General features: G+C 42.6%; 65 protein-coding genes and 1 pseudogene (1 of these 66 running past the window's edge). 15 read left to right on the top strand and 51 right to left on the bottom strand.

Annotated elements, in window-relative coordinates; translation table 11 throughout:
- Positions 1 to 85: 85 nt before the first annotated feature.
- Positions 86 to 883: a hypothetical protein gene (locus tag ABID56_RS06695; protein WP_354219849.1), complete on the bottom strand. Its 798-nt coding sequence runs from the start codon at positions 881 to 883 to the stop codon at positions 86 to 88.
- Positions 884 to 1,041: 158 nt separating this feature from the next.
- Between ABID56_RS06695 and ABID56_RS06700 the strand changes: the two genes are divergently transcribed.
- Both ABID56_RS06700 and ABID56_RS06705 read left to right on the top strand, forming a co-directional pair.
- The gene (locus ABID56_RS06700) at positions 1,042 to 1,335 is read left to right on the top strand and encodes a DUF4306 domain-containing protein (protein ID WP_354219850.1); all 294 of its coding nucleotides are present in this window, start codon (positions 1,042 to 1,044) and stop codon (positions 1,333 to 1,335) included.
- A gap of 30 nt (positions 1,336 to 1,365) precedes the next feature.
- Entirely contained in the window at positions 1,366 to 1,794 is a 429-nt protein-coding gene (locus tag ABID56_RS06705) for a YrvL family regulatory protein (protein ID WP_354219851.1), read from the top strand.
- Positions 1,795 to 2,014: 220 nt separating this feature from the next.
- Here ABID56_RS06705 and ABID56_RS06710 read toward each other — a convergent pair whose 3' ends face one another.
- The 5 genes from ABID56_RS06710 to ABID56_RS06730 form a co-directional block, all read right to left on the bottom strand.
- Positions 2,015 to 2,980 carry a DMT family transporter gene (locus tag ABID56_RS06710; RefSeq protein WP_354219852.1) on the bottom strand — a complete coding sequence of 322 codons (966 nt, stop codon included), beginning with the start codon at positions 2,978 to 2,980 and terminating at the stop codon, positions 2,015 to 2,017.
- Positions 2,981 to 3,216: 236 nt separating this feature from the next.
- Entirely contained in the window at positions 3,217 to 4,146 is a 930-nt protein-coding gene (locus tag ABID56_RS06715) for an InlB B-repeat-containing protein (RefSeq protein ID WP_354219853.1), read from the bottom strand.
- A gap of 319 nt (positions 4,147 to 4,465) precedes the next feature.
- Positions 4,466 to 5,734 (bottom strand): purine/pyrimidine permease, encoded by a 1,269-nt coding sequence (locus ABID56_RS06720; protein WP_354219854.1) that lies wholly within the window; start codon positions 5,732 to 5,734, stop codon positions 4,466 to 4,468.
- A 92-nt stretch (positions 5,735 to 5,826) separates the two neighbouring features.
- Positions 5,827 to 6,738 carry a methyl-accepting chemotaxis protein gene (locus ABID56_RS06725; RefSeq protein WP_354219855.1) on the bottom strand — a complete coding sequence of 304 codons (912 nt, stop codon included), beginning with the start codon at positions 6,736 to 6,738 and terminating at the stop codon, positions 5,827 to 5,829.
- Positions 6,739 to 7,016: 278 nt separating this feature from the next.
- Positions 7,017 to 7,568 (bottom strand): TetR/AcrR family transcriptional regulator, encoded by a 552-nt coding sequence (locus tag ABID56_RS06730; RefSeq protein WP_354219856.1) that lies wholly within the window; start codon positions 7,566 to 7,568, stop codon positions 7,017 to 7,019.
- 152 nt (positions 7,569 to 7,720) lie between these two features.
- Here ABID56_RS06730 and ABID56_RS06735 point away from each other — a divergent pair, with 152 nt between their 5' ends.
- Both ABID56_RS06735 and ABID56_RS06740 read left to right on the top strand, forming a co-directional pair.
- The gene (locus tag ABID56_RS06735; RefSeq protein ID WP_354219857.1) at positions 7,721 to 9,775 is read left to right on the top strand and encodes an efflux RND transporter permease subunit; all 2,055 of its coding nucleotides are present in this window, start codon (positions 7,721 to 7,723) and stop codon (positions 9,773 to 9,775) included.
- On the top strand, positions 9,772 to 11,547 hold the full coding sequence (locus ABID56_RS06740; RefSeq protein ID WP_354219858.1) for a YhgE/Pip domain-containing protein: 1,776 nt from the start codon (positions 9,772 to 9,774) through the stop codon (positions 11,545 to 11,547). The genes ABID56_RS06735 and ABID56_RS06740 overlap by 4 nt, the downstream gene beginning before the upstream one ends.
- 166 nt (positions 11,548 to 11,713) lie before the next feature.
- Here ABID56_RS06740 and ABID56_RS06745 read toward each other — a convergent pair whose 3' ends face one another.
- The 3 genes from ABID56_RS06745 to ABID56_RS06755 form a co-directional block, all read right to left on the bottom strand.
- A complete protein-coding gene (locus ABID56_RS06745) occupies positions 11,714 to 12,952 on the bottom strand; it encodes a hemolysin family protein (RefSeq protein ID WP_354219859.1) in 1,239 nt (412 codons plus the stop codon).
- Positions 12,953 to 13,266: 314 nt separating this feature from the next.
- The gene (locus ABID56_RS06750) at positions 13,267 to 13,779 is read right to left on the bottom strand and encodes a universal stress protein (RefSeq protein ID WP_354219860.1); all 513 of its coding nucleotides are present in this window, start codon (positions 13,777 to 13,779) and stop codon (positions 13,267 to 13,269) included.
- A 196-nt stretch (positions 13,780 to 13,975) separates the two neighbouring features.
- A complete protein-coding gene (locus ABID56_RS06755) occupies positions 13,976 to 14,290 on the bottom strand; it encodes a DUF3221 domain-containing protein (protein ID WP_354219861.1) in 315 nt (104 codons plus the stop codon).
- Positions 14,291 to 14,422: 132 nt separating this feature from the next.
- On the opposite strand from ABID56_RS06755, the gene ABID56_RS06760 reads away from it, so the two are divergent.
- Positions 14,423 to 15,187 (top strand): SDR family NAD(P)-dependent oxidoreductase, encoded by a 765-nt coding sequence (locus tag ABID56_RS06760; protein ID WP_354219862.1) that lies wholly within the window; start codon positions 14,423 to 14,425, stop codon positions 15,185 to 15,187.
- 273 nt (positions 15,188 to 15,460) lie between these two features.
- Here the strand turns inward: ABID56_RS06760 and ABID56_RS06765 are convergent, their stop codons facing one another.
- Positions 15,461 to 15,973: a type 1 glutamine amidotransferase domain-containing protein gene (locus ABID56_RS06765; RefSeq protein ID WP_354219863.1), complete on the bottom strand. Its 513-nt coding sequence runs from the start codon at positions 15,971 to 15,973 to the stop codon at positions 15,461 to 15,463.
- 321 nt (positions 15,974 to 16,294) lie between these two features.
- Between ABID56_RS06765 and ABID56_RS06770 the strand changes: the two genes are divergently transcribed.
- Positions 16,295 to 17,275 (top strand): glycine betaine ABC transporter substrate-binding protein, encoded by a 981-nt coding sequence (locus tag ABID56_RS06770; RefSeq protein WP_354219864.1) that lies wholly within the window; start codon positions 16,295 to 16,297, stop codon positions 17,273 to 17,275.
- A 48-nt stretch (positions 17,276 to 17,323) separates the two neighbouring features.
- On the opposite strand, the gene ABID56_RS06775 is transcribed toward ABID56_RS06770, so the two are convergent.
- The 3 genes from ABID56_RS06775 to ABID56_RS06785 form a co-directional block, all read right to left on the bottom strand.
- Complete coding sequence (locus tag ABID56_RS06775) at positions 17,324 to 17,794, bottom strand: universal stress protein (protein ID WP_354219865.1); 471 nt, start codon at positions 17,792 to 17,794, stop codon at positions 17,324 to 17,326.
- A gap of 269 nt (positions 17,795 to 18,063) precedes the next feature.
- On the bottom strand, positions 18,064 to 19,650 hold the full coding sequence (locus ABID56_RS06780; protein WP_354219866.1) for a peptide chain release factor 3: 1,587 nt from the start codon (positions 19,648 to 19,650) through the stop codon (positions 18,064 to 18,066).
- Between the two features lie 81 nt (positions 19,651 to 19,731).
- Entirely contained in the window at positions 19,732 to 20,466 is a 735-nt protein-coding gene (locus ABID56_RS06785; protein WP_354219867.1) for a helix-turn-helix domain-containing protein, read from the bottom strand.
- A gap of 289 nt (positions 20,467 to 20,755) precedes the next feature.
- Here ABID56_RS06785 and ABID56_RS06790 point away from each other — a divergent pair, with 289 nt between their 5' ends.
- Positions 20,756 to 21,502 (top strand): EAL domain-containing protein, encoded by a 747-nt coding sequence (locus ABID56_RS06790; RefSeq protein WP_354219868.1) that lies wholly within the window; start codon positions 20,756 to 20,758, stop codon positions 21,500 to 21,502.
- Between the two features lie 65 nt (positions 21,503 to 21,567).
- On the opposite strand, the gene ABID56_RS06795 is transcribed toward ABID56_RS06790, so the two are convergent.
- Complete coding sequence (locus ABID56_RS06795) at positions 21,568 to 23,091, bottom strand: AbgT family transporter (protein WP_354219869.1); 1,524 nt, start codon at positions 23,089 to 23,091, stop codon at positions 21,568 to 21,570.
- A gap of 207 nt (positions 23,092 to 23,298) precedes the next feature.
- Here ABID56_RS06795 and ABID56_RS06800 point away from each other — a divergent pair, with 207 nt between their 5' ends.
- On the top strand, positions 23,299 to 24,024 hold the full coding sequence (locus ABID56_RS06800; protein WP_354219870.1) for a 3-ketoacyl-ACP reductase: 726 nt from the start codon (positions 23,299 to 23,301) through the stop codon (positions 24,022 to 24,024).
- Positions 24,025 to 24,109: 85 nt separating this feature from the next.
- On the opposite strand, the gene ABID56_RS06805 is transcribed toward ABID56_RS06800, so the two are convergent.
- The 13 genes from ABID56_RS06805 to ABID56_RS06865 form a co-directional block, all read right to left on the bottom strand.
- Positions 24,110 to 24,382, bottom strand: coding sequence for a DUF3219 family protein (locus tag ABID56_RS06805; protein ID WP_354219871.1), 273 nt, complete (start codon positions 24,380 to 24,382; stop codon positions 24,110 to 24,112).
- A 145-nt stretch (positions 24,383 to 24,527) separates the two neighbouring features.
- Entirely contained in the window at positions 24,528 to 26,477 is a 1,950-nt protein-coding gene (locus ABID56_RS06810; RefSeq protein WP_354219872.1) for an EAL domain-containing protein, read from the bottom strand.
- Between the two features lie 260 nt (positions 26,478 to 26,737).
- Entirely contained in the window at positions 26,738 to 27,298 is a 561-nt protein-coding gene (locus ABID56_RS06815) for a hypothetical protein (protein ID WP_354219873.1), read from the bottom strand.
- Between the two features lie 20 nt (positions 27,299 to 27,318).
- On the bottom strand, positions 27,319 to 27,501 hold the full coding sequence (locus ABID56_RS06820; protein WP_354219874.1) for a hypothetical protein: 183 nt from the start codon (positions 27,499 to 27,501) through the stop codon (positions 27,319 to 27,321).
- 16 nt (positions 27,502 to 27,517) lie between these two features.
- Positions 27,518 to 27,724, bottom strand: a complete 207-nt coding sequence (locus ABID56_RS06825; protein ID WP_354219875.1) for a hypothetical protein — start codon at positions 27,722 to 27,724, stop codon at positions 27,518 to 27,520.
- A 12-nt stretch (positions 27,725 to 27,736) separates the two neighbouring features.
- Positions 27,737 to 28,345: a hypothetical protein gene (locus ABID56_RS06830; protein ID WP_354219876.1), complete on the bottom strand. Its 609-nt coding sequence runs from the start codon at positions 28,343 to 28,345 to the stop codon at positions 27,737 to 27,739.
- 19 nt (positions 28,346 to 28,364) lie between these two features.
- A complete protein-coding gene (locus tag ABID56_RS06835) occupies positions 28,365 to 28,646 on the bottom strand; it encodes a hypothetical protein (protein ID WP_354219877.1) in 282 nt (93 codons plus the stop codon).
- 151 nt (positions 28,647 to 28,797) lie between these two features.
- Entirely contained in the window at positions 28,798 to 29,703 is a 906-nt protein-coding gene (locus ABID56_RS06840; protein ID WP_354219878.1) for a metal ABC transporter solute-binding protein, Zn/Mn family, read from the bottom strand.
- Between the two features lie 5 nt (positions 29,704 to 29,708).
- Positions 29,709 to 30,584, bottom strand: a complete 876-nt coding sequence (locus ABID56_RS06845; protein WP_354219879.1) for a metal ABC transporter permease — start codon at positions 30,582 to 30,584, stop codon at positions 29,709 to 29,711.
- On the bottom strand, positions 30,584 to 31,345 hold the full coding sequence (locus tag ABID56_RS06850) for a metal ABC transporter ATP-binding protein (RefSeq protein WP_354219880.1): 762 nt from the start codon (positions 31,343 to 31,345) through the stop codon (positions 30,584 to 30,586). Before ABID56_RS06850 ends, ABID56_RS06845 begins: the two co-directional genes overlap by 1 nt.
- Before the next feature lie 238 nt (positions 31,346 to 31,583).
- Complete coding sequence (locus tag ABID56_RS06855) at positions 31,584 to 31,805, bottom strand: hypothetical protein (RefSeq protein ID WP_354219881.1); 222 nt, start codon at positions 31,803 to 31,805, stop codon at positions 31,584 to 31,586.
- An 85-nt stretch (positions 31,806 to 31,890) separates the two neighbouring features.
- Positions 31,891 to 32,061, bottom strand: a complete 171-nt coding sequence (locus tag ABID56_RS06860) for a hypothetical protein (protein ID WP_354219882.1) — start codon at positions 32,059 to 32,061, stop codon at positions 31,891 to 31,893.
- Between the two features lie 18 nt (positions 32,062 to 32,079).
- Positions 32,080 to 33,180: an NAD(P)/FAD-dependent oxidoreductase gene (locus tag ABID56_RS06865; protein ID WP_354219883.1), complete on the bottom strand. Its 1,101-nt coding sequence runs from the start codon at positions 33,178 to 33,180 to the stop codon at positions 32,080 to 32,082.
- Between the two features lie 128 nt (positions 33,181 to 33,308).
- Between ABID56_RS06865 and ABID56_RS06870 the strand changes: the two genes are divergently transcribed.
- The gene (locus ABID56_RS06870) at positions 33,309 to 34,529 is read left to right on the top strand and encodes an MFS transporter (RefSeq protein ID WP_354219884.1); all 1,221 of its coding nucleotides are present in this window, start codon (positions 33,309 to 33,311) and stop codon (positions 34,527 to 34,529) included.
- Position 34,530: 1 nt separating this feature from the next.
- Here the strand turns inward: ABID56_RS06870 and ABID56_RS06875 are convergent, their stop codons facing one another.
- From ABID56_RS06875 to ABID56_RS06895, 5 genes are all read right to left on the bottom strand, one after another.
- Entirely contained in the window at positions 34,531 to 35,418 is an 888-nt protein-coding gene (locus tag ABID56_RS06875; RefSeq protein ID WP_354219885.1) for a peptidoglycan recognition protein family protein, read from the bottom strand.
- A 43-nt stretch (positions 35,419 to 35,461) separates the two neighbouring features.
- Complete coding sequence (locus tag ABID56_RS06880) at positions 35,462 to 35,629, bottom strand: hypothetical protein (RefSeq protein ID WP_354219886.1); 168 nt, start codon at positions 35,627 to 35,629, stop codon at positions 35,462 to 35,464.
- The gene (locus tag ABID56_RS06885) at positions 35,622 to 36,434 is read right to left on the bottom strand and encodes an ATP-binding protein (RefSeq protein ID WP_354219887.1); all 813 of its coding nucleotides are present in this window, start codon (positions 36,432 to 36,434) and stop codon (positions 35,622 to 35,624) included. The genes ABID56_RS06880 and ABID56_RS06885 overlap by 8 nt, the downstream gene beginning before the upstream one ends.
- A gap of 20 nt (positions 36,435 to 36,454) precedes the next feature.
- Positions 36,455 to 36,892: a hypothetical protein gene (locus tag ABID56_RS06890; RefSeq protein ID WP_354219888.1), complete on the bottom strand. Its 438-nt coding sequence runs from the start codon at positions 36,890 to 36,892 to the stop codon at positions 36,455 to 36,457.
- Between the two features lie 147 nt (positions 36,893 to 37,039).
- Positions 37,040 to 38,023 (bottom strand): ring-cleaving dioxygenase, encoded by a 984-nt coding sequence (locus ABID56_RS06895; protein WP_354219889.1) that lies wholly within the window; start codon positions 38,021 to 38,023, stop codon positions 37,040 to 37,042.
- Between the two features lie 129 nt (positions 38,024 to 38,152).
- Between ABID56_RS06895 and ABID56_RS06900 the strand changes: the two genes are divergently transcribed.
- Entirely contained in the window at positions 38,153 to 38,884 is a 732-nt protein-coding gene (locus ABID56_RS06900; RefSeq protein ID WP_354219890.1) for a TspO/MBR family protein, read from the top strand.
- A gap of 241 nt (positions 38,885 to 39,125) precedes the next feature.
- On the opposite strand, the gene ABID56_RS06905 is transcribed toward ABID56_RS06900, so the two are convergent.
- The 8 genes and pseudogenes from ABID56_RS06905 to ABID56_RS06940 form a co-directional block, all read right to left on the bottom strand.
- Entirely contained in the window at positions 39,126 to 40,367 is a 1,242-nt protein-coding gene (locus tag ABID56_RS06905) for a metal-dependent hydrolase family protein (RefSeq protein WP_354219891.1), read from the bottom strand.
- Positions 40,368 to 40,380: 13 nt separating this feature from the next.
- Positions 40,381 to 41,212 (bottom strand): annotated as a pseudogene (locus tag ABID56_RS06910) (hypothetical protein); the annotation flags it as partial.
- Positions 41,213 to 41,258: 46 nt separating this feature from the next.
- Complete coding sequence (gene chrA / locus ABID56_RS06915) at positions 41,259 to 42,449, bottom strand: chromate efflux transporter (RefSeq protein ID WP_354219893.1); 1,191 nt, start codon at positions 42,447 to 42,449, stop codon at positions 41,259 to 41,261.
- Between the two features lie 14 nt (positions 42,450 to 42,463).
- Complete coding sequence (locus ABID56_RS06920) at positions 42,464 to 42,769, bottom strand: PadR family transcriptional regulator (protein ID WP_354219894.1); 306 nt, start codon at positions 42,767 to 42,769, stop codon at positions 42,464 to 42,466.
- A gap of 101 nt (positions 42,770 to 42,870) precedes the next feature.
- Positions 42,871 to 43,098, bottom strand: a complete 228-nt coding sequence (locus ABID56_RS06925; RefSeq protein ID WP_354219895.1) for a hypothetical protein — start codon at positions 43,096 to 43,098, stop codon at positions 42,871 to 42,873.
- Positions 43,099 to 43,182: 84 nt separating this feature from the next.
- Positions 43,183 to 43,599 (bottom strand): universal stress protein, encoded by a 417-nt coding sequence (locus ABID56_RS06930; protein WP_354219896.1) that lies wholly within the window; start codon positions 43,597 to 43,599, stop codon positions 43,183 to 43,185.
- An 18-nt stretch (positions 43,600 to 43,617) separates the two neighbouring features.
- Entirely contained in the window at positions 43,618 to 45,078 is a 1,461-nt protein-coding gene (locus tag ABID56_RS06935; protein WP_377946554.1) for a SulP family inorganic anion transporter, read from the bottom strand.
- Positions 45,079 to 45,368: 290 nt separating this feature from the next.
- Positions 45,369 to 46,043 carry an RluA family pseudouridine synthase gene (locus ABID56_RS06940; protein ID WP_354219898.1) on the bottom strand — a complete coding sequence of 225 codons (675 nt, stop codon included), beginning with the start codon at positions 46,041 to 46,043 and terminating at the stop codon, positions 45,369 to 45,371.
- 182 nt (positions 46,044 to 46,225) lie between these two features.
- On the opposite strand from ABID56_RS06940, the gene ABID56_RS06945 reads away from it, so the two are divergent.
- Together ABID56_RS06945 and ABID56_RS06950 are read left to right on the top strand one after the other, a co-directional pair.
- On the top strand, positions 46,226 to 46,738 hold the full coding sequence (locus ABID56_RS06945; RefSeq protein ID WP_354219899.1) for an RNA polymerase sigma factor: 513 nt from the start codon (positions 46,226 to 46,228) through the stop codon (positions 46,736 to 46,738).
- Positions 46,731 to 47,684: a hypothetical protein gene (locus ABID56_RS06950; RefSeq protein ID WP_354219900.1), complete on the top strand. Its 954-nt coding sequence runs from the start codon at positions 46,731 to 46,733 to the stop codon at positions 47,682 to 47,684. Before ABID56_RS06945 ends, ABID56_RS06950 begins: the two co-directional genes overlap by 8 nt.
- A 91-nt stretch (positions 47,685 to 47,775) precedes the next feature.
- Here ABID56_RS06950 and ABID56_RS06955 read toward each other — a convergent pair whose 3' ends face one another.
- From ABID56_RS06955 to ABID56_RS06985, 7 genes are all read right to left on the bottom strand, one after another.
- On the bottom strand, positions 47,776 to 47,916 hold the full coding sequence (locus ABID56_RS06955) for a hypothetical protein (protein WP_354219901.1): 141 nt from the start codon (positions 47,914 to 47,916) through the stop codon (positions 47,776 to 47,778).
- A gap of 109 nt (positions 47,917 to 48,025) precedes the next feature.
- The gene (locus ABID56_RS06960) at positions 48,026 to 48,262 is read right to left on the bottom strand and encodes a YkuS family protein (protein WP_354219902.1); all 237 of its coding nucleotides are present in this window, start codon (positions 48,260 to 48,262) and stop codon (positions 48,026 to 48,028) included.
- Positions 48,263 to 48,311: 49 nt separating this feature from the next.
- Positions 48,312 to 49,232 carry a P1 family peptidase gene (locus ABID56_RS06965; RefSeq protein ID WP_354219903.1) on the bottom strand — a complete coding sequence of 307 codons (921 nt, stop codon included), beginning with the start codon at positions 49,230 to 49,232 and terminating at the stop codon, positions 48,312 to 48,314.
- Positions 49,229 to 49,729 carry a GNAT family N-acetyltransferase gene (locus ABID56_RS06970; protein WP_354219904.1) on the bottom strand — a complete coding sequence of 167 codons (501 nt, stop codon included), beginning with the start codon at positions 49,727 to 49,729 and terminating at the stop codon, positions 49,229 to 49,231. The genes ABID56_RS06965 and ABID56_RS06970 overlap by 4 nt, the downstream gene beginning before the upstream one ends.
- A 115-nt stretch (positions 49,730 to 49,844) precedes the next feature.
- Complete coding sequence (locus ABID56_RS06975; protein WP_354219905.1) at positions 49,845 to 50,171, bottom strand: hypothetical protein; 327 nt, start codon at positions 50,169 to 50,171, stop codon at positions 49,845 to 49,847.
- 26 nt (positions 50,172 to 50,197) lie between these two features.
- Positions 50,198 to 50,758: a DUF5412 family protein gene (locus ABID56_RS06980; protein ID WP_354219906.1), complete on the bottom strand. Its 561-nt coding sequence runs from the start codon at positions 50,756 to 50,758 to the stop codon at positions 50,198 to 50,200.
- 105 nt (positions 50,759 to 50,863) lie between these two features.
- Complete coding sequence (locus ABID56_RS06985) at positions 50,864 to 51,427, bottom strand: DUF5412 family protein (protein WP_354219907.1); 564 nt, start codon at positions 51,425 to 51,427, stop codon at positions 50,864 to 50,866.
- Positions 51,428 to 51,608: 181 nt separating this feature from the next.
- Between ABID56_RS06985 and ABID56_RS06990 the strand changes: the two genes are divergently transcribed.
- On the top strand, positions 51,609 to 51,776 hold the full coding sequence (locus tag ABID56_RS06990) for a hypothetical protein (protein ID WP_354219908.1): 168 nt from the start codon (positions 51,609 to 51,611) through the stop codon (positions 51,774 to 51,776).
- Here ABID56_RS06990 and ABID56_RS06995 read toward each other — a convergent pair.
- Positions 51,773 to 52,225, bottom strand: a complete 453-nt coding sequence (locus ABID56_RS06995) for a hypothetical protein (protein WP_354219909.1) — start codon at positions 52,223 to 52,225, stop codon at positions 51,773 to 51,775. The genes ABID56_RS06990 and ABID56_RS06995 overlap by 4 nt on opposite strands.
- Before the next feature lie 155 nt (positions 52,226 to 52,380).
- Here ABID56_RS06995 and cydD point away from each other — a divergent pair, with 155 nt between their 5' ends.
- Both cydD and cydC read left to right on the top strand, forming a co-directional pair.
- Positions 52,381 to 54,093, top strand: a complete 1,713-nt coding sequence (cydD, locus tag ABID56_RS07000; RefSeq protein ID WP_354219910.1) for a thiol reductant ABC exporter subunit CydD — start codon at positions 52,381 to 52,383, stop codon at positions 54,091 to 54,093.
- On the top strand, positions 54,090 to 55,778 hold the full coding sequence (cydC, locus tag ABID56_RS07005; RefSeq protein ID WP_354219911.1) for a thiol reductant ABC exporter subunit CydC: 1,689 nt from the start codon (positions 54,090 to 54,092) through the stop codon (positions 55,776 to 55,778). The genes cydD and cydC overlap by 4 nt, the downstream gene beginning before the upstream one ends.
- Before the next feature lie 184 nt (positions 55,779 to 55,962).
- Here cydC and cydS read toward each other — a convergent pair whose 3' ends face one another.
- The 3 genes in view from cydS to ABID56_RS07015 are tightly spaced (at most 14 nt apart) and all read right to left on the bottom strand, a layout consistent with a single transcriptional unit that may run on beyond the window.
- Complete coding sequence (gene cydS / locus ABID56_RS13000) at positions 55,963 to 56,058, bottom strand: cytochrome bd oxidase small subunit CydS family protein (RefSeq protein ID WP_377946557.1); 96 nt, start codon at positions 56,056 to 56,058, stop codon at positions 55,963 to 55,965.
- A 14-nt stretch (positions 56,059 to 56,072) separates the two neighbouring features.
- Entirely contained in the window at positions 56,073 to 57,086 is a 1,014-nt protein-coding gene (locus ABID56_RS07010) for a cytochrome d ubiquinol oxidase subunit II (RefSeq protein ID WP_354219912.1), read from the bottom strand.
- On the bottom strand, positions 57,083 to 57,671 hold the 3' end of the coding sequence (locus ABID56_RS07015) for a cytochrome ubiquinol oxidase subunit I (protein WP_354219913.1). 752 nt of this gene lie beyond the right edge of the window; only the last 589 of its 1,341 coding nucleotides appear in the window; its start codon lies beyond the right edge, outside the window — the gene reads right to left on this strand; its stop codon occupies positions 57,083 to 57,085. Before ABID56_RS07015 ends, ABID56_RS07010 begins: the two co-directional genes overlap by 4 nt.

Genomic DNA, 57,671 nt, shown 5'->3' on the forward strand with positions numbered 1-57,671 from the left:
ATGTTGTGTGCTAACTTTATTCTACAGAAAGGGTCTTCCTTTTTCTATACCATCACGTGGTCATATTCTATTTACACAAAATATTTTACACTCTCTTTCTTATATCATTATGGTCATAGAAATCGATATCTTTACCATATTGTTCTTCTAATTTTTCACGTATCTGTAGCAATTGATAGTCCATATCATGAGAATTAGAATCTTGTACAATATATCCAAACGTATTTTTCACTTTTTGTTTATGCCCCCAACTCACTATTCGTTCGAAATAAGCTGGCTGTAGTAAATGAAGAATAATATGTTGCGTTTGAAGTTTTTTGCCAAACGTTTGACGAATATCATCTACAAACTGCTTTAATTCCCATGGTTGATTCAGAATATTTTCCCGTTCCTCAATAGGCTGATCCTTTAATTGTTTCACAATCGAGTTAAGGAAAGAAATTTCATGATATCTGTGTGAGTTATACCCTGAACCAGGCGAACCAAGACCACCATCTAATGCATTAAACACTTTATTTTCTCGATTTAGTTGAATCCCACCCCAATGGGCAATTTTCTCAAGTTTACCTATTTTAGTTTCAAACGTATTCGAGCTATTAGAAGGAAATATGTAATATATATACATTAATTCAATCACAAATTTATATACAGATTCTACTTCACCGTCTAACTGCTTTTCTAATTTACCATCAAATGTATCACTAGAATCATCAGGACTGTTAACAAAGATCGTATCAAACCGACGTATATTATCTTGCGTCCAAATCGCTTCTCCTTCCCAAATCAATGACCCATCATTTAATAAGCAATTTTGTTTCCAATTAGTTATCACATCATATATTGTCTTGCGGTAGTCTTTATCATGGAAATAATACTTAGCCATTTACAGTCACCTGTCCTTATTCAACTAATTTATTATCTAACTTCATTTTACAGAATTTTTCATCAAAATTAAATGGATAGATATTTTAACTTTTATGACGCCCATTCCCCCAAGCTACCACCCCATTATGCTAAACTAAACATAACGAATTCTCAGGAGTGATTATATTAAACAAAGCACTTGGGTTAATCAGCGCGATCGTCTTACTCTTCATCACGGTGGTGGCTGGTTTTTATGCGATATTTCAAGTGAATCAGTTAGCGATTTTGCCAATTGAGGATTGTCGGTCGTCGTTTATATTTACGCCTGAATCGGTCGAGTATTGCAGTGATATCTATTTGGTCGATGAGATGTTAATCGCGTTTCGTTTTCCAGTAACTTATGTTGCCTTGGCTGCTGTGATTGGATTGGTCGTTTTGGTTGTTAAGTTTTTTCATGCTCCGAAAGATTAACGTTTTACATAAGATAGGGAGTTGAGTCGTGTGGAAAAGAGTCGTTCACCGAAAGTCGGGGCTTGGGTAGGTCTGAGTCTACTTGTGATTGTTATATTAAGCGCCATTGTAGCGGTTTACTTTTTAGCGATGGCTGGGGCGTTTGAGTTGCTCGGCGTCCAGTATGAGTCAGTGTGGAGGCTTGCTTTGTTTGCGGGTGGCTTTTTTCTTATTGGGGCTGTGTTGGATGTGTTGGTGAATCCGTTGGCCGATATTTTGGCAGGCCAAGTAAGCGGTCGTGCGGTGTCAATTTTAGTGAAAATAATGCTAGACACGCTGTCGAATTGGGTGAGTTTGTTTGTGATGAATGTTTGGGTCAGTAGCGTCTTGTTAAGTTCGCAAGCGATGATGTTGTTGGCGATTGTGATCGCGCTCATTGAATTCGGGTTAGAACAGACACATTCGAAACAATCGCCATAAGATACGGAAGGTTCGCCGCGGCGAACCTTTCTTTTTTGAAATAAATGGGCGGAGTTATTAAATAAATCGGGGGATTTTTGAAATAAGTGAGCGTGCGCGTGTTAGTTTTTAAATAAATAGGCTCAGTTTTGAGATAAATACGCGTACTTATCTCAAAACTAGGCGCATTTATCGAATAAGTTGCGTGCAGGTCAAACGCAAATAAAAAAAAGCCCTCACATCAGCTTGAGGGCTCTTCGGTCATTTGTGGATCTGTTGGCCATTTTTGGTCTTGGCGCATACTGCGGAATTTGAATTTCTTCACTTTTTTGAACTTGAATACGGTTAAAAAGAGTGAAGCAAACAATAACACAAAGCCGAGTAATTGATAGCCAGTGAGTGTTTCGTTAAAAACGACGACACTGACCATGACGGCGATAATGATTTCGACGGATGATAGTATGGCAGCTTTGCTCGACTCAATATAAGACAGTCCCATCGTGTACAACAGGTAAGCCGCAATGGTCGAGATCGCGACAATGCCTAAAATATTAAGCCATACACTTCCATCCGTGAAGGCATTAGCATTATTCCAGATCCCACTTGTCGGAATTAAGAATACAGCGCCACTGGCCATCGCATAAAATGTAATTGTAAATGGGTGGTACCAGCGACTAACATTTTTACCGAGTAAGCTATACGTCGAACAGAAGAAACCTGCGAGTAAGCCGAAGAGAATTGTCTGGATCGTTAAGGCGAATTCTCCTAATGGTAAAAATTCGATCGCAAAGGCACTGCCTAAAATGGTGAGCATAATAGCTGCGAGTTTTGGTTTGGTTAGTGGTTCGTTGAAAAGTGTTTTGGCAATAATCGCGGCGAACACAGGTGATGTGTAAACGAAGACGACCGCGACTGCGAGTGTTGCTAAGTCGATAACTTGGAAGTAAAACCAATTGAAAAGTGAAATACTAAAAACGCCGAGTGCAATGAAATACGGAATGTCCTTAAGTCGGATCTTAAGGTAACTGCGTGCTAGAAGGGCTAGCATCGCTAGAAGAATCAAGCTGGAAAACGTCAAGCGTAGTGTGACGACTTGCCAAGGTGTGAAACCTGTGGCGTACAAATTTTGCACGAATAACCCTGTGAGGCCCCAAAAAACTGCCCCTAAAGTTACCATGATGTAGGCAATAACGTGATTCATTCTCATCGTTAAACCCTCCCTCTTCTTTTTCTGTCGGTACAGGTTAAACTACTAAGATGTGTATTAGATTGTATTAGTGCGAGCGTTTTCATCTTACAACGCATCGCGCATATAAGCAACCATTTTGATGCGAAAAATCCGAAACTTTTTTCTATATAGTTTTAAAACGGTCACAATGCCCGTCGAAAAGCTTTTTAACAAAAGAAAAACGACCCTCCTATAGAAGGTCGTTCGTCTCCATATTATTCAAATTCACCTGTCTCGATTGACAAGGTTGTTTCGATGCGATTACCGACTTGTCCAATGACTTCAAATTGCACCGATTGATTGTCATCCATCCACTCCATACGACTAACATCAAGTAATTCCGCCTCGCTAATTGCTGTAAAATCAGCGGTTACGACATTCTCTTGGTCTTCTACAGAGTCGATAAAGGCTTGCTGTCTCGTCGGTGATTCATTGACTGTTGTGTAAACAATATGCGAGCCATCAGACGACCATACGACACCATCACGTGGGGATGTGACTTGTTGTGTGGCATTCGTGAAATAAATTTCATCCGTTTCTAAGTCCATATACCCAACAACACTATACGGAAACGCTCCTTGTGCATTATACAACGTAAACGCTAATTTAGTTTCGTCTGGCGACAATCCTTCATGGCGAATCGATAAGTTATTAAGGTCCGGATGATTTTCCGTTACCTCATCATATTCCTCGCCCCAAAGATTTTTGCCACCAATCGTTTCCCAAACACCATCTAAATTTGATGCGAGTTCTGATTTATTAATACTCACACCTTCTTGTTCAAACTGAACCGTTTCTAACGATTCAAGCGGCAATGACATACTTGGAGTTATCGTTTGTTCCCGTGTCACATTAGTTGTGGTTTTATTTAAAACAGCTTGCAGTTGAACATCTGAGCTCACTTCAAAACGGTATTCTGATTCTGTACTAACCGATTCACCGTCTTGAGTCCACTCGACAAATTCATACCCGTCATTCGGTTGTACCGTCACGACCGCTTCATTGTCTGAAGCATAAATACCAGCACCCGCAATTTCCGCGGCATCGTCAGGCTGAACGATCACATCAACTTCATATTCTTGATTGGAACATCCGATTAGTATCGTGATAAGTATAATTGGTATCGCAATGATTGGCTTTGACACAATTGTTCACTCCGATCGTCTTTAGTTAAATCATAACTCGAAAAACTTTAAATTTAAACCTTTTTGACGCGATTTTTGCCGAAAAACTAACATTTTGTCTCGTTATGGATAGGGTTGTTTACAACGATTTCACTGTTTCGCCGTATAACGAGTCGATTTCGCCGTATCATATCGCAAACTCGCCGAATAATGTTAAAATTTCGCCGTATCATCGCTTAATTTCGCCGTATCCCCATTAATTTTCGCCGATAAAAGTTGATAAGAACCCTTATCATTTAAAAATTTAACGCTGCCAACATAAAATTGACAGCGCTTATCGTTAGTTATTTTTTGTTTTCCATACCTTTTCTAAAATAACGGCAATAATCGTACCGACGAGTAAGCCATTACTGACGACTTGTTTCACCGTTTCTGGTAGATGCGAGAAACTTTCCGGTGGGATGAACATGAGTCCACCACCGAGTAGCATCGACACGGTGATAATCGTCATACGGCGTTCGTGCAAGGGTTCGGCAAATAGATTGCGTAAGCCGAGCCCCATTAATTGAACGAATGTCGCCAGCAAGGCCGCGTTTGCAACAGGTGACGGGATCATCGCTAAAAATGAAATCACGATTGGGAAAAATGAAACGATCGCGAGAAGGGCTGATGCCCACATGAACGGCGCTTTTTTCGTTTGCCCGGTCAGTTGAATGAAGCCAGCCGTTGAAGCGAGTGGGACAACCGCGACCCCTGAAAACAAACCAGAAATGCCATGATTAAGCCCCAGTGTGAAACTACCTCGGTTCATTTGGGTTTGGCTAAAATTCACCTCGCCATCAATCACATTCGATGTGGCGGCAAGCGCAGCAACAATATTTGATAATAGGATAAAAGCTGTTAACAAAGCGATGGGCACGACGCTCCAGTCAAAAATTGGTGCGCCCCAGGCAAACATTTCTGGCGCTTGCACGACAGGCGCGTCGCCAACTGCCAGGTCCTTCGCGCCAAAGCTTAACACAAATACGAGCCAGCCAACGGAAATCCCGATTAAGACAGCATAACTTTTCATCCATCCACTAAAGAAGATCGACAAAATCAACACCGTACTAAATGTGATCATCGCAACGGTGAATTGACCCGTATCAACTTGCGTCACATCACTGCCTAACCCGAGCATACCTTCTAAAAACGTTCCACTCAGTTGAAACGTTAATAATGTTAAAAAGACGCCCGTGACAAGTGGTGTGAATAAGCCAATGATATTGCCGGAGACTTTAAATAAACCGAACATCATCAAGAAAACACCAGTCAAAATCATCGCTGCTTCTAGTAAACGAAGCGCTTCTACGCCTTGTTCACCTGCTGTTCCGATACTAATCGCAAAAACAGAAAACGTCGATACCCACAAGCCGGCCGGGCCATCAACAATTGGCAATTTGTGTCCAATTAGTCCTTGTAGGTAACCCGCGATCCCTACGATGAAAAACGTTCGTTGCATCAGCTGCATCACGTCAGCTGTTTGCATATCAAAAATCGAGCCAATCACGATCGGAATTGCCACCGCATTGGCCAGTAAAAAGATAAACCATTGTATAACTTTAAACAATTTGTCGTGTCCTCCTTCAATGAAACCAAAGGACATTTTAACATAATGTGAGTTTTTTCGTGTGACGAAAAATTATCTTTCTATATTTTCTATTAAATAATTGATTTCAACTCATGTGCTTTGCCTGATAAATGATCTGATGTTGTCGTCACCATTTTATAATCGTCTGTTGCTTCATGAATCGTATTTGTACTGTCCTGAAGCGCGTTTTGAATGTCCGTCACACCATGTGTGATATTATCAATCTCGGTCGTGATTCGTGTGACATTTTCGTTAACATCGGTGATCGAGCTTTCCACTTTCGTCGATAGTTTACGAACTTCATCTGCCACGACGGCAAATCCCTTTCCATGTTCGCCTGCTCGAGCCGCTTCAATCGATGCATTTAATGACAGTAAATTCGTTTGTGACGCGATATTTTTAATCGTCTTCACGACACTGCCGATTTCTTTCGCTTGTTCTTGAAGCTGTCTCAGTGTTTCAGTATTTCGTTCAGACACTGCTTCAATCTCGTCCATTTTTGCGTTCAACGCTTCTTGATTCGATAAACCCTGATTGGCACGCTCTGATAAATCGGTGGCCGCCTGTTCGAGGTCTGTCACAAACGTTTGAATATTGTCTTGGCGCTTTGTAATATCAGTTGCGATTTTAAGCACGCCAGTTACCCGGCCGTTTTCGATTAACGGCATGTACGTCGCTTCTAACCAAATCGACCGACCATAAGCATCTTTGCGGTTAATTTTGTCTTGAAAACTTTCCCCGCGTAACAATTTCCCCCAAAACTGCTTGTACTCGACACTTTCACTAAACTCATCAAAACAAAATTCGCTGTGATGCTTTCCGATCATATCGTTTTGCGTTTGAAAATGCATCGTCTGTTGAAATAATGGATTCACATCTACGACTCGCGCATTCGTATCAAATTGAATCATCGCTAAATGTTGATCAATCGTACTTAAAATTAAATTGTTTGTATTCTTAGGCATCGCTGTTGTTGTCATCATAGACCTGTCCCCTCTCGATTATATAGCTATACCCTACTATACCCCATTTGACCTAGTTCAAACGGTTTTGTATTAATTTTGTATAAAAATATAATACAAATATGAACGATAACAAAACAAGAGAACGTCCGCTTACGGTGCGCCATAGTGGTTTCGCCGTAAATGATGGAAATATCGCCGTAAAATCATCAATTTTCGCCGTATGTTGTCGCTTTATCGCCGTATCAGCGCAAAATTTCGCCGTATCAGCTCACGATTTAGCCTATCTTTTATAATATTTATCGATCTGGCCCACCATTTACAAACGTATGGATTAAAGTCGCCATCTCCTCAGTCGATTCGGGTCTTCCTGCGGCGATCCACGCTTTAATGACGTGAATCGATCCACTAATAATATACGTGCTCAAATAATCTGACACCGACTCGTCTAAATCGTTCGTATTATTCATGACGAATTGGTGCGCCACATTCATAACTCGCCGTTCAAACGCGGGATCACCATTTTCGTTTAACAAAACGTGAAACATTTCAGGCGTGTCTTCGATATAATCAAGTAGTTTTTTGGTCATTTGTTTCGATTCCTCGTCTTGGTCAAAACTATATCGACTTAAATAATCTTTCATATCAGCAATAATCTCGTCTTCTATCTTCAAAAGTAGATCATGTGGATTGTCATAATGCGTATAAAATGTCGATCGGTTAATGTCAGCGCTTTCGCACAATGCTTTAACCGTGATCCCATTAATCGGCTCCTCCTTTAACATCTCGATCATGCTTTCTTTTAACATTTTACGGGTATATTGTTTGCGACGATCTAATTTATCTCCCATACCGTTTCCACCTTTGTGACAATTTTGTTGAAATCCAACATTAACACAACGCTATGTTGGATAACTGACATATCACACGAATGTGTCGATTGATTATCCAACACTGTGTCCATATAATAATAAAGTGGATTAAGTTTTCGTGCAAGAAAGGGATGAGGCATATCGATCTCGCAAAAAGGATTTTAGACCATAAAAAATTTGTTGTCTGGGCGTTTATTATTGTTGCGATCGTGAGTACAATTGCGCAATTTGCCGTTTCAGTCAACTACAATATGATGGATTATTTACCAGATGATGCACCATCGATGGAAGCGACAGATACGATGGAATCGGCTTTCGACGAACCGACTGCCAATGCGCGGGTGATGGTTGAAGACGTCACGATACCTGAGGCAGAAGAGTATAAAGAACAGCTCGAAGCGATCGATGGTGTGACCAATGTCGATTGGCTCGACGACATGATTGATTTAAGAACGCCGATTGAAATGGCGGATGACAGCCTTGTCGAACAGTATTACGACGACCAGGCTGCCTTGTTTCAAGTAACGATTGCAGAAGGTCAAGAAGTCGAGGCAACCGATGCGATTTATGAGCTGATCGGTGACGAGAATGCGCTTGACGGGGAAGCTGCAGATACAGCGACGTCTCAAAAAATGACCGGCCAAGAATCGATGTACGCTGCGGCACTGCTCATACCCATCATTATTATTATTCTCGTCTTGTCGACGAATTCATGGGCTGAACCCGTGTTTTTCTTAACAGCGATTGGCGTTTCTGTTTTGATCAACTTAGGTTCAAATATATTTATTGGTGAAATATCGTTCGTGACGCAGTCTGTCGCACCGATATTACAACTCGCCGTCTCGCTCGATTACGCGATTTTCTTATTACACAGTTTTTCAGACTACCGTAAAGAAACATCCTCGCCGTACGAAGCGATGCGGCTGGCGATAAAACGATCATTCCCAGCAATTGCGGCGAGTGCTTCGACGACGTTTTTCGGATTTATCGCGCTTACGTTTATGAATTTCGGAATCGGTGCCGACCTCGGTGTGAACTTAGTCAAAGGCATTTTATTCAGTTTCATCAGTGTGATGGTCTTTTTACCAGCCTTGACGTTACTGTTTTACAAATGGATTGATAAAACCGAGCATAAGCCGATCGTTCCGGCGTTTAGAAATGTGGGACGCCGTGTGTTGAGACTACGTGTGCCTGTGCTTATTCTCGTGTTATTACTTATCGTCCCTGCCTTCTTAGGGCAAGGTCAGACGTCGTTTATTTACGGGATTGGCGAACAACCTGACTCATCGCGACTCGGCAGTGACCAAGACCAAATCGAAGCACAATTCGGGCAAAACACGCCGATGGTTATGCTCGTTCCGAGAGGGCAAGTCGCATTAGAGGAAGAACTGGTTCATGATTTGGAACAACTTGATGATGTGACAAATGTACAAAGCTATGTCAACACGATCGGTCCGACAATTCCGCCGTCTTACTTAGAGAGTGAGCAAACCGAGACGTTTTTATCAGACGGTTACAGTCGGATCACGATGCAAACAGATACGCCAACTGAAGGTGAGGAAGCCTTCCAGCTCGTACAAGACGTGCGTGCATTAGGCGATCAATATTACGGAGATGACGCCCAATTACTCGGCGAAAGCGTGACGTTGTATGATATTAAAGAGACTGTCGAGCGCGACAACACACTCGTCAACTGGCTAACCGTACTCGCGGTCGCGGTCGTCCTGATCGTCACATTCCGTAATATGGTTTACCCTGTTGTTCTACTCATTACGATTCAATCGGCGGTTTGGTTTAACTTATCTGTGCCATACTTTATGGATTCAGAACTCGTCTTTGTCGGCTATTTAATCGTCAGTACCGTCCAACTTGCGGCAACAGTCGATTACGGTATTTTATTTACCGAAAACTATACGCGATTACGCCAATCGTTACCGGCTAAAGAAGCAGTGATCCAAACGGTTGACGGTAAAATTTTCTCCATTTTTATATCGGCAGCGATTTTATCCAGTGTCGGCTATATTTTATGGATCACATCGAGTAACCCTATCGTCGGCTCAGTCGGATTATTACTCGGTCGCGGCGCGTTATTAGCGTTCGTTTCCATCGTCTTACTACTTCCGGCTCTACTACTTGTGACCGACCGATTTGTATCAAATAAGAAGAAAAAGGAGGTATCACAATGATTCGTAAAACAATAGCAAGCATAACGGCGTTGAGTTTAGTGCTTTACCCTAGCACGCTCAGCTTTGCCGAAACTGATAATGAAGGTTCATTTAGTGACAAACATGAAGTCGTCTATACGACACTCGATGCGTTAGGCGAACAACAAGGGCTCTATGTCGTGAATGAATTTAACGTGACAGAAACGGGGGCGATTACCGATTACGGTCAGTACGAATCGCTCGAAAATTTAACGACAACAGGTGAGATTTCTACTAATAATGGGGAATTAACGCTACCTGCGAATGAAGATCCGTTTTATTATCGCGGTGATCTAGCGGATCGTCAGCTTCCGTGGACATTTGATGTCACCTATAAGTTAGACGGTAATAAGGTCGCGCCGTCTGATATCGTTGGCCAATCAGGTGATGTCTCTATCACTGTTGATATGAGTCACCGAGAAGGCGCGAATGAGACTTTTACGGACAATTTCATGGTTCAAGTGTCGGCGACATTGAATTCAGACGTCTTCAGTCAAGTCGAGGCACCAGGCGGGACTGTCGCAAGTGCTGGGCAAGATCAGCAAGTGTCGTTCACTGTCATGCCTGGCGATGAAGATACGTTAACACTTGAAGCGAGTGCAGAATCATTTGAGTTTGACGGATTTCAAATATCAGCCCTTCCCGCGTCCATGTCCGTCGATCAACCGAACACGAGTGAGATGACAGACAATATGGAACAGTTATCGAATGGCGTCGCTGATTTGCATGATGGGATTGCCGAGCTTAATAACGGGTTAGGCGAACTTAACAATGGCGCCGTCGATTTGCGCAATGGGTCTTCTAGCTATTTACAAGGTGTGCGCGATTTAGATAACGGCTCTGGTGAATTAGTCGGCGGCTCTGAATCGATTCAAGCAGGCATTGATGAGATGCATCAACAGTTAGCCTCATCTGACTCGTCTAGTGGTAATTTAGGTGAGATGGCATCTGGTCTGAACGAGATCGCAGCAGGTTTAGAGGAAGCTGCAACGGGCTTAGATGACTTACGTAGCAACTACGAGAATGCATACGGCGCGTTAGACGATGCGATCAAACGGATTCCCGATAGTCAATTGAGTGAAGAAGAATTGCAAGGCTTATACCAAAGTGGCGCGGATCAAGACGTTGTCGACACACTCGTCAGCACATATGAAGCGGCACAAGCGACGAAACAAACGTACAATCAAGTTGGCGATGCGTTTAGCGCTGTGACGCCTGCGTTAAATGAAACGAGTGGACAATTAAGTGAGATGGCTAATCAATTACAGACGATGGCGGAAAACGTGTCGAGCGCAGACCCAGCGAGCGGTTTAACAGAGCTTGAAAACGGTCTGGCCGATTTGTCCTCCCAATATAGCGAGTTTCATGCCGGCTTAGTCGACTACACGAATGGCGTCGGCGAATTGGCCAATTCCTACTCGTCCGTCCATAGCGGTGTAGACGACTTACAATCAGGCATTGCGAGCACTTATGCTGGTTCGAATGACTTGCGTGACGGCTCACGTGAGTTGCGCGATGAAACGAGCGATTTACCAGAGGAAATGCAAAACGAAATCGACAGCATGATGAGCGACTTTGAATACGACGATTTTGACCTTGAATCATTCGTCTCTGAGCGAAATAATGAAGACATTGAATCGGTTCAATTCACGATCCAAACAGACAGCATTGAGATCGAAGAACCTGAAGACACAACGGATGAACAAGATGAAAACGAATCGATTTGGGATCGATTTTTGAATTTATTTAGATAAGGAAAATGCCGGACCACATGCGAGTGGCCCGGCATTTTTTGTATGCAGGAGAGATTGTCAGACAAACTCCGAACATTGTTAGATAATGTGGTCAGATTGTGAGACAAAGTCGGGACTTTGTCTCACAATCTATCTATAAAGACGATCGAAAAGCCATTTAGCTCGGCTAAATGGCTTCTTCATCTTGCTTTTCGATTTTAACTTTCCTAATCGAGCGATTATCTGTTGCTAGAATGGTAAACGTTAAGTCATCCCGCTCGATCACGTCTTCTTCTTCTGGAAAACGGTTCATTTCCGTTAATAAGTAACCTGACAAGACGTCTTCTTCTTCTGGAATCGCCGTATTAAAAATCGCATTTAATCGACGCAACGGGATTTTGCCGTCACATACAATATGCGTCTCACTTAATTCATCTACCATCGAATCGTTATCCGCATCAATCTCGTCTTCAATTTCCATCCCGATCATCGCCTCGATAATATCTTCGTGTGTCACAATGCCTTCTGTTCCGCCATATTCATCTAAAACGACTGAGAAATGCTTATTATTTTTCGTCATTTCACGGAATACATGTTCAATCGACTGAAATTCATAACTAATGAGTGGGTCCATATCGCTAAATGATTGGAGCGATTTTTCCGGCTCAATCGACCAATGAATTAAAAATTTCGAGTGAAACACGCCAATAATATGGTCGACGTCATCTTGAATGATCGGATAACGCGTATACGGATGCTGAATCGCAATATCCCGCACCTCTTCAAATGACGCGTCCGCATCTAACGACACAATATCGACGCGGGGCGTTTGCAGGACATCTTTGACATTTAAGTTTTGAAAATCGAGCGCCCCTTTAATCCGGTACGATTCATCATCGCGAAACGTCCCTTCTGAATCCGCAATATCGATCATCGCTTTAAATTCTTCTTTCGAGAACGAATATTGTTGCTTTTCACCTTTTGATAAGACGCGGGTGATCGTATCCGTCAGCCAGTTCAACACGATCGTGATCGGTTTAAACAAAACAACCGCTGTTTTAATCACTGGATAGACAATATACGAAATTCGGTCGGGAAACGTCGCCGCGACTGATTTTGGAATCACTTCAGCCACGATAATAATCGTCACCGTTAAAATCGCCGTCGCCATTGCGACATCGAATCCATACTGAATCGCCATCGTCGTCACGAGTGTTGGCAAAATGATGTTCGAAATATTATTACCGATTAGAATCGCTGTTATAAATTCATTCGGTTTTTGGACTAATTTTAATAGCTTACCTGATTTTGCATCGCCTTCTTGCGCTTTCGTCTGCAATTTCATCCGATTCGTCGCTGTCAAAGCGGTTTCACTACCGGAGAAAAATAGCGATACAAAAATAAGTGCAATGATCGCAAAAATCACTGAGACGTGCCTCCTTATGTATCTTCATAATACGAACTGTACCCTTTTTTAACATAAGTTAACAAGGTATCACTCGTTATTTTATCATAATTAATGATCTTACACGGCAATCAATCTCTTTCTTTTATAAATTTTTCAACAATCGCGGGCCTCACCTGTTGAGTTATTAAAAAACTCTCGCCATTTATTTAAAAAATGCACTTAGTTTTGAAATAAGTTAGCTCACTTATTTCAAAACTACCAGTAATTATCTCAAAACTAGCTAAGTCATAAAAAGATCCCCTCTGACTGCTTGTGTGTCAGAGGGGGTACTGTTATTTAGCAATTAAAACGGGACAATCCGATTCGTTGGCGACTTTATTACTGACACTTCCCATCACTAATTTCCTTAAGCCGCTCACACCACGATTACCCATGACAATTAAGTCCATGCTTTGATCTTCAGCATATTGGACTAATGTTTTTGCTGGGTCACCGACTAATATTTCGAAATGAGCGTGATTGATTTGGTCAGATAATTTCGTCGCTGCTTCGTCTAAAAGTTTTTGCGCTTCATCTCCAATTGATTCCTTATTAGATGTCGGATTAAAATCACCAAGTGGAACGTAAGGCACATAATTCGTCGTGTTGTGCATCATCGACGCGGTATGCGAAAAAACTGGCTCAGTATTCATCGTTGTCGTCGTTCTTGTATTTTGATCATGCACATAAACGACACTGAGTGCTGCATCATGGGTGATCGCTAACATTTCCGCTTGTCGTAACGCCTTCATGCTATCACTCGAACCATCAAAAGCAACTAAAATCTTGTTATACGTATCAACCATTTTCATCACTCCTTTTCAAACCCTTTATTATGTCTATTGCCGTTTGCCAAAAGGGTTAAACGTGATCACGCTACGACTATCTTCCTATTTGTTAGACACTTCATGAAGATTGTCCAACATTCTAAAGAGATTATTAGACAATGTGCCGGGATTATCTAACAATGTTACAAGATTATCTAACAATTTAAAGGCTAACCTATTCAGACTCAACCCGTTCATACCGTCCTATACCAGCTTTAGGCGGATTGCTATCTAATACCTGGCCCGTTAACCAAACAGCTATTTCTTCACCTTGTTGCAAACGTGAAAAGCCTTCGACATCGTCATAAGATAAAGCGATGTCATCACCATACCCATATTCAGTCAGTTCACCTGATTCTATGTCGACTAACGCACGATCGTCCGTAAACTCAATGACGGTGCCAATGATATCTGGGTCACCGTCGTATCGTAGCTCATCATCGCACGCAACTAAACTTACAGCACATAATAAGATTAATAAGCTTTTCATGTTTTATCCCCCATTAAACCATTAGACACCCCGCTTCCCCAAATGTTTCACCTACCAAACTCAAAAACAGCATCCCCCACTTCAATATGTTACGCTTTACAAACGTACCATCATAGAAAGGGAGTTTTCACGATGAACCAAACAGCTTTAGTAACAGGCGCAAGCGGCGGGATCGGTTATGAATTAGCTAAATTATTAGCTAGCGATCACGAGTTAATCTTAGTCGCACGCAGCGAGGAAAAACTTAATCAAGTCAAATCAGAATTAAGCGCACAGACCACTGTCACAACTATTCCACTCGATTTGTCGGAACCAGGTGCAGCGAAAACATTGTACGATGACGTCAAACAACGCGGCCACCACGTTGATATTTTGATCAATAACGCTGGTTTCGGCATGGAGGATTTATTTTTAGAATCCGATATCGACCGCGTGAATCAAATGTTGCAACTGAACATGGTGGCATTAACGAACTTAACATTTTACTTCGGCACGGATATGGCACTTGCCAAATTCGGTCGCATTTTAAATGTCGGATCAATCGCGTCATTTGTCCCGACGCCCGCTATGAGCACCTATGCGGCAACGAAGGCGTATGTTTTATCATTTTCCGAATCACTCAACACCGAATTGCGTCAAAAAGGCGACCTCTCCGTAACAGCGTTATGCCCTGGGCCGACAGCGACGAATTTTGCGAACGAAGCCAATATGCAGTCGATGGGAGATTCGTTTGAAAAAGTCGCCATGTCAGCCGAACGCGTCGCACAAGTCGGTTACAATGCGCTTTTCAAAAAGAAAAATGTATCGCTTCCAGGCAAGCGCTATAAATTTTTAATCGCCTTCACCCGAATTTTATCTCGCAAAATGTTGCAACGCTTACTCGCTAAATCACTATAAATCCGATCTGTACACTAAACACCCCATTGGCCCGAAGCCAATGGGGTTTCGTTCGTTCAAAAGGAGGGCGCCCCTCCTTTTATCTAATAACTCCCTGCATTTATTTCAAAAATCCCCTGACTTATTAAATAAATCAGAGCAACGCACGCACTTATTTCAAAACTAGGCCTATTTATGAAATAACTCGCCGCACTTATCTCAAAACTCACCTAATTTATTTCAAAAATCCATAGAGCGCACAAAAAAAGAGAGGGCGCTTCCCCTCTCTTTTCATTATGCTTCTAATAATTTGAGTGATTCGCGGTTAAATGCTTCTAAATCATGTGGTGTACGGCTTGTTACCAGTTTGCCATCCACGACAACTTCTTCATCCACAACTTCCGCACCCGCATTTCGTAAGTCATTGCGCACCGATACGAAGCTAGTCAGCGTCTTGCCTTTTAACTTCCCTGTGTCGACTAAAAATTGTGGGGCGTGGCAAATCGCAAAGACAGGTTTATCCGCTTCGAAGAAATGGCGCGCGAACGCTGCATTTTTTTCATCAATACGAAGAATGTCAGGTGAAAAACCGCCTGGCACTAAAATCGCATCGTAATCATTTGGATCGACGTCATCAACGCCGTAATCAAGCGTCATCTCTTGACCGTTTTTCCCTTTAATCGTTTCGCCTTTGCCTTTTCCAATCAAATCAAGTGAATGACCAGCATCTCTTAGCTTTTCAGCTGGATCCGTTAATTCAATTTCTTCTACCATATCTGTTAGTAAAGCTGCTACTTTTTTGCTCATATAGATGACCTCCTTCAATGAATGTCACACACATTTATATACCCATCCCTAACGCCTATTTAAACATACAAACTAAAAAATTTTCCGACACTGTTTGACATTATCCACCACTATGTTATTATAAACTTTGTAAAGAAAAAATTTAACGTTTTTAATAACTCGAAGGAAGGTGATTGATGGGAGTTGACTAAACGAGACGCGTCATGCGTCGTACAACCTATTGAACGAGCATTCAATTTATTGTATGCTATGCAACATTGGTTGTAATCACTTTGCCAACATAACATCAAAATTCCAAACATTAAGGGGAGGACAACACAAATGTCTTTTAACAAAAAAGCATTACTTATGGTATTAACAGCTATGCTTTTAATCGTCTTAGCAGCATGCGGTGGCGATGAAACAAGCGATAGCGAAGGTGATTCAGAACAGACAGAAGAGAATTCAAATAACGAAGGTTCTGAAAATGATGGCGAAAGCGAAAACAGTGACAGTGGTGAAAGCAATGAAGGTAGTGACGTCAACACGGACACGATTGAAATGGGTCAAATTAATTGGGCTGAAAATATTGCCGTCACAAACATGTGGAAAGTTATTTTAGAAGAACAAGGTTATAACGTTGACCTCATTAACTTAGATATGGGGCCGACGATGGAAGCATTAGCAAACGACGAACTTGATCTCGGTTTAGAAGTTTGGTTACCAGTTCAAGATGCTAACTATTTAGAGCAGTATCAGGATCAAGTTTTCTTCTCTGATGCGACATGGTATGACAACGCAAAAGTTGGTCTAGTTGTGCCTGAATACATGGAAGATGTGAATAGCATCGAAGACTTAAATGCCAATGCAGAGAAGTTCGACGGCGAAATCACTGGCTTTGACTCAGGTGCCGGTACGATGGAAGTAGCTGAAGAAATGATCGACGAATACGGCCTTAACTTAGAATTAATGCCAAGTTCTGAACCAGCTATGATCGCAGCAATCGACCAAGCTGTAGAAAATGAAGAACCAATTGTAGCACCACTTTGGAATCCACACAGTATTTTCGCTAAGCATGACCTAAAATACTTAGAGGATCCGAAAGAATCATTCGGTGGGGTTGAAAAAATTCACTTCGCAACACGTCAAGGTTTTGGCGACGAATACCCACAGTTCACACAATGGCTTAAGAACTGGAAAATGAACGATACACAAATCGGTGAATTAATGGCAGCCGTTCAAGATGCGGAAGAGCCAATCGAAGGTGCCCGTACATGGGTCGAAAACAACCAAGATCTAATTAACGAATGGATCGAACAATAACACAACAAAGCCCGAGCGCTACGGTTATGCGCTCGGGCTTTTTATATGTTATTTCGTGACTAATACAGGGCAACTCGCATCATTCGTAATTTGATTACTGACACTACCCATAACGAGTCGTTTTAAACCACCCAAACCACGGTTGCCGATCACAATGATGTCTGCATCTTTATCTTCTGACTCTTGTACAATTCGTCTTGATGCCGGTCCTGCGATTACTTCAAAATACACATCGACATCTTCTGATACTTCTTCTTTCGCCTGCTTCATCACTTGGTCTGCTAAACGACCATGTTCCTCAGAATCGAGCTCACCTAACAACTCCGGCGTCGTTGCTGGATCATTCAGCCATTCATTATTGTACGGTTCAGGATGAATATGCGGATTATGTTCTTCAATGAAAATGACATAAAGCTTACCCTCTTGCTGTTTCACCATACCTTCAGCGATCTTTAACGCTTTTTGGCTGTCTGGAGAACCATCATACGCGACTAACACATTGCTAAATAAACCTTGCATCACACCAACCTCCTCATATTTTGATCAAGCACTTGAGATGTGCCTTAATCACTAGTTTAAGCAAAATCATGATTTTGAAACGAGAGGGATGTCCATGATTGAGTGAATCATCCTGATGGTTAAACATGATGTTAACTAAAACAATCCCTAATATTTCCTCTCATTATTTCTATTCACTCTTTTCATCTACTCTAAACCTTTATAACTAAATAGTCATACAATTGACACAAAAAACAGCCGCAACACGATGTGCTACGACTGCTTCTTTATTATGTCCCTTGATTATAGTCATTTACTTCATATAAATCGATCAAGTCCACTTCTGGGTGACGATCTTTAAACAAATTCAACGAGAATTCGTTTTTAAATAATACAACAGGATTATCTTCTCGATCACGTACGAGCGTACTACGACTATCAAAAATCGATTCATCGACTTGTTCTGGTTTCAACCATCTCGGGATGCGTTCGCCTATGTCTTCTAACATAACATCTGAATTATATTCGTTCTTCATCCGATATTGAAAGACATCAAACTGCAACTGCCCGACCGCACCGACGATAAATGATTCGGTATGAAACTTCTTAAACAGTTGAATCGCCCCTTCTTGGACGAGCTGTTCAATCCCTTTATAAAACTGCTTCGACTTCATGACATTTTTTGCCGTCACCGTTTTATATAACTCCGGTGGGAACTGTGGCAATTCGTCAAACTCAAATGGCGTTTTACTTTCCGTAATCGTATCGCCAATATGATACACGTTCGGATCGTAAATCCCGATAATATCGCCCGCATACGCTTCCTGAATCGTCCCTCGCTGCGAGGCGACGAATTGTTGCGACTGTGACAAATTAATCGTCTTCCCTGTCCGAGACAACTTCACACTCATATCGCGCGTGAATTTGCCAGAACAAATGCGCACAAACGCAATACGGTCGCGGTGGTTCGGGTTCATATTCGCCTGGATCTTAAAAATAAACCCTGAAAAGTCTTCCTCCGTTGGCTCAACGACTCCTTCTGTCGTTTGACGCGAACCAGGCGCCGGAGCCATTTCAATAAACGAATCGAGAAATGTCTCGACACCAAACGGCGCTAAGGCACTCCCGAAAAACACAGGGGTCTGTTCACCAGCTAAAACAGCATCAAGTGAAAAACTTTCCCCCGCTTCATCTAATAACGCGACTTCATCTTGCGCCATTTGAAATTCTTCTTGCTGCCTCAATTCCGCGTATTCATCCGCTTCTAGTTCGTCATATGGCACACGTTCTTCTTGGCCATTTTGTAAATAGCGGACAAATTCATTCGACTGACGATCAAACGTCCCTAAAAACCGTTTCCCCATGCCAGCTGGGTAATTCATCGGGTACGTTTCGATCTCTAGTACTTCTTCAATTTCTTCCATTAAATCGAGCGGTTCACGGCCTTCACGGTCCACTTTATTGAAAAATGTAAAAATCGGAATCCCGCGCATGCGACACACTTTAAACAGCTTCTTCGTTTGTGCCTCGATCCCTTTGGTTGAGTCAATTACCATGACAACACTATCCACTGCTGTTAGTGTCCGGTACGTGTCCTCACTGAAGTCCTCGTGCCCAGGGGTATCTAAAATATTGACTTCATAGCCTTCATACGGAAAATTCATCACACTCGATGTGACAGAGATCCCGCGCTGTTTCTCGATTTCCATCCAGTCAGATGTCGCGAATTTGCCTGACTTCTTACCTTTAACTGTCCCTGCTTCACGAATTAAATTACCGAATAACAGCATCGTTTCTGTCAATGTCGTTTTACCCGCGTCAGGGTGCGAAATAATCGCAAACGTCTTGCGCTTTTGCACTTCTTCTTGTATCGACATAACTAAACCCTTTCTATCTTAACTAACCTTTCATATCCTAACATAAACACCCGCTTCGTTGTAGTAAAAAATCCCGAACGATTACTCGTACGAGATAAAGGATTCAGAGAAATGATATAACGGTGAATGGACGAATTCATAATCTGTCATTAAATACGGATTGCGACGGATTAATACAATCGTCTTATTTCCGGTTAGATCAAGCGCGTAATACGCTCGGACAGATACCATACCATTAGACTGATGCTGGATGGCTTGAAAGCGTTCTAGTTGCGTAGTCGTAATCGTATCTGCAGCAAGCCATAGACGTTTTTGAGCACTCGTGACTTCAATGGCATCAATAGCTTCCGCCGTTAACGTATCAGGCGTATAAAACGAGACATACGCGTTTAAAACATCATGATTATACATCGTCGCAAGTCTCACACGGATCGCTTCAATTGTTTTATGTGACATCACCATCACACACCAATCGCCTCTGTCCAAACTTGTCCTAACAAATGTCATCGCATGCTGAAGGTATTGTTCTTCATGATGATGCAAGTACAAAATTTGTCCTTCTTGAATATGCGAAAATGCATCCGCAATTTCGCCATCATAAGGCGCATCTGATGACACATTTCGATGATATGTAAAAAATAAATACGGATCTAACTCTAAAACGTTCGAAATATTAAACGCGACTGCTGGACTCGGATTTCGTTTCCCATTTTCAAGTTGAGAATAGTACGCGCGGTCAATATAAGCATGCTTTGCGACATATTCTTGGGTGAAGCCTAACGATCGACGCTTTTCGATTAACCAATCGCGTTTCACATCCCAGCCTCCCTCCTATAAAAAATTAATAATGATTTTGGGCGGGGAATCTCTACTACTATTCAAACATACATGTTGTCGAATGATAGATGTAAAGATTACCAAAACGATGACATGCATTCATCTTACCTTATTTAACCGCCATTTCGGCCTGTTGTGGCAATTAGCCACAACCAAATATTGGCACAATGGATTGCTTCACCCTTATCCCCTGCTTTATACTTAATAGAACAATAGGCCATTTAGTCTATAAAAAATGGATTAAATTTTTTCAAAAGGATGAATCATTATGTCGCAAGCAATACAAAATATGATTGATAAGAGCGACTTCACTCACAACTACCAACTTATATTTGATGTCAGCTCACAACGACCATTTGGGTTTGAAATCTTGTTTCGTTCATATCACTTTAACAATCCCGAAACAGCTTTTCATGAAGCGTTTCAATCCGATTTACTATATTCATTAGAAATAACCTCTATTAACAAAGCGATCACGCAAATTGATTCATGCATACTAGAGACAGATAAATCATTTAAGATTTTCATTAATATTTTTTCGTCAACAATCCTTCATAACGATCTGCTGCCGGCTATGGAGTCAATCATCGCTAACACGAACATAACTCCGGACAAAATCGTTTTTGAAATTACTGAACATGACAAAACAGTAGATGACGCATTGTTCATTCAAGCCACAGAACGACTAAAAAAACGCGGCTTTCATATCGCAATCGATGATTTAGGGAAATCTGGCAGTTCATTAAAACGCGTAATTGATTTAAATCCTAGCTATATCAAATTAGACAAATTTTTCGCAAATGGCCTCAATCAATCCTTCGCTAAACAAACCATGATTCAATCACTCATGAGCTTTTGCCATGAACAAGACACGACACTCATTGTTGAAGGCATCGAACAACCTGACGAATGGTACATAGCAAAGCAAATCGGCGTCACAAACGCCCAAGGTTTCCTCCTCTCACGTCCTGACACCTTACAACGCGCGATGGAATCCCTACGCATTCCGTTATAAAAAAATCCCCCTTACCTTATTAATCCTTTAAGGTAAGGGGGATACTATTATCGTTAACAATCATATTATGGGTTGTACCAAATTGGTGAACCTGGTCCTAATTCAATGCCTGTTAACATCCAGACGATTAACATTAACGTCCAGATCACTAAATACGCCATCGAATACGGGAACATAACGGAAATAAGCGTCCCGATTCCCATATTTTTATCGTATTTTTGTGCAAAGGCGATAATGATCGCAAAGTATGTCATCAACGGTGTAATAATATTCGTTGATGAGTCTGCGATACGATAAGCCATTTGGGTCATTTCTGGCGAATACCCGAGCTCCATTAAAATCGGCACGAAAACCGGTGCTAACATCGCCCACTTAGCCGACGCACTTCCGATAAATAAGTTAATAAAGCCAACGACTAAGATAAAACCGATTATGAGTGGAATCCCTGTGAAATTCGCTTCTTGTAAAAACTCAGCACCATAGACACCTAAGACTAGACCTAATTCCGTTTCTTTAAAATAAGCGACGAACTGACCAGCCGTAAAGGCGAGTACGATAAACATGCCCATCGATGCCATCGTATCTGATAACTGATTAGCGACATCTTTATCGCTTTTAATTTCTTTCGTCACAATACCGTAAACAAGACCTGGAATGAAGAATAGGATCATAATAATTGGCACGAGTGAACTCATAAATGGCGACTGAATGATATCACCGTCGTCCGCACGCAACGGCGCATCGGGTAATAACACAAGTAAAGAAAAACCAATTAATGATACAAGTAATGAAATACCAGCCCAAATAAGGCCTTTCACTTCAATTTTCTCAAGACCTGTAACGTCTTCACGATACTCCCCTTTATATTCACCAAGCCGAGGTTCAACAATTTTATCTGTTACAAACCAACCGACAAATGTTAACAAGAAGACTGACACGATAATAAACCAATAGTTCATCGCCACGTTCATCGTTTCAGCATATTCTGGACTAATGATCGAAGCCGCGTCAGTTGTAATTTCAGCTAACATCACATCTGTACCCGACAAGAAAAGGTTCGCACTAAAACCAGCGGATACACCCGCAAAAGCAGCCGCTAAACCAGCTAATGGATGGCGACCAAGTGCCGCAAAAATAAGCGCACCCAGTGGTGGTAACACAACGTACCCTGCATCAGATGCGACACTCGACATAATACCGGCAAATACGAGACCACCTGTAATTAAGAAGTTCGGAACCGACATCACGAATCCGCGTAGCGCTGCACTAATTAAACCAGAACGCTCAGCTACACCAATACCAAGCATCGTCGCTAATACGACACCTAGTGGAGCGAATCCGATAAAGTTATCAACCATACTACCAAAGAGGTATCGAATGCCCTCTTTATCAAGTAAATTATTAACCGTTACTTCACTACCATCACCAGGATGCTCAACAGACAAGCCTGTACTGGAAACGATTGCAGAAATAACGATCACTAACACTGCTAAGATCGCAAACAACGTAATCGGGTGTGGCAGTTTGTTACCGACACGTTCAATCCGATCCAAAAACTTTTGGAAAAATCCTCGACGTTTTTGTTCCATGATGTTCTTCCTTTCTCATATAATTTGATAATATTTAGACAATTTCATGCTTTAGACAACGGCCATTATATAAAAGAAACGGTCGATTTGAAAGGTTTTCATCAATAGTCCCAATAGCGAAAATATTACTATTATTAACGCTATTTTTTGATTTTTGACCTCAACTAAAGTTAAACTAAAGTTATACTGATTAAAGGAGTGAGCTTAATGGGTCAGAAATTACAAGGAAAAATTGCTTACATTACAGGTGCAAGCCAAGGTATTGGACGTGCAACCGCCATTGCTTTAGCGCAAGAAGGTGTCCATGTGGGGCTTATCGCACGGCAAGAAAGTAAACTAAACGATGTTGTGAAAGAAGTGGAACAATACGGCGTCAATGCAGAAATCGGCATTGTTGATATTTCTGACTTAGAAGCCGTCGATCAAACAATCAAAAATTTAGTCTCTCGTCTCGGCCAGCCCGATATTTTAATTAATAACGCAGGGACAGCCACATCAGGCAAATTAGCCGAATCGGATCCCGGTGAGTGGAAGCGTACGTTTGATGTCAACGTCTTTGGCATGTATCATGTGACGCGCTCTGTCTTACCTTATATGATGGAAGACAATATTGGAGATATTATTAATATATCATCGAGCAGCGGCTTAAAAGGAACGTCAGGCATGTCCGCTTATTGCGCCTCAAAATTCGCCGTACAAGGCATGTCGGAATCACTCATGCAAGAAGTACGTCCGTACAACATTCGTGTCTTCACGATGAACCCAAGCCTCGTCGCAACTGAATTACCATTTGGCGACAAACTTGAAGACGAAAACGATCCAGATAAGTATATGCAACCAGAAGATTTAGCTGAATATATGGTAGCGCAGCTAAAACTTAACCAACGTATCTTTATTAAACAGTCGTTACAATGGGCGACGAACCCGTTTTAATAAACGGGACAAAAAGTTAATCACACAAAGAACACCCGAGCGATTCACATAAATCGTTCGGGTGTTCTGCTTGAATAACGCTCCATCACACTTCAATTAATTCCACATGAAAATCACCGACATTACCTTCAACATAAAGGTTCGTAAACGATGTGTAGTAGCGATAGATCGTCGCCTGAAAATCTAAGGATTCATCTGGAAACTCGACGCGGAAATCATTGTCGTACAATAACACCGTCACATCATGATAATCCTCATGTGTTACTTTAAAATCAAATGATAACCACGTTTTTTGACCATGCTTACCTATATCATAATCATCTATATTTATTGCTTGACCGTTTAAATAAATGAACATGCAATCCCTCCTAATTTCTCATTATACGAAGACTTCTTCGTTAAAGTAAACTAATTCATACAGAATATTCGTTCGTGTTTCACTTGACAATAAACACGAACGTGTGTTTCAATAAAAGTATTAAAAAACTGACGACCATTAGCCGTCAGCTATTATCTCGTGTATGGCGGGCCGAAACATCAACACACGACCCGATGACTTCCACGACTTTTCCGTCATGAAAAACTGCTTTTAATTGTTCAATGTAACGAATGCCCTGATATGTTGCTTCGAAGTAAACATCTTCACCTTGCCAAGCCCGTTCATAATACTTTTCTAGGTTACGAGCATTACGCTCTGGTAAGCAATCATACAGTGTCTGGCCAACAATATCTTCGGAATCAAAACCAAACTTACGCATTAATTCACCTTCACACAATGTATGCACGTAACCACTTTTCGTTTTGACGAATTTTAACGTCATGCCTAATTGACGTTCTAATGTATTTTTTAAATCGGTTTGGGCGGCATGTAACTCGGCTTCAATTTGCTTCTTATGCGTGATATTCCGTGAGACAACAACAATCTGATTAACCGTCCCATCTTCTTCAATGATAGGACTACCGTGAGCTTCTACCCAAAACACTCTATTGCCGCCTATATTCAATCGTAACTCTGTTGACTGCGGCTTATGATCATCGAATATTTTGCCCAATGTATTAAACACGTGACTAACATCTTCCCGTTGAACAAACGACATAATATTATAGCTTTTAACAAATTCTGAATCAACATTAAAAACATCCGTATTAGAAGGTGAGGCATATTCAATGGCACCACCACGATTAACCACGACAACTAAATCAGACATGTTTTCAGTAATCAATCGATATTTCTTTTCACTTTCGATTAATTGGCGCTCTAAAGATTTCTGGTGTGACATATCTTTAATAACAGAATACACACCAATAATCCGTTCACTTAATAACATCGGAAAACTAACGACGTTTGTCGGGACAAAATGACCATTCGCATGTGCTAAGTCTAATTCAATACCTTCAGGTGTTTCACCATTTAACACTTTATTAAAATGATTAAGCGACTTATTCAAATCATTTTCATGAACAAAATCACCGAAATGATGATTTAAGACTGTTTCCTGATCGTAGCCTAACATCTTTTTTATCGCGGGATTAACGCTCAATATATTCCCATCAAGACTGAATGAGCAAACCAAGTCAGGGTTTTGTTCAAACAATGACTTAAAACGATGGTCGTTCATTTTTGCTGATTTAAAGTTTATTTTTGCTTCTAATCGGTGAATAAGTTCAACAGCGAACGATTCCAACTGATGGATCAACGTTTCATAGTCTTTCACCGTTAGTGGTTTACTAAACAGGAACCCTTGCGCGGCATTACATGAGTGAAGTGATAAGAAGGTAACGACCTCTTCAGTTTCAACACCTTCTGCGATTACCTTCAAACCAAGATTTTGTGCGAGTTCGACTATGTTTTTAACGACCGTTGATTCTTTTTGACTATACGCAATGTTATGCATAAACGATTGATCAATTTTCACCGTCGTGATTGGCAAATCGCGGATATAGCGTAAAGTCGAGTTACCTTTTCCGAAATCATCGATTGCAATTCGAATACCTGTTTGAACAATTTTATGTAACGTCTTAATGGTTTGCTGCATATCGGCTACCATAGCCGTCTCAGTTATCTCAATTTCAAGAAAGCGCGGATCTAGACCCGTTTCATTTAACGTATGTAGTATCGTTTCGTACAATTCCATTGATTCAAAATCTAGAGGTGATATATTAACCGACACAATGGTCTTGGGGAAACCTTGATCTTGCCATTGTTTATTTTGTCGACATGCTTCATACAGGACCCATTTTGTAATGTCTGTAATCGTACCTGTTTGTTCCGCTAATGGAATAAAATCAGCCGGTGAAATCCAACCATGATCTGGATGATTCCAGCGAATGAGCGCTTCGACACCTGTCACCTGACCTGAATTCAAACAAATTTTGGGTTGGTAAACAAGCACAAATTGTCGCTGTTCTATCGCGCGAAGAAGCTGGTCTTTTTTTAATGAAATGTTAAGCACTGTCGTCACCTCGAGTTTCACTACGATGTCTGAAGTAAACTAAAAACGTTACACATTATGTTATATCCACGTTTTTGAATAGTTTATCTATTACATCGTTCAATCAATCTCTTTTATGCACGTTCATTCATTTTTCATACTGGTCTAACCACTTAAATTAAGACATTTTATCGATTTATTTCATTTATGTTATAACTATTATAGCAATATTCGACAAAAAGAAAAAGAGTTATAAAATATTTTCCTCTAAATCTTTCTGACTATTGTATGTGAATAGGTACCGCGATATTTTCATTAGCTTGTTCGTCATAAACAACAACACGGCCTTCACCTGCTGTCACTGACGAGGTAATCGTTATATTCAATTCAATACCAGTCCATTCGCGATCATCTGATGCGCTATTAAACCAATTTTCTTCAATACGGCTTTCTTCAACGACATTACCAGCTGCATCAATCAATTCAATCCGAACCGAGCCGAGTGCATCATAACGAATCATTCCTTCAACTGAAAATGTGTCATTAATTTGTTCATCTTCTTGAGGTGAATGTAGTTGGAAGTTCGCCGTTTGCGGAATGTCCTCGGATGGTTCAGATTGGTCGTTAGCATCATGATTGGCACTTTGAGATGAGTTTTCCTGACGTAACTGCTGTAATTCACGTGTTTTATCTTCTACTTCTTGTTGCAATGTTTCAATTTGTTCATTTTGATCTTCGATATGATCTGTTAGTTGTTGAATTTGGGTTTCATAGTCTGTTTCGTCACCATTTTGGCAAGCAACTAATAGCATAAAACTCAGTATTACAGTTAATCGTTTCAACGTCTCACCCTTTATCATCGTTAATCTCGTTTCATTCCCCATTTACGTATGAGGCCACCGATCAATAACCCAACAAGTGCAACGAGCAATAGTTGGCCGAAAAAGCCTATTTCAAGCTCGTTGTTTCGGCCTAATTGAAAGAGTAAAAAGAAAACAATAATACCTAAACCGACAGCTGTCCATATGTATAAACGTTTGGTCATCAGATAGCCTCCATCTTTATTGATTTCGTTGCTTCACAAGGTCGATGATATAAACAATGCCACCAATTAAACCGATCAACCAAAACAGTAATCCAATCACTTGCATACGATCAAGCCAGATGGTCATGGTAATTTCCAGTGCAACAAATATGACAGCACCCATAATGAGTGTTACTAAACCAACCTGACCAGCTAGCGTCTTTGGTTTTAATCGTTCGAACATAATTTTATCTCCTTAATTATTAAATTCAATGCGCTCACCTTCTAGGAATTCTTGTGGTGTTATAAATGGTTCACCAAATGCTAATTCAGCTAAGTTCGTCACAAAACCGACACTACCAACAACATATACATCATCAGTCGCCGGCTGCCAATAAATATTCATATTGATCATGTCGACGCTCCCGTTGGCTGTTTCGTACTGTTCATCTAAACTAAATGCACGGACACGTTCGCCCTCATGGTCAATTTGATAAACTTCTTTTGATTCAAACGGGACCGAAAATGTATAATCGCCTACTTCAAATATCGCTTGACCATCGCCTGATATCGCCTTCGTATCATCTAACTGTCTAAGCTCTGTTAACGTGACAGTCATCGAACCGTTCAATTCGCTGTCATCTAAGCTGACACTCATCTTATCTTGTAACGCTTGGTTTAATTGTTGTTGACTTTCATTCTGTTCATACACGAGTTCAGGATTTAACTGTGCTCCGATTTGCCAACCTGAATCATTAACATCGGTTAAAATATTTCGAGCATCAGAATAAGCATCAACAATCGTCAAACTACCCCAAACTAAACTAAATGACATGAACACGATGAGAACACTACGTAAGATCATTTCGAATCTCCTTAATCTATTAGGATTTTGGTTGTTTAATCTGTACTGATCCTTTCGGCATTAATCGTTGTGATATGAGAAAGCCCACTAACGGAACGAATCCGAATAAAAACAATTCGATAAATGCCGTTTGGCCACTTAATATGGCTATCGCAAGCACGATCAACGCTAGAGCTAATGTGATTTTTAATCCTATGGCAAACGGATGAACAAGACGCGGATAATTACGAAGCAAAGGTCTTATGAAAAAACCTATTATCATACTCACTATAAATAATATGGAATAACTTAACCACGGCATGGTATCACACCTTTTTAAATTCTTTATGACATCTATTATAACAAGTTTCATTTTATTAGGGGGAGATTATTTTTCAAGCAATTGATATAGATATGGTTTCTCAATAAGAAAAAACCACTCTAAACATCGTAGTTTACAGTGGTTCATGGTTTTATTCACTTAAAGCGTTCGTCACGACCTCCGCGTTCACTTCCATCATTTCAAGATAGGTGTCAACCGGACTGTCAATCGGCAGGCCATCTGTGTACAGCCGGTCATGATAGATCGGAACACCAGAATCGTGTGAAACAGATTCCATATGAACTGGATTAGCTGTCGACTCTAAAAACACATATGGCACAGGCATTGTTTGGAGTCTGTTGACCAAATTGGCGACTTGGCGCGGCGTTCCTTCTGAATGGGAATTCAACTCCCAAATGCCTGTCGTGTCATATCCATAAGCTTCACCAAAGTACACGAAAGCATTTTCACTTAAAACAATCGCCTTTTGATTGTCAGGCACAGCTTCTGTTTTTTCATGAATCATGTTATCTAACGCGTCTAATTTTTCTTTGTAACGAGCCGCATTGTCTTCGTATATGTCTGCCCCTTCTGGGTCCACCTTACTCAAATGCTTCACGGCCTGATCCACGTACAACTTCACATTATCTGGGTCAAGCCATGCGTGCGGATCGTTCACACCCTCTGATACCTCAATCGGTTCAACCTCAGACGTCAGCTCAACTATCGGCGTATCAGACACATTTTCAACGAGTGAGGAAATCCACTGTTCCAAATTCAACCCGTTCACAAAGAATACATCTGATTCACTGACACGGCGCAAATCACTTGGAACTGGTTCATATTCGTGAGGGTCGCCCCCGTTCGGCACGATATACTCAACGTCAGCACGGTCACCCGCTACATTAGCAACAATATCCGATACAATCGAAAAGCTGACAGTCACTTGAACCGTATCATCGCCCTGTTCTGACCATTCATCATCAGGAGGAGAACAGGCTACGGTGATAGCCATTAACGTCAACATGACACTTATAAAACGAGTCCATTTCATCATGTTGATCACCCTTGCGATGCTTGCTGAGCAGCACGGTCACGGAACCAGCGCACAACAAGCCCTTGTTTTGGTGAAAAGAAAAAGGCTAACAAGAAAATGACCGTCGCAACAATAACCATTGACGCTCCTGTTGCCACATCATAAAGGTAAGAGTAGAACACACCAGCAATCGCTGATACGACGCCGAATGTCGCTGACAATACGAGCATAACAGGTAAGCGGTCCGTTAATAGATAAGCCGTTGAACCAGGTGTTATCAACATCGCCACGACTAAAATGATCCCGACCGTATTTAGTGATGCTACTGTCACGAGCGATAAAATAAACATGAGCACATAATGAATAAGTTTTGTCGGAACACCAATCGCTCTTGCCATCGTTGGATCGAAAGTACTAACAAGTAATTGCTTATAAAATAATAGAATAAAAGCAATTACAGCAACGGTAATCCCAAATGTCATCCATAGATCCGTTTGTGATACAGCTAACACATTTCCGAATAATATATGCCAAATATCGACTTCAATACTCCCGATCGCAGTAATTAAGATAACCCCGATGGCAAACATCCCTGATAATAAAATGCCGATTGCCGAATCGTCTTTCACTTTACTATTTTGCGAAATATACCCGATACCTAGAGCTGTTAATACCCCCGTGATGACAGCTCCTATAAAGAAACTCATCCCTAACATATAGGCAATGACAACACCAGGTAACACGGCGTGCGAAATCGCATCGCCCATTAAAGCCATACCACGTAAAATAATAAAACAACCGACAACGCCACACACAATACCGACTAAAATACCGGCGATAAGCGCGTTTTGTAAAAACGGATAATTAGCGACACCTGATAAAAAGAATTGTATGTTTTCCATCATTTGACCACCACCACATCATCACTATGGTCGCTATCTTTAATTGTTGCAACTTGACCATTATAAGCTTCACTAATAAGGTTAGCTCGGAATACATCTTGTAATTGGCCAAATCCGACTAATCGTTGATTCAGTAACATTAAACGATCAAAATACTCTTCCACCTTGCTTAAATCATGGTGAACGATAAATAATGTTTTACCTTGATCGCGAATGTCGCGTAGTAAATCGATAATAATTTGTTCAGATGTTAAATCGATGCCAGCAAACGGCTCATCTAAAAACAATAAATCCGCTTCTTGTGCTAATGCTCGTGCGATAAAGACACGTTGCTGTTGCCCACCTGATAGCTCGCCAATTTGACGTTTACGGAATGATTCCATGCCGACTTGCCTTAAGCTTTCGATCGCTTTCTCACGATCTTGCTTACTCGGACGCTGCCACCACTTCAAATGCGGATAGCGTCCCATAACAACGACGTCTTCTACTAAAATTGGAAAATCAAAATCGATCATATTACGTTGCGGCACGTAAGCAATATCCGAACGAACATTTTCGACTGGCTGATCAAACACACGAATCGTTCCTTGGTTCGCCGTCACCATTCCCATAATCGCTTTCATTAATGTTGATTTACCTGCGCCATTCGGTCCAATAATGCCGATTATTTCTTGCTTTGGCGCTTGAAACGATATATCTTTCAACGCCCATTCACCGTGGTAAGCCACTGATAAATGGTTAATATCAACTGAATAACTCATGCTGCCTTGCCTCCTTTGGCGTTCAATCATTTATTTTGTGTTCGTCCATGTTTTTTTACCTAAGGCAAATTCTTAGTATATTATAATGCTGAAACACTCAAATTAGCAACCGTTTTGCATTAATTTTTTGGCAATTTTGACACATTCACATAAAAAAGACAGTCTACCTTCGAGTGATAACATTAATCCCTTATCACTTGAGAGTAGACTGCCTTGAAAGTTTATGTTAACCGACCGTTTAATGAGATGATTGTTCGTATTTCTTATACATGCTTCTAATCAGAACATAGATGATTAAGCTTGAAATCACAATTACTAAGAGAGCCGACAATAGTGTTGGTTCACCGAAAATCGTTTGCCATAACTGAAAATCGAAACCGATCCACTTTATGATCCCAGATAACACGATGCCGGCAATAATCCCTAAAAACACAAATTTAGCAAAACTGATTTTGTCCAAGTTACACCATCCATTCATTGAATTTTCTTACATTTTAGCCGACTATTTTTGAATAATCAAGTCGAACGAGTTATGACCGTTGTCCTTATTTATTTTTCACCCGTCGCTCAACAACGTATACTATTACAAATGCAATCATTCCACCGACGATCATACCGCTCCATTGCGTCCAATTAAACGTTCCGGTCCACAACCCTTGAATAATCGCTACACTTGTAAAGCCAATTAATACGCCGATCAATACTTGATATGTCATCCTACCACCCTTTCTGTCTTATGATTGGTATGGGTCAAAATCAGTTTGGTTTAACATTGTTGGCTCGCCTAATAAATGACGTGTGATTTCCGCTCCTAAAAACGGTCCACTCGTCATACCTGATGCTCCGAGGCCGTTTGCAACATAAATGGCTGGTGAATCAGATAAAAACCCGTAAACAGGTCGCTTATCTGGCGTTTGCGGTCTGAAGCCAACTTTAGCATTTATAAAATGAGCGTCTTTCAGTCCGGGTGCGAATTTGAATGCCACTTTCAAAATATCGTGGATGCTCGCCGCGTCAACATTCGGGCGAAAGTCCATGTTATCGCGATGCTCGGCGCCGACTGATACGATACCGCCTTTAAAGCCCACAATATATTTATTATTCGGAAGCATCACGACTGGCCAATCTTCAGTCACGTAATCGGGTAACTGCAACTGGACGATTTGTGTTTTCGTCGACGTCACATCAATATGGTGTCCCGTTTCACGCAGCAACGACGATGCCCACGCCCCATTCGTTGCAACGATTTGATCAGCTTCGATCATCGTTCCATTGACATCGACAGCCGTCTTGTTTTGATGCAACGTCGCATAGCCTTGGATCACGCTCGTTCCATACATTTCAGCCCCTTTTAGTAACGCATCACGAAAAACACCGCCATTAACGCGGCCGCCGCCAGCCATTTTGACCGCGCCCATATTGTCCGTCATAACAGGGCTTTCTTGCTCGACAGCTTCAGCTGATAATTGTGTCACCTCGCCAATTTCAGGTGCATCCTGTCGTCTAAACAACGTGTCATCAACCATCTTAGCTAACTTGTCACCATTTTTATGTAAATGAAGGGAGCCAACTTGTTTATAACTCGTCTCGTGTATACCGAGCGCGTGTAATTGTTTAACAAGATCAGCATAATACGCGGCTCCGTGTTTTAATACCTGATATAACGTATCGTTTTGTTTTTGCGACACCCAAGGACTAATAATGCCCGCTGCTGCACGGGTTGCTTCTCCTTCATTTGGGTAATCGATCACAGTAACGCGTTGACCTTGCTTCGCTAAATGATAAGCAACCGATGAACCTAATATACCGGCGCCAACCACGAGGTAGTGTGCCATGGCGATGCTCCTTTACGTCGTATGTCTTGTTATAGTTTAACAGGATTGCAATCATCCTAAAAGTCAACACGCACGATTCTATGTTATGATAACCTAATATACAAAAACACATGAAAGGACTATCTATCATGACTGAAACACAGGGCCGTTTACGCGACAACAAACCGTTTTTATTTGTCTGGATAGCCGGCATTTTTGCGATGCTTGGCTTTGCGATGCTATTTTTAACGACGTCATGGTACGTGATTGATGTCTTAAAACGGCCGGCACTCGTCGGGGTCGTACTCGTCATGATTACGCTACCGCGTGTCATTATGATGGTACTAGGTGGCGTGATCGCCGACCGGGTTAAAAAGTCGCACATTATGTTCATCACCAATCTATTACAAACCATCCTCATTAGTATGATGGCTTTATTCATTAGTCTCGATCAGCTCGGGATCATTGGGTTAATGGTGATCGCCTTTTTATTCGGCTTTTTGGATGCCTTTTTCTATCCGGCTGTGACCGCGCTTATTCCGATTTTAGTCGGCCATCATAATATTCAACGCGCGAACTCACTCTTTCACGGGTCGATTGAGCTTATGTTCATGTTCGGACCAGTTATTGCCGGCTCACTTCTGACGATCTCGAGTTTCGGCACAACGATGACCGTTGCCGCCAGTTTCGTCGCGTTATCCGTCGTATTCGTTTATCCGGGCTTCATTCAAGATGACAAACCCACTGATAACCGAACGATTAGCGAAATTAAAGATGATTTCGTCATCGGTCTGCGCTACATCAAAGATTCGACGATTATATATTCTGGTATTGCGACGATCAGTGCGGTTAACTTGTTCGTCATTGGTCCGATTATTATCAGTTTTCCTTTAATTATTGATTCAATCGGTGGTTCAGCTTTTCAATTAAGCTTGCTTGAAGTTGGCTTATCGGTCGGAACGTTTTCGGGGAGTATCATCGTTTACCGCTTAGCAGCCAGCAGTCGACGAGGACGCGTTATTGTCATGACGCTTATATTAACAATGATCGGCTTTCTCATCTTTAGCCGGATGACGATTTTGCCATTGCTGATGATCTTAGCTGCGCTCGCAGGGTTTGCGGCGATGATTGTTTACTTATTATCGTTAAGCGTGATTCAAGAATACACGACATTTGATAAACAAGGTCGCGTCATGAGTATTGCAACCGTCGCGTCAGAAGGGTTTGCCCCAGTCGCATTTGCCATTGTATCGCTCTTTGTCGGTTTTGGTTTATCAATCCACATGGTGCTAACAGGCGCAGCAACGATTGGTCTATTAAGTAGCATTATTTTAGCAATGAAAGCGACATCATTAAAACAAGCGCGTTAACTTATGCTAACGCGCTTGCCATAGCAGACCTCGTGTTTGGTCCATAAGTCCCATCGACCTCATTTGGAACGTGTTCCTTTTGAAATTGCTTAATCGCAGCTTCTGTTTTAGGGCCATAAATGCCATCGACTGGACCTGGCGAAAAACCGATTCGTTCTAAAGCACGTTGAATGTGCTGAACGGCTTGCCCGCGACTCCCCTTACGATAAATACCAGTTGGCAACGTCATCTCACGATCCATTGCGCGTCGCGTTTCTGGGCCGACAATGCCATCAACCGTAATCCCTGCATCTTGTTGCAACGATTTAACCGCTTGTTCCGTTTCGCTGCCAAACACGCCATCGGCACCGTACTGGGGTAAATCATATCCTTTACTTATGAGAGTTCGTTGTAACTGTTCAACATCCTTACCTCGGTCTCCCCGTTGGATTAAACTGGGATCACCACTCCCATCGTTTATACGTGCACGCACAACATCCATATCAATACCCGGACATTGAGTCGTTCCAGCTGCTAGTTCGCGGTGACCTATAACGTCTTGAACACCAAGTTGAAATTCATTAAGCCAAGTCTCAATCCGCTTTTGAAAAACACGTTCTTGTTCATCAGTAAACGAACCACGACCGACTAAACAAATATGATATGACGTCGCGTTGTAACCTTTCACGCCGTTTGTCACTACATCCCAGTCATAGCATCGTTGGATCGTCCCATCTCGCAAAATAATCTCGTGATAGCCACCCGTTTCCCATCCTTTTGATTGCCAGTACTGTTCAAATGTCCACACGTCACCTGTTTCCGTGGCACTATGATGACGAACAATACGATTCACCGTTCGTCTTGTCGAATCACCACCCATCGTTTGACCGCGTACATCTTCAATTTGCATTTATTCCACCCCCCCTTTACTCTATCAATGTCGCCAGACTTACTTAAGTCACTGCGTTTAACCTACGCGCTTCACGCTTAATGTAAGCGTCCCATCTTGCAAAGACCGTATCTAATGGCTCTTTTACCTTCGTTTTTTCACATTGACACGAGACAACACGGTAAACACCAGCCCCTTCATAAACAAAATAACCACCAGAGCCACTACACATAATCAATACGTCCTTTTCGGTAGTCTTGACTGTCCAAGCGAATCACTGTCGCTTGATCCATAATGCGCGAAAAATTACGTTCGCCTGCTTTATGCGCTAACATTTGACTCGACAAATTAGTCGTTAAGATGGTCGGTCTACCAGCACGATGGTCGAGTATTTCAAACAACTTCGCTTGCGCCCAATTGTCTCCAGACCCTTTAGCTTGACTATATTCCGCTCCTAAATCGTCTAACACTAAACAGTCAGCCGTTTGCACAACATGCATCACATCTTGTTCGGATGCCGGTGCATCATGTCGGTACGTTTCTTTTATTTTACTAAGCAATTTCGGAACCGATAGAAATACAGTTTTAAACCCTTTACTTAGCACTTCTTTTGCAGCTGACATCGCTAAATGACTTTTCCCGACACCGCACGGACCAACGAGCAACACATTCGCTGACGTTTCAGGGTCAAAATCTTGCGCATACGTTTCTAAAAATTGCTTCGCTTCTGCTAAATCATCTTGATACGGATCAAACGTTGCAAAGCTTGCCTGTCGCAACGATTCATTGATGAGTGATCGTTCGTGAAACATATCATCAAGCTTCTGTTGCATTTTTTGACTTCGATGTAACAACGCGTCACCTACGATTTTTTCAATTTCACACATACAACCATCGTCCATAACAACCGTTTCGCCTTTCTTCGGTCCAAACGGGATTGTGATTTGAACGCGATCGACGTCACGCCCACATGTTGGGCACTCAAATGTATTGAGCACTCGTCGGTTCATTTCAATTTCTTTAAAAATACGTTCCATGTTAATCTCCTCCTTATAACTTAAAAACCATATGGGGATTGGTTTTGGTTTAATCGATGATTCCATCTTGATTCTTTTGGTTTCACAACTGTTTCACTTGTGTTTCGCTTCTGTTTCACATTTCGTTTTTGACAACCCTCGTAATCGATCACCGTAAATAATGTCCCGTCTTGCGTGACCTCTACCGTTATTAAGTTCCATTCAACTAGCCGCTTAACAGTGCGATGAATTTTCGCTTTCGGCACGTCTTTCCACTGACGACCATCCTTATAACGTAAATCCTCCTGAAGCTTTGTGTACGATCGTAAATATTGACCGCGCTCTAACGTCCGACCACAATAAGTGACATCACTGTAACGTGCTTGTGTTAACAACAACATGTATAACCTAAATGCCATCGGATCAGCCCATACTTCTTTTTTAACGATTCGACGCGGTAATGTTACCCAACCATCCATCGTTTCACCTCCTCGCTCATTGCCGTTTCATATATACAATCGAACCAGCGACCCAAAAGGTGTTAAAAATGGTTTAATGAAATGCAAAAAATTTTTCAGCATAAAAAAATCCCTTTAACACGTGTTGTGCTAAAGGGATGGCGTTCATTACTCATATTCTTTTTCGATCGTTTTCGTACTGCGGACGGTATCGATGTGGCGAACTTTCGCCTCGATTTCCTCGCGTTTGTCTTCGAAAAATGGTGGGAGTGCGAGTTTTTCACCGAGTGTTTCATACGGTTCATCCCCCATAAACCCTGGACCATCAGTCGCAAGTTCGAATAAAATTTGTGGGGCGACACGCGCGTAAAGCGATTGGAAATAAAAGCGGTCGACTAAACCAGAGTTCGGCAAACCGACTTGATTGTACACGTCGAGCCACTGTTTCAGTTCATCTTCGTCTGACACACGGAATGCGGCGTGGTGAACCGTACCGTACCCTTGGCGTGCTTTCGGCAAGTCGTCATTATGTTCGATGATGACTTGTGCGCCGTTTCCACCTTCACCGACTTCGAATAAATAATAGCCGTCAGCTTGGGCGATTTCAGTAAATCCATAGACACGCTCTAATACGAGTTTCATTCGCTCAATATCAGAAATGCGAACGTGTAATGGCCCGAGCCCTGTAATCGCATATTCAAGCGGAATCGGCCCGTCTTGCCATGGTGTTCCAGATGCAACGCCGTTATCGTTTTCATCAGAAATTAGTTGGTATTGTTGCTCATCAAAATCTTCAAACGGTAGCACTTGTTTGCCGAATTGTGTTTGGATGCCGTCGTGTTCAACTCCTAATCGGTCGAATCGTTTCACCCAATAATCTAGCGCGGCATCACTCGGCACGCGAAATGATGTGAGGTATATTTCATCTGTGCCGTGACTGCCTTTCGGGACGCCTGGAAAATCGAAAAACGTCATATCCGTCCCAGCACTTCCTTTATCATCTGCGAAAAATAAATGGTACGTTTGTATGTCATCTTGGTTGACCGTTTTTTTCACTAGACGCATGCCGAGTGTATAGGTGAAGAAGTTATAGTTTTCTTCAGCACTACTCGTTATCGCCGTGACGTGGTGCATGCCTTTTAAACCTTCCATAAACAGAACCTCCGATTGTTATTTATCTTGAATTCAAACTAATTATAACAGCTTTTACCTATTTTATCAAAACATAACCTTCGCTAGCCTGTCATAAAGTATACTAACGATAACGAAAGGGTGATCGAGTTGGGGTTAAAATGGTTGAATGCGTTAACATTGCTCGTCATGCTTGGCTTTAATGTGTTAGCCAATACGTTACCACTTAATGGACAAACAACGAGGGACATTTCTGATCGGCTCGGTATTTTACTGACGCCTGCAGATTATACATTCGCGATTTGGGGACTCATTTATAGTTTACTCGTTATGTTTATAGTCATGTTATGGATTAGTGATCAAGGGGATGACGTTGTTGAACGCCTTGGTTACAGTTTAATCGCGAGTCATTTGTTTAACATGAGTTGGCTCGTCTTTTTCCATTATGAATGGTTCGGATTGGCACTTTTAGCAATTATCGGGTTATGGATCAGTTTATGGGTTGTGTACAAGCGATTAGATGACGCGTCGCTTAACCCTCTTTGGCGCGTACCAATTTCGATTTACTTCGCTTGGGTGACTGTGGCGACATTGATTAGCATTGCCATTGTTCTCGATGTCAATCAATGGTTAACGTGGGTATCCCCTACTGTTGTAACGTTAGGGTTGATTTGGTTGGCAGCTATGCTTGCTGTACTGTGGTTAGGTCGAAACGGCGAGATCATCTTTCCGCTCGTTGTGATTTGGGCATTAGTCGGCATTGCGCTCAACCGCCAAGACTACCCCGTCATTGCGTACACAGCACTCGCTATGGCCGGCTTACTTGCGATTGTGACGGTTTTATATGGCTTTACGAGTCAATCATTCGAGGGTGAAGAATGATCAACATTGTTAGACAATGTGAAGAGATTGTCTAACAATATGAGCAGATTATCTGACAATCTAGCGACTTTGTCTAACAATTTAAGCCTAAAAACAAAATGAAGGTGATCAAGCTAGGCTTGATCACCTCCTACTTTCTCTTGATTTATTTCAAAACTCCCTTCAGTTTTGAAATAAATCGCATGAGTTATCTCATAAATCGCATCACTTATTTCAAAAATAAGCGCATTTATTTCAAAACTTAAAGCGCGTCCTTCTCGACTTGGCCGTCTTTCATAACATAGCGGATGTAGTCGTGAGCCTGTAATGCGTCTAATTCCTCGACAGGATTGCCTTTTGTGATCACAACATCAGCCAACTTACCAGCTTCGAGTGTTCCGATTTGATCGTCCCAGCCAAGGCATTCGGCAGCGGTTTTCGTTGTCATCACGATCGTATCCATCGCATCGACCCCTGTATCGCGCATTAAAGCGAGTTCGCGTAAATTCGTACCGTGTTTCATCACACCGGCGTCGGTTCCCATCGCGATTTTTACGCCTTTATCGTAAGCGCGCTTCACACTTTCGCGGTGATATTCGATGACATCCTTCGTTTTATCAACGGCTGATTGTGGCATGCCTTTTTCATCAGCTGTCTCTAAAACAGACACTGGCGCCAACAATGTCGGCATTAAAAATGTCCCGTTTTCGACCATTAATTCGGCTGCTTCATCATCGATAAAAATACCGTGTTCAATCGAATGAATACCAGCGTGGACCGCATTTTTAATCCCTTCTGACCCTTGAGCGTGCGCCATAACCTTCACACCATTTCGAAATTGCCCTTCTTGGACGATCGCTTCCAACTCTTCAGGCGAGAACTGCGTGAATTGCGGGTGGTCAGTAGGGCTTAGCACACCACCTGTTGCGTGAACTTTCAACACCTCAGCGCCTGCTCTCAACATTTCGCGCGCTTTTTTCCGCACTTCCGCAACTCCATCACAACGTCCGTCTGGCATGCCACGGTAATCAAACGGCTGAATATCAAGTACATCGCCGTTCAATTGTGTGCCATCGCCATGCCCGCCTGTAATCGTGAGCGCATTAATACTTAACTGCATACGCGGGCCGGAAACGAGTCCGTCTTGTACCGCTTTTTTCACCCCTAAGTCTGTCCCGAGTGCATCACGCACCGTCGTGATACCAGCGTTTAACGTCGCTTGCATGTACTGGTGCGCTTGAAAATACCGGTACGCAAACGGGGTCGTTAACCGTTGCGATAACGGCGAATATTCCATCATCATATGCACGTGCGTGTCGATAAAGCCTGGCAGCACAGCACCACCTTCCGCATCGACGACGTGTTCATTACCTTGCACGTTGTAACCTGATTTCGGACCAACGTATTCAATCGTTCGACCGTCAACGACAACGACTTCGCCTTTCCGCGGTTCACCGCCGTGTCCATCTATGACGAGTCCATTTTCGATTATTGTTTTAGTCATATCAATTGCCTCCTTAAAGTGTCTGAATCAAAATACCTGCAATGACAACCGACGCCATCGTGACGGTCGTAAATCCTCCGATCAACATCGGCGACAGCAATTCGGCAAAAATCTTCTTCTCTTCGTCTTTATTACGAGCCGTACTTCGACTGACTTCTTCACACACGATATAGTCGCCAGGGAAACCGAATAATGCGGTTAACGCAACCGGCATTCCTTTAAACGGATGCCAACCAACGAGTTTCGATGCGAGCCAGCCACCGAGTGCAATACTCGCAGTTCCGACTAGTAAAATCGTTAAAATTGCCGGCAAGTTTTTGACGACTTGCATCGGTGTGACATCGGCCATCGTCCCAATGACGACAAATATAATCGCGATCATCGTCATCGTAAATGAGTTCGCATGACGTAATGATTCATGTTGGTAAAAGCCAACTTTTAGACCTGTAATACCAATCGCAAGTGACCATAAACTGTAGTGGATCGGTGTGACTTCGCTCAACGCAATGGCAATTGACCCTCCTAAGAAAACACTAAACAATCGAATGACTTGCGACTTTGAAACGGGCGACGGTTCTGGTTTCGCCTCACCATGCTCGTCTTCTTTAGCTGGCACGAATGTTCCGTCGTCGATTTTTTGTTTAATAATCTCTGCATAACGACGCATGAAATTGAGGGCAAGTGGCATACCTAACACGCCTTGAAATGCGACGACTAGCGCTGGAATGACAACGATTGCGGACAATCCGATTTCGGTTAATTTTTCAGATGTAATAATGAGTGCAACGATTCCCCCCACTTAACGGACCAACGCCTGCGACAGCTGTTTGATAATCAAATATGATCTTAAAAAAACACGCCCTTTTTGTAAGGACGTGTTTTGAAAACGGGTTAACCAATAAACTGAATGACATAACCGCCAATCACACCAAGCAGCACGATCATCCATGCTGGGACTTTCCAAATGTTTAAGAGCGCAAATAGGATGACCGCGAGCGCGAAGTCTGATGCGCTTAGGATTGAACTACTAACAACGGGATCGTAAAACGCTGCAAGTAAAATACCGACAACACTTGCGTTAACGCCCATGAGCACCCCTTGGAATGATGCGCGTTCACGTAACGTATTTAAAAATGGTAACGCTGCGAGTAACAGCAGGAACGACGGTAAGAACATCGCAATCGTTGCAACGATCGCACCCGAAACACCTTCCATAATCGTCCCGAGATAACTGGAAAACGTAAATAACGGGCCTGGAACCGCCTGGGCCATACCGTAACCAGCTAAAAATTCATTCGCCGATAACAATCCTTGTGGCACGACTTCACGTTCTAACATCGGCAAGACGACATGACCGCCACCGAAGACGAGTGACCCGACACGGAAGAAGATATCGAAAATATTAAGAAATGGATTATCGATCGCTCGGTTTAATAACGGCGTCACGATTAAAATCGTCACGAGCGTCCCGAGTGATGCGAGGCCTAATTTTTTCGAAATATTAAATGAGAACGGTTGAACTTTCGATTCAGCCTTCTGTGTGAAAAATGCGTAGCCGATAAGCGCTGCTGCTAAAATCACGAGAATTTGCATCCAAGCTGACGGATACAATAGCATAATCGCTGCTGCGGCAATCGCGATCGCCATACGTGACCTATCAGGAGTTAGTTTTTGCCCGAGACCGATCAAAGCATGCAAAACGACGGCTGCGGCCACAATTTTAAGACTCGCAATAAAGCCAGCATCCGCTAAATCAAACGTTTGATACATCAGGGCAAACACGATTAACACGATGACGGACGGGACGGTAAAACCGAACCACGAGATGAGTCCGCCGATAATACCTCCCCGTAGCATTCCGATCGATATACCGACTTGCGAACTAGCAGGCCCAGGTAAAAACTGACAGAGTGCAATAATATCAGCATACATTTTGTCATCGAGCCATTTACGTCTGTCGATATATTCGTCTTTAAAATACGCTAAATGCGCGACCGGCCCACCGAATGACGTGAGACCGAGTTTCGTTGAAATAAGTAAAATTTCTAGCCACGTTCTGATTCTGTTTGGTTGATTAGACATGTGTTCGCCTCCCTTTAAGTAATTTCTTTAAATAGTTCGTACGCTTTTGCGCGTGCTTCTTGTAGCATCTCTTGGCCGCGTTCAGTCGTAGTGTAATATTTTCGAATTTTGCCGTCTACATTACGTTTCTCTTTCGCTAGTAATCCGTCTGCTTCCATTTGGTGCAAAATCGGATACAGCGTGCCTGAACTGATATCATAGCCGTGCTCTTTTAATTCTTCGACCATCCACACACCATAGATCGGATGTTCCGCCGCATGGTGCAAAATATGAATATGGATAAACCCTAAAAATAATTTGCGCAACACCTTAGCTTCCATGGCAACCCTCCTGAGTTTACTGATATCGAAATCCGATATCGAAATAATATAATAAGAGATTTGCAGGATACAACAGATTAATGCATAACTTTACACGATCTTTACATAGATAATCTCGTCGATTGCTGTTTCGCCGTATTACTTCGTGATTTCGCCGTATAACGCCGGAATTGCGCCGTATGTTTCTCAATTTTCGCTGTATCATCCAGATTTTTCGCCGTATCGACCCAAAAAATCGCCGTATGCCATTCCATTTTCGCTGTATCACACAAACCAACCCATACAAAAGAAGCCAAACGAACGCGTTCGTTTGGCCTCATCCCTTGCATTTATTTCATAATCACTTCAAGTTTTGAAATAACTCCCCTTAGTTATTTCAAAACTTAAACTACTTATCTCAAAACTTGAGCGATTTATTTAATAATCATCACGGGGCACTCGACGCGTTTCGCTACTTTGTGGCTGACGCTACCTAAAACAAGTGTTTGCAATTGGTTCAACCCACGACTGCCGACAATCGCTAGATCGTACTCACCGTCATTAGTAAACTTCACAATCTCTGGTCCCGGCTCACCGTGAAGCATACGTACCTCATAATCTACCCCTGCATCTTCTAGTCGCGCTTCAACTGGTGAGATTTTCTCGCGACGCTTTTTATTAATTTCAAACTTATTCGCGTGATGCAGCACATCTTTTTTCGACGCATCCCCATCAATGACAAAGACCACATCGATCGTCCCGTCACTACTTGACGCTAAATGAATCGCGTGTTCCGCTGACCGCAAAGAATGCTCTGAACCATCTGTTGCGAGTAAAATTCGTTTATACATATCGTTCACCTCTACCTTTTAATGACCCGATGCGTTCGACAAGGCACGCATCCGATCTTTTAACGCCTGACTATCATCGTTTAATCCTGTAAAGATAACCGACGTTCCATTTTGTTCAAACTTACCTTCGATTTTATCGAGGGCACCGACAGCTGAATCATCCCATAAGTGTGCACGTGACAAATCAATTTCTACGACTTCTAACGACTCATCTTGTGGCGCTAGTTTCGACTGCAAATCCGTCACTGACGCGAAGAAAATTTGCCCATTCACGTAATACGTCATCTTCCGCGCTTGTTCGTCTAGTTGTTCCGTGACGCTTACTTTGGAAATTTTCGCCGCAAAGAAAATCGCGCTTAAAACAACACCAGCTAACACACCTTTAGATAAGTCGTGTGTCACCACAACGGTAACAACCGTCGTTAACATAACAGCCGCATCGGATTTCGGGACTTTATGAATGTAACGAACACTCGACCAATCGAATGTGCCAATTGACACCATAATCATCACACCAACAAGAGCCGCCATCGGAATTTGAACGACAACTGGTCCAAGCGCAATAATGAGAAACATCAGAAAAACACCGGCGACGAGTGACGATAATCGTCCGCTACCGCCTGATTTCACATTAATCACTGATTGGCCGATCATGGCACAACCAGCCATGCCTCCGAAAAAGCCTGTCGTCACATTGGCGATCCCTTGGCCACGACTCTCTTTATTTTTATCACTTTCGGTATCCGTCATATCATCGACGATACTGGCCGTCAGTAACGATTCAAGTAAGCCGACCATCGCTAACGCCAACGCATATGGGAACACAATTTGTAACGTTTCAAACGTCAGCGGAATATCTGGAATCAAAAAGATCGGTAACTCCCGAGTTAAGTTGCCCAAATCACCAACTGTTTTAACATCAAAGCCCATATAAATCGCTAGACTTGTAATGACAACAATCGCGATAAGTGGTGACGGAATCGATTTTACAAAGCGTGGAACTATATAAATAATGGCTAACGCTAAGGCGACCAATCCATACATCATCAGGCCTGCACCTTCAAATTGTTCAAGCTGCGACATGAAAATGAGAATCGCAAGTGCGTTCACGAATCCGATCATCACCGAACGCGGAACGAATTTCATCACCGTCGCTAATTTAAAGACACCAAATAATATTTGTATAATACCTGTTAAAATCGTCGCTGCGAGTAAATACTCTAAGCCTTCTTCAGCTACAAGTGTGACCATTAAAAGGGCCATTGCACCGGTTGCCCCAGATATCATCCCTGGTCGACCACCGATAAAGGCAATCACGACTGCGATACAAAACGACGCGTACAATCCGACCATCGGATCCACGCCGGCTATAATTGAGAAAGCGATGGCTTCAGGAATTAATGCTAATGCGACTACAATTCCTGCGAGCACATCACCTCGTACATTTCCAAACCATTCTTGTTTTAATCTTGCTAACACAAACAACGTCCTCTCTATCTATAAATCCGTATGTGTCTTATTTTTTGACACAAAACCTTGGTTAGTGTATCACAGAAAGGACAAAATACCTAACGTCATGTAAACGTGTACATCGATAACATATTTCAATTTACGTTTAATTGCTTTGATTTCCTTCGATTTGCTCGAATTATGCTTCACTTAAAATGAAAGCGATTTCTTTTTAGTTATTCGATAAATCCGTCCAGTTTTGAAATAAATCCACTACATTATTTCAAAACTGAGCGCACTTATCTCAAAACTTAAACGATTTATCTAAAAAATGACGACCACGGCTTCACATCGGGTGGGTGACTGGTGAATAGTCGCTCGTCTTTTTGTGTCGGGTGCTCAATCCCTAGCTTGTGCGACCATAGAGCGAGCTGTTGCCCTGGTTTATTCACCTTAGCGCCGTATTTTTGATCGCCGTAAAGTGGACAACCAATCACGCTTAGTTGCACGCGAATTTGATGCGGACGGCCCGTTTCCAGATCCACTTGTACTAACGTCAGCCCATCAGATTCCGCTAACACCTGATACTGCAACACCGCCTTTTTCGCACCCTTCGCATCACGTTTTGTCACATACACTTGATTTTTCTCTTGATCTTTCACTAAATAATGCTCCAAACGTCCAGACACATCGTGCGGCCGGCCGCGCACAACGGCTAAATATTGCTTTGTCCAAACGTTGCGCCGAATTTGATCGGACAAGCGCGATGCTGCTTTCGACGTTTTCGCATAGACCATCACACCACCAACTGGACGATCTAATCGATGCACGAGCCCTAAATAAACATTGCCCGGCTTCTCATCACGCACTTTAATCATCTGTTTCAATTCATTTAATACATCTTGATCGCCCGATTGATCTTCTTGCACGAGCACGTTAACTGGCTTTTCCACTACGAGTAAATGATTATCTTCAAACAAAATCGGTATTTCCATATTATGAACCCCTTTACCTTCAACCATCTCGTCCCATCATAACACATAACACCTATTCGACACGCTCCCCCTTGTGCTAATTTTTTCCTACTGCTAAACTTAAAAAAAAGTAGAAATCATGTGACACAATCATACGACACCTTCGTCTAATGAAATGAAGAAAGAATCGGAGGCAATAAGACATGTCTAAACAAGAAATCGTTTCCGACTGGTTTTACCAATACAATCATGATGTTTACCATTTTCTTGTGTATTACACAGGCAGGCGGGATCCCGAAGACCTGGTGCAAGAAGTGTTTATCAAAGCTTTAAAAGGCTTGGATAAATTTAGCGGTGACTCGAGCCCGAAAACGTGGCTCTTTAGCATCGCACGCAATGTCGCGATTGACGAGATCCGCAAACAGAAACGTCGCGGTATCGATCAACAAGTCGATTTAGATGAAGCCTATCAAATCGGCCATCACGACACGCCCGATCGCTTCGTCTTGAATGATGAACGCAACCAAGAATTGTATCAAGCCATTCATCAACTAAAGCCGAACTACAAAGACGTCGTGATGTTACGCGGCATTAAAGAGTTGTCTGTCGATGAAACAGCTGATGTGCTCGGCTGGTCGAATCAAAAGGTACGGACAACGTATTCACGGGCCCTAAAAGCGCTTGGACAAATCCAAGGAGGATTTCACAATGAGTGAGTTTAATGATAAACAATTAGAAAAACAATTGAAATCTTTCCCGAAACAGGAGATGACAGACGAACAAGTCGAACGCATGCATGCAGATTTAATGAAAGCGGCCGCTACCGAAGACCATAAAGACAAAAGGAGAATGATGATGCGTCGTATTGCAATTGGTGTCACATCGACAGCAGCGGTAGTGTTGATTGCGTTTTTAAGTATGATGATGATTAGCAATAACACCACACAAGAACAAAATATGGAAAGTTCAGATGAAGCCGTTGAACAACAAGAAGCTGAAACGTATGAATCGTCAGCTAACGGCGATGGACCGAGTGGGTCTGCAGATAATCAAGGTGATGCAGCGGATACAAATCGAAATGTTAGCGATTCGAGTGATAACGAAGAAAGCGGCATGAGTGCTCAATCGGAAGATACTGAAGAAAGTACAACACAAGATTCACCTGAAAACTTTATCATAGACCGTTCCGTGCAAATTATTGAACAATTAGCAAATGAAAATTACGAAGCCGTCGCTGAACACGTCCACGACGAACAAGGCGTTCTATTTTCACCTTACGTGAACGTGAGCGATGACGATCTCGTGTTTAACGCTGAGGAAGTGGCGACTTTCGCTAGTAGTGAGGAAACGTACAATTGGGGCAACCAAGACGGCAGTGGCAAGCCGATCGAACTCACCCCAATGGAATATCACAACGAATACCTGTTCCAAAAAGATTACACGTCTTACGATGAACGTCACGTTAATGAATTTAAAGAACGCGGAAACACGATTAACAACATCGAAGACGAATTCCCAGATGCTTACGTCGTTGAGTACTATGTTGAGGGAAGCGATGAATACGAAGGCATGGACTGGTATGCGATTAACCTCGTATTCGAACAAAATAATAACGGTGAATGGAAACTCGTCGCCATCGTCAATGATCAATGGACGATTTAATCAAAAGAACTTGGCCCCCGCCAAGTTCTTTTTCATGTTGCAGTGCTCTTTAGTTTTTAAATAAGTCGCCTCAATTATTTCATAACTACCTCTAGTTTTGAGATAAACCCGATAACTTATTTAAAAACTTAATCGCGTCGCCTTGTAATACGGCTCTTTTAATCGAATCTGTAGTTCGCTCTTGATTCATTTTCCGTAAATCTTGCGCCATTTTCAAAACGGCTTGCGCCAAACTCTAATACTCTTGAATCAAAATCACAAACGCTTGACTCATTTCGCGACATTGTTGATTCAAATCACCCCCCTCAACCACAAAAAAGAGGCGCTAAGTTAGCACCTCTTTACACGCGAGCATTCACAGCGTCGACAGCTTCATCGGTCGACATACCGTGGCAGTTCACAACGGGGGCGTTCGTTGCTTTATCGCTCATGCCCATCATATTGTTATCTTGGCCTGAAACGCAACAGCAATCACAATCGGGTACTTGCTCACCTTCGAGCTTAATCACCTCATACCCTTGTTCAGCTAATGCTTGTTGCAAATCGGCCATACTATTTTCCACTGCAATGCGTGCCATCGTGTCACCTCCGTTTAAGTACCCTTAGTCTTAAACAGATCGATGACAATTATGCTTCACTAGCACGAACCGCATTTAAAATCGCTTGCTCCAATGTATCGCACGCTAAATCGGATACAACGTTAATATCATAGTGCGCATCACCTGTCCCAAGCGCATAAACGGTGTCCCCATCTAACATCGTATGCGCAGGTGACATCGTGCGCGAGATTGCGTTTTGCGCAACTTGAGCTACTTTTGTCGCTTCCGTCTTCGTTAATGCTGCATTCGCCGCGACTACCGCAAGCGTCGTATTAGATCCTGGAAAACCGTCCGCTACAGCCTGTTCACGCAACGTTTGCCGGCTGTTCACAAATTCACCCGTCTCTAGATTGCGCGCACCTGCTAAAATCGTATCCGTCGACGGGTTAACGACATCGCCAAATGCGTTCACCGCGACAATCGCGCCAACGACTAAGCCATTATCGAGCGTAATCGACGCACTGCCAATACCGCTTGGACTAACAGCGTCAAACCCAGCAATTTTCCCAACAGTGGCACCTGTACCAGCACCGACAGACCCTTGAATGACAGGAAATTCCGTCGCACGTTCAGCCGCTTCATAGCCCATCGCCGCATCCGGTCGCACTGACGCATCACCGACTGCTAAATCAAACAAGATCGCACTCGGCACGATCGGGACTTTCGCAACACCGACGTCCATGCCAACACCTTGCTCTTCTAGGTATTGCATGACACCGCTTGCCGCATCTAAACCATAAGCGCTACCGCCAGCTAGACTAATCGCATGGACTTGATCGACTAAATTCACTGGATCGAGTAAATCCGTCTCACGCGTTCCTGGTGCAGACCCACGAACATCAACACCGCACGTCGCACCACCTTCTGTCATAATCACAGTACAGCCCGTTTTCGCCAATTGATCATCTGCATGACCGACCCGGACGCCCGGCACTTGCGTAATCGTCATGCTTCATCGACCTCCAATTCAAGCACCATGCGCACAGTCGACAATGTATGACCCGCAAACACTTCATCGAATTCCTTCACGACTTTAAACCCTTTTGCTTCATAGAAACGCATGCCGACATCATTTTCTTTTTCCACATCGACATACAAATAGCGAAGTGTCGTTAGCTGCTGAATCCCTGTTTGCAACAACATGCTCCCGACACCTTGTCCGATATGATCTGGATGCATATAAATCGCGACCAGATCTGCATCCCCTTGTTCGTCAACGGGCGTGAAATTCGCGAAACCAATAATCCCATTATCATCTTCAGCTACCCAAAAACCGCCGCGCATTAACCGTTGCTGCATATTGTAATCGCTGTATGCTTCGGTTAAAAACGCGTCTTGCACGTGACGTGGCAACAAATCATCGTATGTATCATGCCAACTCGCTTGTGCTACCTCACGCACGGCCTGAAAATCATTTTGGTCTAATTCACGTACTGTAACGGACACGAAGCAAGCCCCCTTATACTTGTTATTCTACCCATTATTATAGCATAGATAACATTCATCTAATACAAGATTTGCACATTAATTCTAAATTTTTTGAATTTTCGTTGCTACTATCTTATTCATCTAGGAACCTGTCAACACTTGTCACAATCAGCTCATCATCGTCATTATAACGAAATTGAATCTCATAGGCCACTTCTTCACCGGTTTGGTCGTAAATGGTGATCGTATTATCAAAACGAAATTCATTCGTTCTGACGTATTCTCTCAACATGGTTTTCGCATCCCGGTCAACGCTCGATTCAAACTTCGCATCTTCGACGGTTAAATCTTCAAGCCATTCGTGTGTCGTAGTCGTCTCAGCCGTTTCCATTATGTACATTGTCGTCACAATTACTAATGTGATGACTAATATGACGTTCGCCCATCCTTGCTTCGACATGTTATTTCTCTCCTTTAAGATTTATTTTATGTATCTGCTTCATAACACGTTTCGTACGTTTGATCTAACACCCAACTTCGGCACGCGGCACCTCGGTCGTGGTAGATCTCTTTTGTCACATCTAGCGTGACACTTCTATCTTGCCCTGGATAGCTCAGGTCATCGTTTTCGATTCGTAACGTTTTATCATCTATCCATTCCATCTGAAAATGACTCTTAGCATCGCTGTAATAAATAATTCGGGGCTCATGATCTGACGTGTCACTCACCACTTCTACCCAAACATTCACACCACCTGCTGCACCACCATACGGTTCATAATAAGCACTTACCTCAAATGTTTCATCAGGTGATTCAAGCGGACCCGGACCTTCCTGCATATTCGTTGTATTAATCTCTTCAAATGTAAACAAATAATGCTCATATACAAAAATCGATGCTAAAACGACCATTCCAGAGAGAGTTGCGATCAACAATTTCTTTGGCAACGGCCTCTGTTTTACTAACGCAAAGACAGTCATCACACTTAGTATGAGCAAAAGAACAGCAATCGCAAATGCAACAATGATTCCTAATATGATTAACATTTTTATCTCTTCCTAACTTGAATACGGCGAATTTCCCTTCTGATACAGCGATATTTTTCTATTATACGGCGATTCTCCGCAAACATTCGGCGATATTCTTTTAACTTACAGCTGCTCTTCACCCGCTTCATAACACGACTCATACTCTTCTTGCAGGATCAAACTTTGGCAGGCGTAATTTAAATCATAGTACAACTCATCGTCAACATCAAGCACCGTTGACCGTCTTGATTCAACATAGCCTGGTTGTTCATTTAACACGAATAACTCATCACCATCGACCCAATTCATGTCAAAGACTGCTTGGGCATTACTATAATAGACGACGCGACGTTCGAATGTCTCTAAACTTTGCACTTCGATAAAGACATCTTTTTCTTCGGCTGCCCCGCCATAAGAATTATAATAAGCATATGCGACATAATCATTATTCGGGGAGGTCACTGGCAACATGACGTCTTCTAACCTTGTCCGTTCGATATAATCAAACGTAAATAAATACTGCTGACTGATGAATATCGACCCTGTTGCAAACACGAGCATGACAAATAGAACGACCCATTTTTTCACTGGTTCGTGCCCGACGATTAACATGACAATACACGCTACCATAACAACAACCGTCATGAATGCCGAAATATACAGCAGCAAATTGATTAAAATATGCATCGAAGCCCTCCCGCCTGTTGAGACTTTAAATGCCCTCACCTACATATACCCGACTACAGATCATCTCTATTTTATCAGTATTTATTTGTAAAAATAAAAAAGTTTTCCAAAAGGTTACGTTGGCAACTCGTCCGTTAAACGCGTTATACTATCCCTACTAAGAAAAGTGAGGTGTGACGCCATGAAACGACTCTTAATGATTGCGTTAATTTTCGTGACGGCCGTATTAGCTGGCCTAAACAGATTATATGACTCACCGTGGCTTTATTGGGTATCACTCATCGCAATTTTAATCACGTTAACGATTGTCGTGACAGCAGGGGTTAAACGAAACAAGCGTGATGGTTAACGGCTTATTTTTTGGTTAAAAAAGATTTCCTTCACCGTTTCCCCATCGACTTTGTTATAAAATTGCACACCATCTGCTTGTAAATGGACTTCGAGCTGGCCGTTATTGCCATAGCGGTCAGCGTTATAATCAAACACACCTTGACCATCACGTAATCCGTCGAGTGGTCCGAGCATCGATTTCAAGACGCGCCCGTCATAATCCATTAAATCATATTGAATTTCATAACCGTCTTCACTTTCTTGTAAACGCAGCTGTTCATAACCACTGCCTTCTCCTTTATACGTCGACCACGTGCCTAAATACGCCGAAACGTCAGATGGTTTACTCGTCTCGAACGGTTTCAACGCTTCGGCCATTTGATCGGACTCATTAGCCTCAGTCGCATCACCATTTTGGCACGCTGCAAGTAATATCATCAAAAAAATCGTTATTCCTATACGTGTCACGTTCGTACCTCCTTTGGCATCTTTTTCTATTATATATCAATTCATGCAAAAACCATATCCGTCACGAAATTTTCACCCGAATAGTAACCATTTTAATTAAAAATATTGATCAAAAAGCGTACAATAGAAGCAGCATGGTGAAAGGACGTATGTCGATGTCATTATTAAAATCTTACTTATCCCGGCACTATATCATCCAGTTAGCCGGCGTCCATCTATTATTAGCGACGATGATCCTATTACAAGCTTACGTCATCGTCTCGATTATTGATTCGGTATTTTTGCAGGATGCTGGTTTTCTAGACGTCCTCGTCAGTTTAATCGGTTTGCTTGCGATTATATCGGCACGCGCTGTTTTGACCTTCACCTCAGGTCGAATCGGCATAACGTTAGCGAAAAAAGCTAAAACAAGTATGCGCTCGCACTTATTACAACATTATACGAATCAACCGATCGAACTGGCGGCACAAGGCCGATCAGGTGAAAAAATCGCCACGTTATTGAATACGGTCGATCAAACAGACGCCTATTACCGTGAGTATATACCGCAGATGGTCCGTGCTTCGGTTGTCCCACTTGCGATTTTGATCATGATGGCGATCTACAACTGGCCATCAGCGTTAATTGTGCTCATTACTGCGCCGTTCATTCCGATTTTCATGGCGATCATCGGGCTTAAAACACGCGACAAATCTGAAGAACAATTGAACGCGTTATCAAATTTTTCAGGTCAATTTCTCGACTCATTGCAAGGTTTAACAACATTATCTCTATTCGGGCGAGCCCAACAAGAACAAACGTTAATTGAAAAACGAAGTAATCAATTTCGTGATGCAACGTTAGGTGTTTTAAAAGTCGCATTTACGTCAGCTTTTATGATGGAGCTCATTTCGATGTTAAGTATTGGCTTGATCGCGTTAGAACTTGCGGTCGGCCTCATCATTTTTGATTCGATTGCGTTTACAACCGCATTTTTCATCTTGTTATTAGCTCCTGAATTTTATATCGCGTTAAAAGACTTAAGCAGCGCCTTTCACGCAGGACGAGAAAGCATAACAGCAGGCAAATCCATTGAGGCTGTATTAGACGAATCGAAACACCCTGTCGCATGGGGCCAGCAAACGATTGTGTCGGTTCCACCGCGAATGACACTGGATCACGTATCATTCGCTTATGATGACGTTGACATACTGAAAAATATATCTGCGACGATCGAAGCCGGCCAAAACATCGCAGTAGTTGGACCGAGTGGAGCCGGCAAAACAACATTGTTAAACGTCATCGCAGGACTACTGCCCATACAACATGGCCGAATTAACGTCAATTCACTCAAACAACACGAATTACGCGAAGACGTCTGGTTTCGCCAATTAAGCTATATTACACAGTCACCGTATATTTTTTCAGGATCGATTTACGACAATATTGCGATTAGTCAACCTGATGCACCAGTCGATGACGTTTATGATGCCGCTAAACGCGCTGGATTACAGTCGTTAATTGATTCACTCGACTCAGGGATTGAAACCGTTGTTGGCGACGGGGGCCGCGGGTTATCAGGTGGCGAAAAACAACGCCTTGCTTTAGCGCGCGCCTTTTTGAAACAACCATCGCTTATTTTATTCGATGAACCTACGACAGGACTAGACTTAAAAACTGAGCAACTGTTATCACAAGCCATCCATGACTTAAGTACGAATGCCACCGTCATAACTGTCGCGCACCGCATTCATACGATACAAGCGGCCGATCAAATCATCGTCTTAAATGACGGCGAGTTGATCGCATCCGGCACTGATGCGTCGTTAAAACATTCGAGCAGCGCATACCGCGCGTTACTCGGGATTGATGGAGGTGTTAACGCATGAATGGGTTACAAGCAGTCATAACGCAATTAATGAAAGAAAAGCGCGACGTCCTCATCTCGATTCTGTTTGGCTTTATCGCAGGCATTGCCGCAGTCGGCTTATTTTCAGCAAGCGGCTATTTGATCTCACAAGCCGCTTTAGGAGTCCCGATTTATGCGTTAACGATCGTCATCGCAACGGTTAAATTATTAGGGTTTACGAGAGCAGGGTCACGTTATGTTGAGCGACTCATCTCACACCGCGCGACGTTTTCGATGTTAAAGCATATTCGCGTCCACTTTTTTGACCGGTTACAGCAATTATCACCTGCGAGATTACAACGTCTGAAATCGGGTGACTTGCTGTCGCGAGCGGTTAATGACGTTGAATCGCTGCAGAATGTCTTTTTACGCGTCATCTATCCGCCGATTGTGCTCGTCTTGATCTTTTTCGCGACGATTTTGTTTACGGCCTATTTTTCCGTATGGATGGCGATATGGCTCATCATCGGTTTAAGCTTATCGCTCGTTATTCTCCCGGCGTTATTTGCTTGGCTACAAAGTGCAACAGATGAATCAACCGCCGAGCAAGCGAGCGCTCTGACAGCTGAGGCGACTGACATGTTATACGGTTATCAAGATTTAACGATTCATCAAAACATGCAAGCTCGTCAAGACGCTTTCGCCGATTTAAACGATGATTACGAAAACGCGATCGCTCGCAGTCGCGTGCGTGAACTCGTCCATCAGGTGCTTGATGGTTGGGTCGGGTTTGCGATGGCGTGGGGTGTGCTGGCAATCGGCAGTTATTTAAGTGCAGCGGGTCAGTTTGATGCGGTGTTGCTTGCGATGTTTATGTTGCTCACACTCACTGTGTTTGAAAACACATCACCGATGGCTGCCTTCCCGCAATATTTTCGCGACAACAAACAAGCAGCCGATCGTTTGTATACGTTAGATCAGCCAGACGAAGCAGGTGGCAACACGCTTCAAACACCTATCACTCATATTGATTTTGATCACGTCACATTTACGTATCCCGGCGAAGAGCGCGCCACGCTTCATAACGTGTCTTTGTCGGTTGAACCTGGATCAAAAACGGCGATTATTGGAGCAAGCGGATCCGGGAAAACGACAGTGCTACAATTATTGTTGAAACTCGAACACGTCGAGTCCGGATCGATTCAACTAAACGGTGAGTCGATTCACACTATTCAAGCTGATTCTATTTGGGACGTTTCGAACGTCGTGATGCAAGAAGACGCGTTTTTCCAAGGGACGATCCGTGATAATCTATTGTCTGATGCGAGTGACGAATCGCTAAATGAGGCGCTACGTTTAGCTGCACTCGATTCGTTTACATTAGACGATCCAGTTTATGAAAAAGGCGACAATTTATCAGGTGGCGAAAAACAACGGCTCGCCCTCGCACGCGTCTTTCTCCGTGACGCTTCATTGTGGTTACTCGATGAGCCGACATCATCGCTCGACCGCGTGACCGCTGAACGCGTCTTACATCACGTTTATGATCGAGCGCAAAACGACACGCTTATATTGGTCAGTCATGATTTAACTGGCTTAGACCAATTCGATCAGATCATTGTCATGGACCATGGCGAAGTCGTCGAAACCGGCGACTACGATAGTTTAATGGACAAGCAAGGTTACCTTTATCAATTAAAACAAATCGAAGCGGCCACGCTCTAACGCGTCGCCGCTTTTTTTGGCTTTACTTATCACTTTTGAAATAACTCATACTAGTTATTTCAAAACTCCACCTATTTATCAAATAAGTCACCTGATTTATCTCATAAATCAAGCGACTTATTTCAAAACCTAATGACCCAATAGAAAAAACTTGGCTGCGGCCAAGTTTTCTCTATTTAATCTATTAATTTTTCCCGCCAGGCAAAGCAATCCAAAACGCCATGCCAGTTGCTCCGATTAACACTAAAAACGGCGCGTACGTAATTAAAAAGTCTGTCATACAACTCACGCTCCTTATTTTTCACCTGAAACATACTTATCATCAAACAAGAATAGACGCATCAATAAATAGAGCGACGGCACGAGTAACAACAAACCTGCGACAAAGGCAATAATTAACGCGATCGCCATCGAATCGTTCGTCACACTATCAGACACCGTCAGATGTGGGTATAACAAGTACGGATACTTGGAAATACCATAAGCGAAAAACGCAAAGGCAAATTGACCGATCAATAACAGAAATGCCGTACCATAACGACGTTTTTGCCAAATTAACCAGACACTAATCGCAAAAAAGATAAACGAAATAGCGAACATCCACCATAAATTCATGAGCGAGTCAAAATGCTCCGGGTTGTGCGAGCGCAATTCATAAATAATGCCACTCGCTGTCACAATCGTCGGAAGCGCCCAAATAAGCGCATATTTTCTCAGTAATTGCGTCGCTTCCACATCACCAGCCCGGTTCGCATACCACGTCAGAAACACAGCGGAAATATACAACACGGCGATCACACTAAGGACAACGATACTCCACGTGAGCGGACTCGAAAAAAGCGCCCAATAATCAAGTTCAGGTCGGCCGTTGATCATATCAACAAATCCGCCTTCCGACACCGTAAGCACGACGGAAAATGATGCCGGTATGACGAGCCCTGTTGCACCGTACATAAACGCATAACCGCGATGGCCTTTCGTTCCATACGTTTCAAATGCATAATACGACCCACGGATTGCGAGCAATATAATCGAAATACTGACCGGCACTAATAAAATACTGCCATAATAATACGCCGATGACGGGAAAAACCCGACAATTCCGACGAAGAAAAAGACTAAAAAGACGTTCGTCACTTCCCAAACGGGTGACAAATACCGTTGAATAACTTTCGTTAAAATCCGATCTTTCCCCGTAATAATACTATAAGCGTTGAAGAACCCAGCGCCAAAATCGACAGAGGCAACGATCACGTAACCAAACAAGAATGTCCATAACACAGCCATTCCGATTATTTCATAACTCATGAACGGCCACCTCCTTGCTCGCCAAGCTCTGATTCAACAGGATTATCTTTGAAAATCTTATTCAATACAACCGCAACCCCGATACCTAAAATCAAATAAAGCGCGGCAAATGCGACAAACATATGCCCAACATAAGCACTTTGCGTCGCGGCTTCATCGACTGTCATCACACCGCGTAAAATCCACGGCTGACGGCCCAACTCAGCCATCCACCAACCCGCTTCAATCGCTAAAATCGACAGTGGGCCGCCTGCTAAGATCAGCCAACGCATCAGCTTCGATGACGCAACCGACCAACCACGCCACGAGGCAAACCAATAGATGAGCGACAAGCCGATCATAAACATGCCTATCGTAATCATCGTGTCAAAGAAGTAATGGACGAATAACGGCGGTCGTTCATCTTCAGGCGTTTCATTTAATCCTTCTACTTCTGAAAACGGATCATTATGGGCTAAAACACTGAGTGCATACGGTACCTCAATCGCATACTTCGGCTCTTGGTCATCACCCAGCACCCCGTATAACACAAGGGGCGCGCCTTCTTCTGTTTCGAAATGCCATTCAGCGGCAGCTAACTTCTCT

The organism is Alkalibacillus flavidus, from assembly GCF_040545925.1.
GTDB lineage: Bacteria > Bacillota > Bacilli > Bacillales > Alkalibacillaceae > Alkalibacillus > Alkalibacillus flavidus.

Excerpts from the sequence above, each read along its gene's own strand:
- ABID56_RS06695 (WP_354219849.1), bottom strand. The coding sequence starts at position 883 with ATGGCTAAGTATTATTTCCATGATAAAGACTACCGCAAGACAATATAT.
- ABID56_RS06710 (WP_354219852.1), bottom strand. The coding sequence starts at position 2,980 with ATGAGAATGAATCACGTTATTGCCTACATCATGGTAACTTTAGGGGCA.
- ABID56_RS06725 (WP_354219855.1), bottom strand. The coding sequence starts at position 6,738 with ATGATGACAACAACAGCGATGCCTAAGAATACAAACAATTTAATTTTA.
- ABID56_RS06730 (WP_354219856.1), bottom strand. The coding sequence starts at position 7,568 with ATGGGAGATAAATTAGATCGTCGCAAACAATATACCCGTAAAATGTTA.
- ABID56_RS06735 (WP_354219857.1), top strand. The coding sequence starts at position 7,721 with ATGAGGCATATCGATCTCGCAAAAAGGATTTTAGACCATAAAAAATTT.
- ABID56_RS06740 (WP_354219858.1), top strand. The coding sequence starts at position 9,772 with ATGATTCGTAAAACAATAGCAAGCATAACGGCGTTGAGTTTAGTGCTT.
- ABID56_RS06750 (WP_354219860.1), bottom strand. The coding sequence starts at position 13,779 with ATGGTTGATACGTATAACAAGATTTTAGTTGCTTTTGATGGTTCGAGT.
- ABID56_RS06755 (WP_354219861.1), bottom strand. The coding sequence starts at position 14,290 with ATGAAAAGCTTATTAATCTTATTATGTGCTGTAAGTTTAGTTGCGTGC.
- ABID56_RS06760 (WP_354219862.1), top strand. The coding sequence starts at position 14,423 with ATGAACCAAACAGCTTTAGTAACAGGCGCAAGCGGCGGGATCGGTTAT.
- ABID56_RS06765 (WP_354219863.1), bottom strand. The coding sequence starts at position 15,973 with ATGAGCAAAAAAGTAGCAGCTTTACTAACAGATATGGTAGAAGAAATT.
- ABID56_RS06770 (WP_354219864.1), top strand. The coding sequence starts at position 16,295 with ATGTCTTTTAACAAAAAAGCATTACTTATGGTATTAACAGCTATGCTT.
- ABID56_RS06775 (WP_354219865.1), bottom strand. The coding sequence starts at position 17,794 with ATGCAAGGTTTATTTAGCAATGTGTTAGTCGCGTATGATGGTTCTCCA.
- ABID56_RS06780 (WP_354219866.1), bottom strand. The coding sequence starts at position 19,650 with ATGTCGATACAAGAAGAAGTGCAAAAGCGCAAGACGTTTGCGATTATT.
- ABID56_RS06790 (WP_354219868.1), top strand. The coding sequence starts at position 20,756 with ATGTCGCAAGCAATACAAAATATGATTGATAAGAGCGACTTCACTCAC.
- ABID56_RS06795 (WP_354219869.1), bottom strand. The coding sequence starts at position 23,091 with ATGGAACAAAAACGTCGAGGATTTTTCCAAAAGTTTTTGGATCGGATT.
- ABID56_RS06800 (WP_354219870.1), top strand. The coding sequence starts at position 23,299 with ATGGGTCAGAAATTACAAGGAAAAATTGCTTACATTACAGGTGCAAGC.
- ABID56_RS06805 (WP_354219871.1), bottom strand. The coding sequence starts at position 24,382 with ATGTTCATTTATTTAAACGGTCAAGCAATAAATATAGATGATTATGAT.
- ABID56_RS06820 (WP_354219874.1), bottom strand. The coding sequence starts at position 27,501 with ATGACCAAACGTTTATACATATGGACAGCTGTCGGTTTAGGTATTATT.
- ABID56_RS06825 (WP_354219875.1), bottom strand. The coding sequence starts at position 27,724 with ATGTTCGAACGATTAAAACCAAAGACGCTAGCTGGTCAGGTTGGTTTA.
- ABID56_RS06830 (WP_354219876.1), bottom strand. The coding sequence starts at position 28,345 with ATGATCTTACGTAGTGTTCTCATCGTGTTCATGTCATTTAGTTTAGTT.
- ABID56_RS06835 (WP_354219877.1), bottom strand. The coding sequence starts at position 28,646 with ATGCCGTGGTTAAGTTATTCCATATTATTTATAGTGAGTATGATAATA.
- ABID56_RS06840 (WP_354219878.1), bottom strand. The coding sequence starts at position 29,703 with ATGATGAAATGGACTCGTTTTATAAGTGTCATGTTGACGTTAATGGCT.
- ABID56_RS06845 (WP_354219879.1), bottom strand. The coding sequence starts at position 30,584 with ATGGAAAACATACAATTCTTTTTATCAGGTGTCGCTAATTATCCGTTT.
- ABID56_RS06850 (WP_354219880.1), bottom strand. The coding sequence starts at position 31,345 with ATGAGTTATTCAGTTGATATTAACCATTTATCAGTGGCTTACCACGGT.
- ABID56_RS06860 (WP_354219882.1), bottom strand. The coding sequence starts at position 32,061 with ATGACATATCAAGTATTGATCGGCGTATTAATTGGCTTTACAAGTGTA.
- ABID56_RS06865 (WP_354219883.1), bottom strand. The coding sequence starts at position 33,180 with ATGGCACACTACCTCGTGGTTGGCGCCGGTATATTAGGTTCATCGGTT.
- ABID56_RS06870 (WP_354219884.1), top strand. The coding sequence starts at position 33,309 with ATGACTGAAACACAGGGCCGTTTACGCGACAACAAACCGTTTTTATTT.
- ABID56_RS06875 (WP_354219885.1), bottom strand. The coding sequence starts at position 35,418 with ATGCAAATTGAAGATGTACGCGGTCAAACGATGGGTGGTGATTCGACA.
- ABID56_RS06880 (WP_354219886.1), bottom strand. The coding sequence starts at position 35,629 with ATGTGTAGTGGCTCTGGTGGTTATTTTGTTTATGAAGGGGCTGGTGTT.
- ABID56_RS06885 (WP_354219887.1), bottom strand. The coding sequence starts at position 36,434 with ATGGAACGTATTTTTAAAGAAATTGAAATGAACCGACGAGTGCTCAAT.
- ABID56_RS06890 (WP_354219888.1), bottom strand. The coding sequence starts at position 36,892 with ATGGATGGTTGGGTAACATTACCGCGTCGAATCGTTAAAAAAGAAGTA.
- ABID56_RS06895 (WP_354219889.1), bottom strand. The coding sequence starts at position 38,023 with ATGGAAGGTTTAAAAGGCATGCACCACGTCACGGCGATAACGAGTAGT.
- ABID56_RS06905 (WP_354219891.1), bottom strand. The coding sequence starts at position 40,367 with ATGACTAAAACAATAATCGAAAATGGACTCGTCATAGATGGACACGGC.
- chrA (WP_354219893.1), bottom strand. The coding sequence starts at position 42,449 with ATGTCTAATCAACCAAACAGAATCAGAACGTGGCTAGAAATTTTACTT.
- ABID56_RS06920 (WP_354219894.1), bottom strand. The coding sequence starts at position 42,769 with ATGGAAGCTAAGGTGTTGCGCAAATTATTTTTAGGGTTTATCCATATT.
- ABID56_RS06925 (WP_354219895.1), bottom strand. The coding sequence starts at position 43,098 with ATGCAAGGGATGAGGCCAAACGAACGCGTTCGTTTGGCTTCTTTTGTA.
- ABID56_RS06930 (WP_354219896.1), bottom strand. The coding sequence starts at position 43,599 with ATGTATAAACGAATTTTACTCGCAACAGATGGTTCAGAGCATTCTTTG.
- ABID56_RS06940 (WP_354219898.1), bottom strand. The coding sequence starts at position 46,043 with ATGGAAATACCGATTTTGTTTGAAGATAATCATTTACTCGTAGTGGAA.
- ABID56_RS06945 (WP_354219899.1), top strand. The coding sequence starts at position 46,226 with ATGTCTAAACAAGAAATCGTTTCCGACTGGTTTTACCAATACAATCAT.
- ABID56_RS06950 (WP_354219900.1), top strand. The coding sequence starts at position 46,731 with ATGAGTGAGTTTAATGATAAACAATTAGAAAAACAATTGAAATCTTTC.
- ABID56_RS06960 (WP_354219902.1), bottom strand. The coding sequence starts at position 48,262 with ATGGCACGCATTGCAGTGGAAAATAGTATGGCCGATTTGCAACAAGCA.
- ABID56_RS06965 (WP_354219903.1), bottom strand. The coding sequence starts at position 49,232 with ATGACGATTACGCAAGTGCCGGGCGTCCGGGTCGGTCATGCAGATGAT.
- ABID56_RS06975 (WP_354219905.1), bottom strand. The coding sequence starts at position 50,171 with ATGTCGAAGCAAGGATGGGCGAACGTCATATTAGTCATCACATTAGTA.
- ABID56_RS06980 (WP_354219906.1), bottom strand. The coding sequence starts at position 50,758 with ATGTTAATCATATTAGGAATCATTGTTGCATTTGCGATTGCTGTTCTT.
- ABID56_RS06985 (WP_354219907.1), bottom strand. The coding sequence starts at position 51,427 with ATGCATATTTTAATCAATTTGCTGCTGTATATTTCGGCATTCATGACG.
- ABID56_RS06990 (WP_354219908.1), top strand. The coding sequence starts at position 51,609 with ATGAAACGACTCTTAATGATTGCGTTAATTTTCGTGACGGCCGTATTA.
- cydD (WP_354219910.1), top strand. The coding sequence starts at position 52,381 with ATGTCATTATTAAAATCTTACTTATCCCGGCACTATATCATCCAGTTA.
- cydC (WP_354219911.1), top strand. The coding sequence starts at position 54,090 with ATGAATGGGTTACAAGCAGTCATAACGCAATTAATGAAAGAAAAGCGC.
- cydS (WP_377946557.1), bottom strand. The coding sequence starts at position 56,058 with ATGACAGACTTTTTAATTACGTACGCGCCGTTTTTAGTGTTAATCGGA.
- ABID56_RS07010 (WP_354219912.1), bottom strand. The coding sequence starts at position 57,086 with ATGAGTTATGAAATAATCGGAATGGCTGTGTTATGGACATTCTTGTTT.